Origin of the sequence: Bacillus sp. NTK034 (assembly GCF_017303275.1) — a bacterium.
Lineage (GTDB): Bacteria > Bacillota > Bacilli > Bacillales > Cytobacillaceae > Cytobacillus.
In genome coordinates, this window is record NZ_JAFKOJ010000015.1 from 1 (window position 1) to 55,734 (window position 55,734).

Below are 55,734 nucleotides of genomic sequence, written 5' to 3' on the forward strand. Positions count from 1 at the left end.
CTCCATATAAGAGTTGATTAAGCTCATAAGTTGTCTTTTCAAAAAAGACTAAAGAATTAACGTTGACGTTTTTGTTCGTTCAGTTTTCAAAGATCAATCCGCCGCTCAGAAGCGACTTTATTAATATATCACGTGTCAGCTTCGACGTCAACAACTTTTTTTAAGTTGTTTTTATTCGTGCTATCGGTCATCAGCGACGTTTATTAATATACCAAGATACAAATAACAAGTCAACAGCTTTTTTGTATTTTTTTCTTCAGTACAAATATACATTACCCCTTCTTTTCATGATGGTGCCGGGAACGCATGTATTTAAGGCAATCTGCTGGTGTCGCCATACGCTGAAATAATGAAAATAAAATTTTATATCGTTCTTCCATGGCTCTTTTGACAATGTGGTCGATCCTGTCATCTTTTAAATCGAATAATATTTCGTCCATTTCCCTTTTAATGAGATACTCCATTTCTTTTAGCTCTTTCTGATTTAATAACATTCCAATCATTTTGATGGCCTCCAGTGAATTTTTCAATTTGTTTTCTGTAGTATTTTTCCATTTAAGATTTTTTATGAGCGAATTTTTTATACATGGAAGAGACAAGTTCAGCATAGGTATGGATTAGGAAGGTATCGGACGAGGTGAATTGTTATGAACTTTTTTTATGTATTGAATGGTAAGTCACTAAAACAAATTTCGCTTGTTGTCATTGCATCATTTTTCACGGCTTGGTTCCTCTATATGCAGAGCATAGTCCATTTGCCTGCTTTTTCAGCCAAAGACGGGCCTAAAGCGATATACAAAGGGGAAAAGGATTTAGCCCTCACCTTTAATATTGGATGGGGGGATGTAAAAGCAGAGACCATACTGGATACTCTCAAAAAAGAGAATGTTAAATCTGCGACTTTTTTTCTGGCTGGCTCCTGGGCCGAACGCCATCCGGATTTAGTTTCAAGAATTGTGAAAGAAGGGTACGAGATTGGAATTCTGGGCTATGGCTATGAAGATTATACAGAGCTTGAAGAAGATAAGATCAGGAGAGACCTTGCAAAGGCGCAGGAAGCATTTAGAAAGCTGAATATTAAAGACATTAAGCTTGTACGTGCCCCGACAGGACATTTTGACAAAAAAACGTTAAAGGTTGCTGATAGGATGGGCTATACCGTTGTCCATTGGAGTGTTGATTCAAAGGATTGGACCAATCCGGGTGCAGAGAGGATTGCAGAAAATGTAGCAAAGGCTAAAAAAGGAGATATCGTACTTCTTCATGCATCCGATTCTGCAAAACAAACAGCCAAAGCTCTTCCGCTCATTTTAGACGATATAGAATCCAAAGGGCTCAAATTCGTTTCCGTTTCGGAAATGATTGCAAATGCTGAGACGAAGACAAGTGAAATAAAATAAACAAAACAAAGCCATCCGTTACTTGGATGGCTTTTGAGCTATATTGCTTCTTTGTTTTTGAGAATCTTTATTTAGTTTATGAAGGATAAGCAGCTGATAGGTGTTGCAGACTAGTAATGGGAACAGCATTAGATATAGCCAGCTTTCCTCATTTACCCTTAAAACCGGCACCCACTCAATGGCAGTTACAACCACCATAAAGAATACTGCAGGAATAAATGCATGCTGATTAGTCTGTCTGGCTTTAATTGCTGCAACCACAAGCGCGACTATAAGAAGAAATGCCGCTAAGCCAATATACGGAAGCATGCTGTCCCCTTCGCCCGCAAAAGCCTTATAGCGGAAATAAACCAAGTCAAACAAAGTAAATAAAATAAGAACAATCTGAATAGGATTCCACAATCCTTTAAAAATACCCAGCCCAAAGCGGTGTACTGTCAAATAAGCAAAGAAGCCCATTTGACTAATGATACTGAATATTAATCCTACACCTATAAGCCAGAAGAATACCGACAGAATCTCAAGGAAATCGAAGTCAGTAAAAATAGGCGCAAATTCATCCCAGCGCACAATAAATCCGACAACCCCAGTTGTTAATCCGCCAACTAAAAGAGTCGATATAAAAAGCTTTACCCAATTACGGCTTGTCAATTTATTTTTCCCCCATAATAAATAAATTCATTCTTTATGATTGTACCAACCAAAGTTTGAAAAATCTAGGCATTGTATTTCCAGCGCATAATATTTGCTGAATTTCTTCATTCTAAAGGTAAGGACACCTCTGAAAGGAGCTTCACCATGATAAAAAAATTCCGTTTGCTCCTTCCATTAGCGCTAGTGTTTTTCATATCAGGCTGCGGCCAAGGTGAAACGGGCAGCGGCCAAATGGATTATGAGCAAACTAAAAAAATGGTTGTAGATATATTAAAGACCGATGAAGGAAAAAAGGCGCTCGAAGAATTGATGGCTGATGAAAAAATGCAGCAAAAGATGGTCATGGACCAAAAGGTAGTAGCCGATACCATTGAAAAAACCTTAACCTCTGATAAAGGTACAGAGTTTTGGAAGAAGTCCTTTGATGATCCAAAGTTTGCCGAAAGCATGGCAAAAAGTATGCAGAAAGAAAATGAACAGCTATTAAAAGATCTAATGAAAGACCCTGAATATCGGGGAATGATGATAGAAGTACTTAAAGATCCCGAACTCGAAAAAGAAGTTACGGATGTCCTTAAAAGCAAGGAATATCGGGAGCATATACAGAAAGTAATGACCGAGACATTTGAAAGCCCGCTTTTTAAAGCGAAAATTCAGGACATCCTTCTGAAAGCAGCAGAGGAAACGAAAAGCGGTCAGCAAGGCGGTGAAGAAAGCGGCGGTGAAGGCGGCGGCCAGGGTGCAGACCAAGGCGGTGGCGGTGGCGGCCAGGGAGGCGGAGCATAACTCCTTTAAAAATAAAACCTCTTCCAATTCGGAAGAGGTTTCTTTCATTACTTACTTTCAATTGATTGGATAACTTTGCGGGCGATATCTGTATAAATCTGTCCGAGCTTATGGTCTTCATCATAAATGGACGGAGCGAAGTCTTCTTCATTCCAATCAGGCTGCTGAAGAGGCAGCTGGCCAAGTACTTCTGTCCGCAGTTCCTCAGCAAGCTTTTCACCGCCGCCTTGACCAAATACGTGCTCTCTTTCACCAGTCAATTGGCTCTCGAAGTAGGCCATGTTCTCAATAACACCCAGGATCTCATGCTCAGTTCGAAGTGCCATAGCACCAGCTCTCGCAGCAACAAATGCGGCTGTAGGATGCGGAGTTGTCACAACGATCTCCTTGCAGGATGGGAGCATTGTGTGCACATCCAGGGCCACATCCCCTGTACCCGGAGGCAAATCAAGAAGAAGATAATCCAAATCGCCCCATTCTACTTCATTGAAGAAGCTGTTCAGCATTTTGCCAAGCATCGGGCCCCTCCAGATAATTGGTGCATTATCTTCTACAAAGAAGCCCATTGAGATCACTTTTACTCCAAAGCGTTCAACCGGCAGAATTCGTTCTCCTCTGACCACGGGGCGCTTTGTAATGCCCATCATATCAGGAACACTGAATCCATAAATATCGGCATCGATCAGGCCGACCTTTTTCCCTAACCTTGCCAGGGATACAGCCAGGTTTACAGATACAGTGGATTTACCGACCCCTCCTTTTCCGCTGGCAATGGCAATAAACTCAGTTTTATTTCCAGGAGAAAGCAGGCCTTTGTCTTCTTCAGACGCTGCCTCTCTATATTGTGAAAGCACTTCATCAGGAAGCTCGCTGAAGCGTATGCCAACGGTTGCGGCTCCTGCTTCTTTTAAAAGATTGACGACTTGAGTCTGAAGCTGAAGCTGTTCAGCTGTACCTGTCTTGGCGATTTGAATCTTGACGCTGACATGACTCTTTTCTTCCTTTATTTTGATTTCTTCAATGGCGTTAAGTTCACCCAATGTTCTATGTATAAATGGTTCCTGCAAGCCGCTTAAAGCTTCTTTGACTTTCTGTTCAGTTAACATACATTGCACCCGCCTTCTGTATTCGTTTCCATTTTAGTATAACATATTGAATATTCTATACTGTTAATTCTATCACACCAGAAATACATTCACTATTTCCCTGCATCAATAAAAAGAAAAGGCACTTTCTCAGCACCTTTTCATTCCCATGTTTCAGTCAGTTCTTTTTCATTGGTATAGTAGCGCATGATTCCATTGTAGATGGAGGCGGCTATTTTATCCTGATATTCATCAGTTTTCAAATTAGCCCGTTCCCCCGGATTTGATAAGAATCCCACTTCTACTAAGACACCTGGCTTTTTGGCGTATTTTAAAATGAATACATTGTTTAAAGGCTTCGAGTTCCGCTTTGTATTCTCCAGGTTGCGTCGGAGTTCGTCCTGTATGAACTTTGCAGCTTTGGCATTTTCCTTAATCCCCGGTGCATAGAAAGTCTGCGCTCCGCTCCACCTGGGGGAAGGAATTGAATTTAAATGAATGCTGACATAAAAATCAGAATTAGAAGTATTGATCATTTCAAGCCGTTTCTTCAGGTCTTCTACTTTTCTCCGGCTGTAACCCCTGGTTCCCTCTGGTGCGAGGTCTCTGTCTTCCTCCCTCGTCATCAGCACAAGAGCTCCCTGCTCCTGGAGGTAATCCCTTACTTTTAATGATACATCCAATGCGATATCTTTCTCGAGTGCTCCTTCATCGCCTGCCCCGCCATCCGGACCGCCATGGCCGGGATCAAGCAAGATAATCTTTCCTGTTAAAGGCAGATTCCACGAATCCCAGGAATCATCATCCGTAAAGTCATATTGCAAAATAAGAAAAAGGACGATAAGCCCGATCGCAAACCCGCCTATTTTTAATTTTTTCTTCATATGTCCCAATCAGTCCCCTCCTGCTTATCCTCATTTCAATATATGGGACAAGATGGAGATCTAGAACTTTGATCAGGACACCCCTTTTAACATTGCACTTTTCAGTGGAGACGCAATTTATGCCTTCTCTCCCCTTTATTGAATCCTTCCGACCACCAGCTGCTTACATATTGCTCACACATATAATAAAGGGATTCGCTCATTACCGCTTCCGAACCATGACCCCAATAAAGGAAAAAGTTATATAATGTATCCACTAAATGCTTATACTCTTTTTCACATCTATGGCGGACCTGATCCAGCGATTCGCCATAGCTCCCAAAACGGCTGTAGTTAGCCCCGAGCAAATAAGCTTCAATCGCTACATCATAGCAGGCCTCCTCAATTCCGGCATTCATCATCAGACCGGAGACAAATCTGGAAGAGCCAAAAAATTTCTGTACTTTCTCTTTTAACGCTTTTATCGAAATTTCCCGAAGGACGGATTTTTCATATTTGATCTGCTTTTCTCTTTTTTTCTCTTTGAACGTCGTTATGACTGTCACTGCTTTCTCACCCCTTTAAGATAGTCTTTATCTGCAGTCGGTGAGAAATTCAAAAATGAGCAGTGATTGGACTGCCAATTTTTTATTTTGGCAGGATGCGAATGAATTGTCTTGATGGGCACCTCACGAGCTTGAGCATCTCAAAGATCTTTAAACGATTAACCCAATCAGCCACTCAACTCGGTTTATCTAAAACATCTATTACTTAAAAAGCGGCAGGGATCCATAATAACTCGAACATTAAATAAACAGTTCCTTGTAATTCCAGAAGGCTGAGTTATTGTACATGTCACTGTAGTTGAACCTAGAGGAAAGAATGATCCAGGTGCCGGATTGCAAACAATAAAATCCCCTGGATTTGCAATAGGCTGTGTGTAATTCACAAATGCCCCACGCTGGCCAGGATCATTGAAAACTGAAATGTCTGGCGGGCAGGAAAATTGTATGGCTAAACTATGTGCACGACCTCCGGAAATTTCTAAGACATTTTCAATCCCGCTCACCTGGACAGGCACATTGCTGGTACCGCCAGTTGTCCCGTCCCCCAATTGGCCAAAACTGTTATCACCCCAAGTTCTGGAGGTTCCATCTGAAAGTATGGAAAGACTGTGATTATCACCGGCTGCAATGGCAACTGCATCGCTGATCCCTATAACGAATATCGGGGTATTCCTGTTTATATTTGAACCATTTCCAAGCTGACCTTCCACGTTTCTTCCCCAGGCCATAATCCTTCCATCTGACCTAAGAGCCACGCTGTGGTCCCTGCCAGCTGCAATGGCTACCGCATCATCCAGATCATCAATCTCTGCTGGTACCACTTGATCTACATTATCCCCTGTCCCTAGCTGGCCATCTTCGTTCCCGCCCCAAGCAAGGCCTGTTCCATTTGCACGAAGAGCCAGACTATGAACCCTTCCGGCTGCAATGGCGATAAGGTCAGACGGTACCGGTACAATAATCTCAACAGGAGTATTACTGTTAATTGTACTCTCGTCCCCTAATTGGCCCCTATCATTGCTGCCCCATGCCTCTAACCCCCCGTCTCTGCGAAGGGCAAGGCTATGATCATTTCCTGCGGCTATCATCCTGGCATTAGTAATTCCGTTTACCCTGACAGGGATATTGCTGTTAATATTTGTTCCGTTCCCAAGCTGGCCTTCCAGGTTTCGTCCCCATGCCCTAATGGTCCCATCTGCGAGAAGAGCGAGACTATGCTGTTCGCCAGCTGAAATGGCAACTGCATCTGATATCCCTCTTACACGCACTGGTACATTTCGACTGGTGTTTGAACCGTCCCCCAGTGGCCCAAAATCATTGCTTCCCCATGCCCTAATGGTTCCATCTGCAAGGAGGGCAAGACTATGATTCCCTCTTCCAGATACAGCAATTGCACTGTCAAGATTCCTCACTGGAACTGGAATCGCTCTGCTGCCCCCGAATCTGCCGATCCCAAGCTGGCCAAAATTATTATCTCCCCAAGCCAAAGTTCTGCTCATTTATTATTCCGGTCTCCTTTCATGCACAAAAAAAATTTGATAAAAGCATAAGGGATTTCCTTATTTTGTATAATATGTATACCGAACAAGCTATGTCGGCCCAATTTTTTTACTAATCAACTGCAATTTCCATATGAAAAGCCTCAGCTAATAGCTGAGGCTTTTCATAAATATGCGATTACCTAATTTGCCCGTTTCCAGTCATCAAATATTTTCGGGTTGTTAATGCCGGCAGCCCCATCGGCCCTCTCGCATGGAGCTTCTGTGTGGAAATGCCGATTTCAGCTCCAAAGCCAAGAGCTCCTCCATCTGTGAATCTCGTCGAAGCATTATGGTACAGCGCCGCAGCATCTGTAAGCTGCATGAACTTTTTGGCTGTTTCCCCATTTTCGGTAATAATCGCCTCTGAATGCCTTGTGCCATATTGATCAATATGATCGATGGCCTGTTCAAGACTATTCACGGTTTTTACAGCTAAGTCCAGGCTTAAATATTCATTGGCCCAATCGCTGCCATCTGCGGGTACCACATCAGGCAATGCAGCTGCTGCAGAGTCATCACCATGTACAGTTATCCCGTGTTTCTTCAGAGCTTCTGCAAGCAATTCTTTATGCTGATCCATCCATGCTTCATGTACAATCAGCGTTTCTGCCGCATTGCAGACTGCGGGACGGTCGGTTTTGGCATTAATCAGGATACTGATCGCTTTTTCCGGATCTGCTTGCTTATCTACATAGATATGGCAGTTCCCAACTCCTGTTTCGAGTACAGGCACCGTCGCATTCTCAACCACTGCTTTAATGAGGGATGCGCCGCCTCTCGGAATTAAGACATCAATATGCTCTTTCATGGTGAACAGCTGCTTTGTTGCTTCTCTGTCTGCTGTGGCAATGAATTGGACAGCTTGTTTAGGTATCTTCGTATTTTCAAGAGCATCATGAATAATCTTTACTATAGCCTGATTCGAATTCAGTGCTGATGATCCGCCTTTTAAGACAATGGCATTTCCTGATTTCAAAGCAAGACCTGCCGCATCGGCAGTTACATTAGGTCTTGCTTCATAGATCATGCCGATGACACCAAGCGGAACACGGACCTCCTCCACCTTAAGCCCATTATCCAACGTCCAGCTAGACATGACATCTCCAATTGGATCGGGAAGTTCAGCTACCTGGCGAAGGCCATCTGCAAATTCATAAACCCGCTCCTTCGATAATGACAGCCGATCCATATATGCCTCTTCGAATCCTTTTTCCCTGCCATTTTCAAGATCGGCCATATTAGCTGCAAGAATCGATTCACATCCAGTCTCCAGCGCATCTGCAACTGTATAGAGTGCTTCGTTCTTTTCTTCAGTTGTTAAAACACTTAATGTTTTGGCAGCCTTCCTGGCCTTTTTTGCCTGTTCTTCTACATTATTGATCTTTACTGCTGATGCAGTAGCCATTGAATCCCTCCTAAAAAGTTTAAACAAGTGCCGGCAGCTTAAAGTCGCGGGAACATACAAACGTTTCCTGAGCAATGGCCGGTTCCAGCTCTTCACCTGCTGTATGGTTACCTAACTGTTCGTTTGAATAATTAATGCGGCCGAGGCCGATTTCTTTACCCTCTTCATCCATAATGCGGACGACCGCACCATCCTTAAATCGCCCTTTGACCTCCTGAATATCAGAGCAGTACAGGTTTTCTTGATGATCCACAATCGCTTCTATCCCATGGGAGCTGATGGTCACCTTGCCTTCAGGGCCTGAGTGGAATGCAATCCACTGTTTCTGATTATCCAGATTGAATGCATCCGGTTCCGGGTTGAAGTAGGTTCCTTTCGCCCTGCCTTCCACAGCTTCCATTAAGATATGTTCTGTACCTGCTTTTCCTAAAAAGGAATCAATTCCCGCAGCCATTGCAATTTTCACTGCCTGGATTTTTGACTTCATGCCGCCTGTTCCTACAGCACTTCCAGATCCTCCAGCAGCAGCTTCAATTTCAGGTGTAATGCTGTGAACCCTCTCCAGAAGACTTGCACCAGGATTGTCATTGGGGTTGCTATCATAGAGACCGTCAATGTCTGATAAAATAATCAATAAATCAGCATCGATCAGACCGGCCACTTTTGCCGCCAGGGTATCATTGTCCCCGAAGCGTAAACGGTCGACCGTAACCGTGTCATTTTCATTTATAATCGGGATGATTCCACGCTCAAGCAGCACATTCATGGTGTTATGCATGTTGCCATAACGCTTTTCATCGGAGAAATCGCTTCTGGTAATTAAGATTTGTGAAGCGACATACCCATGAGATAAAAAGAGTTCTGAGTAAGATTCCATTAATAGACCCTGGCCAATTGAAGCAGCAGCCTGTTTTTCCGGAAGGGAAGAAGGACGGTCAAGGCAGCCGAGCTTCCGATAGCCTGCAGCTACAGCACCTGATGACACGACAGCTGTTTCATAGCCAGCATCCTTCAGCTCGACAATTTGCTCTGCAAATTTTTCAAGCTTTCTGCGGCTGATCTCCCCATGCATGCTTGTTAGTGAGCTGCTTCCGATCTTAATAACAACTCTTTTTATCTGCTTTTCTTTACTCAACATCCAATACCTCCTGTGAACTTATAAATCCCATCTCCCTTAGGAAGTGACAAGGGCGCCTTCCAATTCTTCGCTGATCTCCTTTGAACGTTTGGCGGCATGCTCCACTGCCTGTGTGATGGCTTCGCCTCCATTGTATCTCCTTAAAGCTTCGAGCCCTGAAGCAGTTGTGCCATTTGGCGAGGTCACTTTCTCTCTAAGAGAAGTTGGAGCTTCTTCCTTTTCAAGCACCATCTTAGCTGCTCCAAAAATCGTCTGGGCGACAATTTTTCGTACAGTCTCTTCATCCATGCCTTTTTGCACCCCTACCCGCTCCATATTTTCCATCAGATAATAAAAGTAAGCAGGACCGCTTCCGGCTAATCCCGTAAAAACATCCATCTGGTCTTCATCGATGATATACACTTCCCCCATGCATTCGAGCAATTCCTTAACCAATTCCACATTAGCCAAGCTGGTATTCTTGCCTGCCACGACAGCCGTTGCAGATTCCTGAATCATGCTTGAAGTATTCGGCATCACACGTACAACCTGCTGTCCCGGATTTAAATGGTCTTCCATGAACTCAGTTGTAATACCTGCCAAAACTGAAAGAACCACCTGGCCGGGATTTAATTTATCTTTAATCGATCGCAGGGCTTCCTCTGCACCTTTTGGTTTCATGGCTAAAATGAATAAATCGATCTGCTCAAATGGAAGCTCGCTTTGCGGCATCGCACTCACATTATAATTATCATGAATCTCTTCCAGTCTGTCTGCATTGCTCCTATTCGTTACAAATACTCGATCAGGTGACATTTTCTCAGCTGTCATGACTCCCGAAATCATTGATTCCGCCATTGACCCTGCTCCTAAAAAAGCAATATTTTTATTAGCTAACATGGACATCCTCCTTAAAATAAACAAACTGTTCGTATAACCGTTCGTATTTCATCAACGTTATCTATCGTAACATGCTCAAATACATATTCAAGGGTATTGGGGAAAGACAGGAGGATATGGGCGAGATAGTGAATGAAAACGCTAACATCATTGGCCTAAGATTCACTGAGGCTCTCTCAGCGTGAATAATCCTCTCTCAGGCCGATATTTGCAATAAAATAATTTCCAATTTGTCATAAGTGTACAAAAAAGGCCCGGTCAACCGGCTGAGCAGTACGGAATAAAAAAGCCTCAGATAAATAAAATAAGAAATAAAAAAACTCCCAACCAAAACGGTTGAGAGCCTTTGAAGTGTTGATGATTAACGCTTTGAGAACTGAGGAGCACGACGAGCACCTTTAAGACCGTATTTCTTACGCTCTTTCATACGTGCGTCACGAGTTAATAGTCCTGCGCGCTTTAATGTTGGACGGAATTCTGGATCTGCTTGAAGCAATGCACGAGCGATGCCGTGGCGGATTGCGCCAGCTTGACCAGTGTATCCACCGCCGTTTACATTTACAAGAATGTCGTAGCTGTTAACAGTTTCAGTAGCTACAAGCGGCTGTTTTACAACTTCACGTAAAGCTGCAAAAGGAATGTAATCTGTGATTTCACGACCATTGATGATGATTTTACCGTCGCCTGGAACTAAACGAACACGTGCAACGGAGCTCTTACGACGACCAGTACCAATATATTGAACCTGTGCCAAGTTAATAACCTCCCTAAAAATTATCCACGAAGTTCGTAAACTTCAGGTTGTTGTGCTTGGTGCTTATGTTCGCTACCAGCATATACGTGTAATTTCTTGAACATTTGACGACCAAGAGAGTTCTTTGGAAGCATGCCTTTGATTGCAAGCTCAAGCATTCTCTCAGGGTAGTTTGTACGCATTTCAAGAGCAGTTCTTGTTTTTAGACCGCCTGGGTGCATGCTGTGACGGTAGTAGATCTTGTCAGTAAGCTTTTTCCCAGTAAGTTCGATTTTTGAAGCATTGATAAGAATTACATGATCACCAGTATCAACATGTGGTGTATAAGTTGGTTTATGTTTACCACGTAGAATTGATGCAACTTCACTAGCAAGACGACCAAGAGTTTTGCCTTCAGCATCAATCACGTACCATTTACGTTCGATATTGTTTGAATTCGCCATAAACGTTGTACGCATCAGTTTTCCCTCCTAATAATTCCATTCATAATCATTTTTTGGTTTATCTATTCGACACAATAAGTTCCGGGGCTTATCGTGGTTTTAATAATAATACCATATGCTATAATATAACTTTGACAGTCCAATGTCAAGCGAATGTTACACCTGGTTTAGTTGTTTTAAAATCTTTTTTTATATGAGTTTGGCTTTACAACGCGCCCTCGCGGTTCCTCAATTGTTTTTTCCAAAATTTTAATAAAAAACTTTCCACAAATATAAACCTTGGGGAGGCGCTGTTTTTCCGGCAGCTGATCTGTTTTTTTCTTTAAGAACAGATGGCATGGAATCGGGGTCTCTTTCCCCTGAGCCAACTTCAAGCAGTGTGCCGGCCAGGATGCGGACCATATTATATAAGAATCCGGTGCCTCTAAAGCGGAAGATGAGCATATCCTCTTTTTCGTGCACCTCTATCTCCTGTAGTTCCCTGACCTTATCCTCCACTTCCGTCTTAGCGGAGCAGAAGCTTGTAAAATCATGTGTCCCTATTAAATCCGCTGCCGCTTGTTTGATAGCATCCGTATTTAAGGGATAGGGGTACTGATAGGCATAATGCCGTTTAAAAGGGTCTCTCCTGGATGAGCGATGCACGAAGTAACGATATTCCTTCCCTTTCGCATCAAAACGGACATGAAAGTCATCAGGCACTGTCTCAGCCCCTACTATGGCCACCTCATCCGGCAGCAGGGAATTAAGGGCGATTTCCCATTTTTCAATAGGAATATTCAAAGGGGAATCGAAATGGATCACCTGGCCCTTTGCATGGACACCCGCATCAGTTCTGCCTGAGGCTGTGACCTTGATGTCTTCTCCTTTATGAAGCTTCTTTAAGGCCCTCTCCAGCTCTCCTTGAACAGTCCGCTTGCCAGGCTGCACCTGATAGCCTGCGAAATGGGTGCCGTCATACGTTATAATACATTTAAATCTTTGCATAAGGTCACCTCATTACGCCCTCAGCAGGATTAACACCAGAGTCAGGACTGCAAGCATTGCCAGCATTGCCGTATCCTTCAGACCCCAGTTAAGCTGCCTGTATTTCGTTCTGCCTTCTCCGCCTCTATAGCCGCGTGACTCCATCGCTACAGCAAGCTCCTCAGCCCGTTTAAACGAACTGACAAACAAAGGGATTAAGAGAGGAATAATGGCTTTAATACGTTCTTTAATCGGGCCGCTTGAAAAATCGACTCCCCTGGCTGTCTGAGCTTTCATGATTTTATCCGTTTCCTGCATAAGTGTCGGGATAAAGCGTAGAGAAATAGACATCATTAACGCCAGTTCATGCACCGGAAACTTGATTTTATTCAATGGAGCCAGCAGGCTTTCCAGACCATCCGTTATTTCAATCGGAGTCGTTGTCAAAGTCAGAATGGAAGTCATCAGAATGAGCAGGAAGAAGCGCAATGATATGAAAATCCCCTGTCTCAAACCTTCCTCATAGATTGTAATCCATCCAAAACGGAAGAGGACTTCACCCTCTTTTGTCAAAAACAAGTGAAGGAATAATGTAAAAATAACAAGCAGAAGGACCGGCTTTAGCCCTGTATAAATAAACCGGATTGGCACCTTCGATAAAGCAATCATCAAAAAGGTGTAAACCGTCAGTAAGCCGTATGTCAGCATATTATTTGCCAGGAAGACAATGCACACGAATAAGAAAATAAGGACTAGCTTAGAACGGGGATCCATCCTGTGCAGGACAGACTCTGCCGGAACATAGCGCCCAAAAATCATTTTATCCATCATTTTGGCGTCCCCCTTTTCATCGCAGCAGCAATCTCATCCGTCAGCTCATCCATGGTCAGACATGTCTTAGAGAAACGGATGTTAAGTGATTTTTCCATTTTAAGCTGAAAACGGACAACCTCCGGAACATCGAGGCCAAGCTTCAGCAAGCCTTCCGGAGAAGAAAAGATTTCTTTAGGCGTTCCTTTTCTGTACACTTCACCGTTGTGCATGATGACAATCTGATCAGCATAGCGGGAGGCGTCCTCCATGCTATGTGTCACGAGCACTGTCGATAGCCCTCTTGTACCATGCAGGCTGTAGAACATATCCATGATTTCTTTTCTGCCCCGAGGGTCAAGCCCTGCAGTAGGCTCATCCAGGACAATGACATCAGGCTCCATTGCCAGCACTCCGGCTATCGCCACCCGTCTCATTTGGCCGCCTGACAGGTCAAATGGGGACTTGTGTAAAATTTCCTCCGGCAGGCCAACCTGGCTTATGGCCGCTCTTGCTCTTTTTTTGGCTTCCTCTTCTGACACTCCGAAGTTCATCGGACCAAAGCATATATCTTTCTCGACTGTTTCCTCAAACAGCTGATGCTCAGGAAATTGAAACACGATGCCGACCCTTTGGCGGATTTCCTTCAGGGTTTTTTGTTTCTTTTGCGAGGTGATCAGACGCTCTCCAATCACTACCTGGCCTTCTGTCGGTTTAAGCAGGGCATTTAAATGCTGGAGGACAGTCGATTTGCCTGATCCGGTATGCCCGATGATTGCCAGAAACGTGCCTGATGGAATATCAATGGAAACATCCTTTATGGCGAGTCGTTCAAATGGCGTATTGACCTGATACCGGTATTCTACATTTTGGAGTGAGATGTCCATAATTCTTCCACCAACTCTTCTTCAGATAAATAATGCCTTGTTAGCTGCAATCCTTTTTCTCTTAATATCTTGCTTAGCTTCACAGGAAAAGGAATATCCAGGCCCAGCTTTACAAGCTCTTCATCCATTTGAAAGATTTCCTCAGGTGAACCTTCCCGATATAACTGTCCTCTGTTCATAACCACGATGCGATCAGCCTTTGCAGCTTCCTCCAAATCATGTGTGATGGAGATGACTGTCATATGATAGTCCTGCTTCAGCTCTCTGACGGTTTCAAGCACCTCTTCACGCCCTCTTGGATCAAGCATGGAGGTTGACTCGTCCAGAATTATAATGTCCGGCCTTAGGGCGATGACGCCGGCAATGGCCACCCTTTGTTTCTGGCCGCCAGATAGATGGTGCGGCTCTTGATTAAGAAATTGTTCCATTTTGACTTTCTCCAGTGATTGCGCAACACGCTGAACCATGTCATTTCTTTCAATTCCATGGTTTTCTAAACCAAAAGCCACATCATCCTGTACAGTCGTTCCGACAAACTGGTTATCCGGATTCTGAAAAACCATGCCGATCTTCTTTCTGGTTTCCCAGACGGTCTCTTCGGTCAATGGAATTCCGCCTACTGCAATACTGCCTTTCAGAGGAAAGTGCAGGCCATTCAGCAGTTTGGCCAGTGTTGATTTCCCCGAACCATTATGGCCAACAATAGCAAGCCATTCCCCTTTCAATATATTGAAAGAGACATTGTGCAGCGCATATCCAGCCTCTGCATCGTACTTAAACGAAACATCTTTCAATTCTACCAGCGGCTCGTTCATGTGAAGTCCTCCTCTCAGCTCTGCTTCTCTATTTCAGCTCTGCTCTAATATTTTTATCCTAATGAAAAAACCCGCCATTCTTGGCGAGCTTTAAATAGTTCGATAATAGGTTATGTTACCGGATAGCAAGCGCTGAATGATACCATTCTCCCACACTTGTAATACACAACAACATCTGGATTTCTGCTATCTAAGCTTATCGGATGCCTATTATGCCTCCCTATTAAAAGCTCATACTGACGCAGTATGGTGGTTGGTTCTTGCTATTGTATGACTGTTCAGAGACCTCGATTTCCTTATGGTTTATGAACTAACAGAATTTAAAAAAGCCTGCACCTCTTTCCGTCAGGCAGTAAAACTGCCGGGCGCAAATCTTCTTTCCGGAAGAGGTGCATGAGCTAGACAAGACAGTGTACCAAGTGAGGGGGAATCTATTACTCAACCATCCCTGTTTAATAGCTGTACATGCTCATCGTAACGCTCGTTCTTGGCCTGATATGGGCGTTTCTAACATATTAAGGAAACAGCCGGTCTTATAGAAAAAGGGCAAAGAACAAGTTCAATGAAACCGTCCCGCGCCCTTTCCTTAAAAAATTATACTAACTCGATGATTACCATTGGCGCACCGTCTCCACGACGAGGTCCAAGCTTCATAATACGAGTGTATCCGCCTTGGCGCTCTTCATAACGAGTTGCGATGTCGCTGAATAATTTTTGAACTGCATCCTGGTCAGTTTCAGCGTTGGCTACCTCATTGCGAACAAAAGCAGCTGCTTGACGGCGTGCATGCAAGTCGCCGCGCTTTCCAAGAGTGATCATTTTCTCAACAACTGAACGAAGTTCTTTTGCACGAGCTTCAGTTGTTTCGATGCGCTCATTGATGATTAGATCTGTTGCTAAGTCACGCAGCATAGCTTTACGTTGTGAGCTAGTGCGTCCTAACTTTCTGTATCCCATGAAAGTTTCCCTCCTTTGTTGAAGTCATTCAATCTGCTGAAAGCAAACATATAAAGATGATGGATCAATTCACATCAATCAATCGTCTTTACGTAAGCCCAGTCCAAGATCTTCTAATTTATGCTTTACTTCCTCAAGTGACTTTCTGCCCAAGTTACGGACCTTCATCATATCCTCTTCAGTCTTATTGGCTAATTCCTGAACAGTATTGATGCCAGCGCGCTTTAAGCAGTTGTAAGAACGTACAGATAAGTCAAGTTCTTCAATTGTCATCTCAAGTACTTTTTCTTTTTGGTCTTCTTCTTTTTCAACCATGATTTCGGCATTTTGAGCTTCATCAGTTAAACCGACAAAGATATTCAAATGCTCAGTTAAGATCTTCGCTCCAAGTGCAACCGCATCTTGAGGACCTGTACTTCCGTCAGTCCAAACATCGAATGTTAACTTATCATAGTTAGTCATTTGACCCACACGTGTATTCTCTACCTGATAAGAAATGCGAGATACTGGAGTGTAGATGGAATCGATAGGAATCACACCGATTGGCTGATCTTCTCTCTTGTTTTGGTCAGCTGGTGTATAGCCTCGTCCGCGTCTTGCAGTTAAACGCATGCGCAGGTGGGCATTCGAACCTAGGGTAGCAATATGAAGATCCGGATTAAGGATTTCAACATCGCTGTCATGAGTTACGTCAGCTGCCTTCACTACACCTTCACCCTGAACATCGATTTCCAATGTTTTTTCTTCATCAGAGTAGATTTTAAGTGCTAGTTTTTTAATGTTTAAAATGATAGATGTTACATCTTCTACGACGCCTTCAATTGTTGAGAACTCATGAAGTACCCCATCAATTTGTATCGATGTGACAGCGGCACCTGGGAGTGAGGATAAAAGGATACGACGTAAGGAGTTACCCAAAGTTGTACCATATCCACGCTCAAGTGGCTCGACGACGAACTTGCCGTATTTGGCATCATCGCTGATCTCAACCGTTTCGATTTTTGGTTTTTCTATTTCGATCATCAAAATATACCCTCCTTCAAAACGTCGAAACCCCGGCTAGCAATCTCTAACCGAAATTCCCCCATGTATACGTTCCCGTTTTGTGCACAACAACTGGAATAATTGTTCTGTATAACTAAAAATTTAGTATCATATCCCATTATAGACAAGGATACAAATTCTATACAGAAAAATTATACACGGCGGCGTTTTGGTGGACGACATCCGTTATGAGGAACTGGAGTTACGTCTCTGATAGCAGTAACTTCTAGACCAGCAGCTTGAAGAGCACGGATAGCAGCTTCACGTCCTGCACCAGGTCCTTTAACAGTTACTTCAAGGGATTTCATACCGTGTTCCTGAGAAGTTTTAGCTGCAGTTTCAGCTGCCATTTGCGCTGCGAATGGAGTAGATTTACGAGAACCTTTGAATCCAAGAGCTCCAGCACTTGACCAGGAAACAGCATTTCCATGAACATCAGTGATAGTTACGATTGTGTTATTGAAAGTAGAACGGATATGTGCAATACCTTGTTCAATATTCTTTTTCACACGACGCTTACGTGTATTAGTTTTACGAGCCATTTAAAGTTACCTCCTTTACCGATTATTTCTTCTTGTTCGCTACAGTCTTACGAGGACCTTTGCGAGTACGAGCGTTGTTTTTAGTGTTTTGTCCGCGAACCGGTAAACCACGGCGATGACGTAGACCGCGATAGCTTCCGATCTCCATTAGACGTTTGATGTTAAGTGATACCTCACGGCGAAGGTCACCTTCAACTTTCAATTTGTCGATGATGTCACGGATTTTGTTAAGTTCATCTTCTGTAAGATCACGAACACGAGTGTCTTCAGAAACACCAGCTTCAGCCAAAACTTTTTGAGCTGTAGATTTACCAATACCAAAGATATAAGTTAATGAGATTACTACACGTTTTTCACGTGGAACATCTACACCAGCAATACGTGCCATTGTATAAGCGCACCTCCTTCAAATTAACCTTGTTTTTGTTTATGTTTAGGGTTTTCACAGATAACCATTACTTTTCCACGTCTGCGGATAACTTTACACTTTTCGCAGATTGGTTTAACTGATGGTCTTACTTTCATTATCCTAACCTCCTTAATAGTACGGAGTGCAATGATTATTTAAAACGATATGTGATTCTACCGCGTGTTAAATCATATGGAGATAGCTCAACTGTTACTTTATCTCCAGGTAAAATGCGGATGAAGTGCATACGGATCTTACCGGATACATGAGCTAGCACTGTATGACCATTTTCTAATTCTACCTTAAACATTGCATTTGGCAAAGTATCAACAACTGTGCCTTCTATTTCAATTACATCGTCTTTCGCCATTGAACGATTCTCCCTTCTTCATGTCATATACGAATTCATTTGCATACTTTGCAAGCGCAAAGCGCAACTTTCCGTTTGTTACACGGCCGGTCTCCTTGAGACTGGTCTGAACTTCTGGAGAGATATAATTAAGCAATTGCAGATGCTGAATGTTCTTTTTCTTCGGGCAATCGAATTTCTTCCTGCCGCCGTCAGCAAGCATAACAAACCTTTCATCCATCAACCTTATAATTATAGCATATTGACCAGCGTCACGCCCGCTTTTGATCAAAACAATTTGACCAGGCTGCGGATTCGTATCAGAACCAACCAATGGAATCACCTGCACCTTAGGCTTTTGTTAATATTTCATAACCGGATTCAGTGATCGCTATTGTATGCTCAAAATGGGCACACCTTTTACCGTCAACAGTCACAACTGTCCAGTTATCGGTTAAGGTTTTAACATAACGACTTCCTGCATTCACCATAGGTTCAATAGCAAGTACCATACCCGGCTTTAAGCGCGGCCCTCTGTTAGGCGGTCCATAATGAGGAATTTGAGGATCCTCATGTAAGTCTTGCCCTACTCCATGGCCGACATACTCGCGTACAATGGAAAAGCCATTAGATTCCGCATACGTTTGGATAGCATGGGAGATGTTCGACAAGCGCTCACCCGGTTTTGCTTCTTCAAGACCTTTATATAATGATTCCTCTGTCACATCCATCAGACGCTCGGAGTCCTCATCAATTTGGCCAATAGCATAAGTCCAGGCTGAGTCACCATGATAACCGTTATATTTAGCACCGATATCAATGCTGATTATATCACCGTTATTTAAAACTCGAGCACCAGGAATCCCATGAACAAGTTCATCATTAACTGAAGCACAAATGCTGCCGCGGAAACCATTATACCCTTTAAAAGACGGGATTGCATCGTGTTTACGGATAAACTGATCAGCAATATCATCCAGTTCGCGGGTTGTGATGCCGGGTACAATATGTTTCTTCAGCTCCTGGTGTGTAAGTGCTACGATCCTGCCGGCCTCACGCATTATATCAAGTTCACGCGGGGTTTTGCAAATGATCATTGTAAGCCCCCGAGCAAAGCATCAAGATCAGAAAATACTTTATTAATATCTTGCTGACCATCAATATTGCGCAGATATCCTTTCGTTTCGTAGAAATCGAGCAACGGCTTTGTCTGTTTAATATTGACGTCAAGTCTATTCTGAACAGTAGCTTCATTATCATCAGCACGCTGATACAGCTCACCGCCGCAGCGATCGCACACTCCGTCCTTCGCTGGCGGATTGAATACTAAATGATAAGTAGCTCCGCAGTCTTTACAGATACGGCGTCCGGTAAGACGTTCCATTAGAATGCTCTGATCAACATCAATATTAATGACATAATCAATTTTCTTATTCAAATCAGAAAGGATGTTTTCAAGGGCATCTGCTTGGGCAACTGTTCTTGGGAACCCATCCAGCAAAAAGCCTTTTTCGCAATCATCCTTGCTTAAACGTTCACGGACAATGCCGATTGTTACTTCATCAGGAACAAGCTCGCCTTTATCCATGAATGATTTTGCTTTAAGGCCTAGGTCCGTTTCGTCTTTAATAGCCGCACGGAACATATCTCCAGTAGAGATATGAGGGATGCCGTATTTTTGGACGATCTTCTCGGCTTGTGTACCTTTTCCGGCACCAGGGAGCCCCATTAAAACTAAATTCACGTCAATTTCCCCCTAGTCTCTAAATGGTATAAGGGAACATGCTGTCCCCTACAACCAAGTTATTTAATGAAACCTTTATAATGACGCTTAACGAGCTGTGCTTCAAGCTGCTTCATCGTTTCAAGTGCAACACCGACAACGATCAGCAGGCTTGTGCCTCCAATTTGCGCAGATTCAGGCAATCCGGCGATATTAATGAAGAATACCGGCAGGATTGAAATGACTGTCAGGAAGAGCGCACCGACCAATGTTAAACGGTATAAGACGCGAGTTAAATATTCCTGCGTGTTATTTCCTGGACGGATGCCCGGGATATAACCGCCCTGCTTCTTCAGGTTTTCCGCAACTTGTTCCGGATTTACCTGAATGAAAGCATAGAAATAAGTAAAAGCAATGATTAATGCACTATAAATGACCATTCCGATTGGAGACGTGTAGTCAAATATTCTTTGAATCCATAGCGTTACATCATTCTGCTCGAAGAAACCAGCAATGGTTCTTGGCGTGATAATGAATGAAATCGCAAAGATTACTGGAATTACACCAGCTGCATTAACTTTTAACGGAAGATGAGTTGATTGTCCGCCAGCAGAATTTTTTCCTGCTGTTACACGCTTAGCGTATTGAATAGGAATCTTTCTTAATGCCTGTTGGATGAAGATCGTTCCCACAACAATAGCAATGACTGCAACCAGAATAAGCACGACTGTCACAATGCGAAGGAATAGCTGCTCTCCTGCATTTTCAAATTGCTGAGCATAGATCTGGTTAACCGTTGAAGGAATACCAGCTGCGATACCAGCAAAGATAATGATGGAAATGCCATTGCCTACACCTTTTGATGTAATCTGCTCACCAAGCCACATTAAAAATGCAGTTCCGGCAGTCAAAACTACAGCAATCAATAGATAAGAGGTAATTCCCGGATTCTCAATCAGCATTCCGCCTGCTAGGTTATTAAACCCATAAGACATACCGAGAGCCTGGATAAAACCAAGCACGATAGTAAAGTAACGGGTAAACTGAGCTAACTTACGGCGTCCAACCTCACCCTGCTTTGACCATTCCGTAAACTTGGGAACAACATCCATCTGCAGAAGCTGAACAATAATGGATGCCGTAATGTACGGCATGATGCCCATCGCAAGAATCGAGAAGTTTAGGAGCGCCCCGCCGCCGAATGTATTCAGAACACCGAATACATTAAGTTCATCCTGGGCTTTTAATAGATCTGCATTTACGCCCGGTACAGGGATAAATGTACCGATGCGAAATACAATCAGCATTAAAAGGGTGAAAATAATCTTTCGTCTTATATCACCCACACGCATAAAATTGGAGATTGTCTGAAACATTAAATCACCTCAGTTTGACCGCCGGCAGCTTCGATAGCTTCCTTCGCAGCAGAGGAGAATTTATGAGCTTTAACTGTAAGCTTTTTCTCAACTTTGCCTTTTGCAAGAATCTTGATTCCTGCTTTTTCGTTGCTTACTACACCAGTTTCGATAAGAAGCTCAGGAGTTACTTCTGCTCCATCTTCGAAACGGTTTAAAGCATCAAGGTTCACAACCGCGTATTCTTTACGGTTGATGTTAGTGAAACCGCGCTTAGGCAAGCGTTGGAATAAAGGTGTTTGACCACCCTCGAATCCAGGACGGACACCGCCGCCAGAACGAGCGTTTTGACCTTTATGACCCTTACCAGCAGTTTTACCATTACCGGAACCGATACCACGGCCTTTGCGTTTGCGTTCCCCACGAGAACCTTCTGCAGGCTTTAATTCATGAAGTTTCATGTTGGCACCTCCTTATTTGTAGAAGAATAGAATTATTTTTCTTTTACCACAACAAGGTGAGCAACTTTGTTGATCATTCCGCGGATAGCAGGATTATCTTGATGCTCAACTGTTTGGTGCATTTTGCGTAAGCCAAGAGCCTTAACTGTTTCGCGCTGGTCTTGCGGGCGACCAATCACGCTGCGAGTGAGGGTTACTTCTAGTTTATTCGCCATTTGATATCCCTCCTTATCCTAACAGTTCTTCTACTGATTTACCACGTAATTTCGCTACGTCCTCAGCACGTTTTAATTGAGTTAAACCGTTCAAAGTGGCGCGAACCATGTTGATTGGTGTGTTAGTACCTAAAGATTTAGATAAGATATCACCAACACCAGCTAATTCCAGAACCGCACGAACAGGACCTCCGGCGATTACTCCAGTACCTTCAGAAGCAGGCTTAAGAAGGATTTCTCCAGCACCGAAGTGACCGATTACCTGGTGAGGAATTGTAGTTCCAACCATAGGTACTTCGACTAAGTTTTTCTTAGCATCTTCAATAGCTTTGCGGATTGCTTCAGGAACTTCCTGTGCTTTACCTGTACCAAAGCCAACGTGACCGTTTTTGTCACCTACTACTACAAGAGCAGAGAAACGAAAACGACGTCCACCTTTAACAACCTTTGCTACACGATTAACCGTAACTACGCGCTCTTCAAGTTCAAGTTTGTTTGGATCAATACGACGCATCTTTTTGTGTCCCTCCTTTGTCTATTAAAATTCTAAACCATTTTCACGTGCTGCATCAGCTAATGCTTGAACACGTCCATGATATAGATAGCCACCACGATCGAAAACGACAGCTTTAACGCCTTTTTCGACTGCGCGCTTTGCAACTAATTCTCCGACCTTAACTGCTGCATCAACGTTGCCAGTTGCATCAAGGTTTACTTCTTTATCTTGTGTAGAAGCACTTGCTACAGTAACTCCGTTTACATCATCAATAAGTTGAGCATAAATGTGCTTGTTTGAACGATACACATTTAAACGAGGACGAGCCGCAGTTCCAGAAAGTTTCGCACGCACACGAGCATGTCTTTTCTTACGAACTGCATTTTTATCAGCCTTCGTAATCATTTCGGTCACTCCTTTCGTTTACCTAAGCGGCATTACTTACCAGTTTTACCTTCTTTACGACGAACATATTCGCCTTCATAGCGGATACCTTTACCTTTGTAAGGCTCTGGAGGACGAACATCACGGATGTTGGCAGCCAATGCGCCAACACGCTCTTTGCTAGTACCTTTAACAATGATCTTTGTGTTAGATGGTACTTCAACTTCAATACCTTCTTCAGGCTCGATTTCAACAGGATGAGAGTAACCAACGTTTAAAACAAGCTTTTTGCCTTGTTTTTGAGCACGGTAACCGACACCGATAAGCTCTAGTCCTCTTTCGAATCCTTTTGACACACCTTCAACCATGTTAGCTAGAAGTGCGCGAGTAGTTCCGTGCAATGCGCGGTGTTCTTTCGCATCAGATGGACGGGAAACGTTGATTACGTTCTCCTCCACCTTGATTTCGATATCCTGGTTGAATGAACGGGAAAGTTCACCTTTAGGACCCTTCACAGTAACAGTGTTATTGTCATTAGTAACAGTAACACCAGATGGAATTTCGATTGGTTTTTTACCTATACGAGACATTTAATTGCACCTCCATTCATGAAAAACTCTATTACCAAACGTATGCTAATACTTCTCCGCCGACTTGTTTAGCGCGGGCTTCTTTATCAGTGATAACTCCTTGAGAAGTAGAAACTAGTGCGATTCCAAGACCGTTAAGTACGCGAGGTACTTCATCAGCCTTTGCGTATACACGAAGACCAGGCTTACTGATACGCTTAAGACCAGTGATAACGCGTTCGTTGTTTGAACCGTATTTTAAGAAAATGCGGATGATGCCTTGCTTGTTATCCTCGATAAGCTCAACATCACGTACAAAACCTTCACGCTTTAAGATCTCTGCAATTTCTTTCTTGATGTTAGAAGCAGGAACTTCTAATTTTTCGTGACGAACCATGTTCGCATTACGGATGCGAGTTAGCAAGTCTGCAATTGGATCTGTCATGACCATTGTTTTTACCTCCTTCCCATGCTTGGGGTTTACCAGCTAGCTTTTTTCACGCCAGGAATTTGTCCTTTATATGCTAATTCACGGAAACAAATACGACAAAGCTTAAATTTACGGTATACAGAATGTGGACGTCCGCAGCGTTCGCAGCGAGTGTACTCCTGTACCTTGTGTTTAGGCGTGCGTTTTTGCTTCGCAATCATTGACTTTTTAGCCACGTTTTCGCCTCCCTCTATTTAGCGATTACTTTTGGAATGGCATTCCAAATTGAGTTAAAAGTTCACGAGCTTCTTCATCAGTGTTAGCTGTAGTTACGATAACGATATCCATACCACGAACTTTGCTTACTTTATCGTAATCAATCTCAGGGAAGATCAACTGTTCTTTGACACCTAGAGTATAGTTACCACGGCCGTCAAATGACTTCTTAGAGATACCGCGGAAGTCACGTACACGTGGAAGAGATACAGATACTAACTTATCAAAGAACTCATACATGCGCTCTCCACGAAGAGTAACTTTCGCGCCGATTGGCATACCTTCACGAAGACGGAAGCCAGCGATAGATTTCTTAGCGCGAGTGATAACCGGCTTTTGACCAGTGATCAATGTTAATTCCTCAACAGCTTTATCTAGTGCTTTAGCGTTTTGAACAGCGTCACCAACACCCATGTTGATAACGATTTTTTCAAGCTTAGGTGCTTGCATAACTGATTTATAGTTAAACTTGCTCATTAGAGCAGGAGTAATTTCTTTTGAATGCTTTTCTTTTAGGCGGTTCATCCATTGTACCTCCCTTCTTCTTTGAACTATTTATCTAGAACTTCACCGGATTTTTTTGCAACACGTACTTTTTTGCCATCAACCGTTTTATAGCCTACACGAGTTGGTTCACCAGATTTAGGATCGACAGGCATAACGTTTGATACATGAACAGGTGCCTCTTGGCTGATGATTCCGCCTTGCGGGTTCATCTGAGAAGGCTTAGAGTGTTTCTTTACAATGTTAACTCCTTCAACAAGCACTCGGCTTTGTTTAGGGAACGCTGCAAGAATAACGCCCGTTTTGCCTTTATCCTTACCAGAGATGACCATAACTTTGTCACCTTTTTTCACATGCATCTGTGCGCACCTCCTTAAAGGCAATTTAATTTGTTATTTATAATACTTCTGGAGCTAAAGATACAATTTTCATGAAGTTGTTTTCACGTAGTTCACGGGCAACTGGTCCGAAGATACGAGTTCCGCGTGGTCCTTTGTCATCACGAATAATTACACATGCGTTTTCATCGAAACGAATGTAAGTACCGTCATTACGGCGTACACCGCTCTTAGTACGAACAACTACCGCTTTAACAACATCACCTTTTTTAACAACGCCACCTGGTGTTGCTTGTTTCACTGTACAAACGATAACATCACCGATGTTAGCAGTCTTGCGGCCAGAGCCACCAAGAACTTTAATTGTAAGTACTTCACGAGCACCAGAGTTGTCAGCAACTTTTAAACGTGATTCTTGTTGAATCATGTGTGTAACCTCCCTTCGGGATAAACCTTATTCCGAACAATTAGATAATAACTGCTTTTTCAACTACTTCTACAAGACGGAAGCGTTTAGTCGCAGATAGTGGACGAGTTTCCATAATACGAACGATATCGCCAGTTTTTGCTTGGTTTTGCTCATCATGAGCTTTGAACTTTTTAGAGTACTTAACGCGTTTACCGTAAAGTGGATGCTTTTTGTAAGTTTCGACAAGAACCGTTACTGTCTTATCCATTTTGTCAGAAACGACGCGTCCAGTGTAAACTTTGCGTTGGTTGCGTTCACTCATTGTGCGAACCTCCTCTCAATATCACTTGCTAAAGCCGATTTCTCTTTCACGAATAACAGTTTTCATGCGGGCAATCGCTTTGCGTACTTCACGAATGCGAGCTGTGTTTTCAAGTTGTCCAGTCGCCAATTGAAAGCGAAGGTTGAAAAGCTCTTCTTTTAATGATTTTACTTTTTGTTCAATTTCGGCAGTGGTAAGGTCACGAATTTCATTAGCTTTCATTTGATTCACCACCAATTTCTTCTCGTTTTACAAACTTGCACTTAACTGGAAGTTTGTGTGATGCAAGACGTAATGCTTCACGAGCGATCTCTTCAGATACACCAGCGATTTCGAACATTACTTTACCAGGCTTAACAACTGCAACCCATCCTTCTGGAGCCCCTTTACCGGAACCCATGCGGACTTCTAGAGGCTTTGCAGTGTAAGGCTTATGCGGGAAAATTTGAATCCAAACCTTACCGCCACGTTTCATGTAACGAGTCATTGCAATACGTGCAGATTCAATTTGACGGTTAGTGATCCAAGAAGCTTCAAGAGCTTGAAGGCCATATTCACCGAAGTTTACTTCAGTTCCGCCTTTTGATTGACCACGCATTTTTCCGCGGTGTACACGACGATATTTAACGCGCTTTGGCAATAACATATTATTTGCCTCCTTCCCCAGTTTTCTTCTTAGTAGGAAGGACCTCTCCACGATAGATCCATACTTTTACGCCCAATTTACCGTAAGTTGTATCAGCTTCAGCTGTAGCATAATCGATATCAGCACGAAGAGTATGAAGTGGAACTGTTCCTTCGCTGTATGATTCTGAACGAGCGATATCAGCACCGCCTAAACGACCAGATACCATTGTTTTGATACCCTTAGCGCCAGCGCGCATTGCACGTTGAATAGTTTGTTTTTGAGCACGACGGAAAGATACGCGGTTTTCTAATTGACGAGCAATGTTTTCCGCAACCAATTTCGCATCAATATCTGCTCTTTTAATTTCAAGAATGTTGATATGAACACGCTTGCCAGTTAATGAGTTAAGTGACTTGCGAAGTGCTTCAACCTCAGTACCACCTTTACCGATAACCATTCCTGGTTTCGCAGTGTGGATAGTGATGTTCAGGCGATTAGCAGCACGTTCGATTTCTACTTTAGAAACAGAAGCATCGCTTAAGCGCTTTGTGATGTACTCACGAACCTTAAGGTCTTCGTGTAAAAGATCAGCATAGTCTTTGCCTGCGTACCATTTTGACTCCCAATCACGGATGACACCGACACGCAAACCGACTGGATTTACTTTTTGACCCACTGATTATCCCTCCTTCTTTTCTGATAAAACGATAGTAATATGGCTAGTGCGCTTGTTGATTTGGCTTGCACGGCCCATAGCGCGAGGACGGAAACGTTTTAAAGTTGGTCCTTCGTCTACGAATGCTTGAGCAACTACCAGATTGTTAACGTCCATTTCGTAGTTGTGCTCAGCGTTAGCTAGTGCAGATTTTAAAACTTTCTCTACGATTGGAGAAGCAGCTTTAGGTGTAAGGTTTAAAATCGCTACTGCTTCGCCTACTTGCTTTCCTCGAATTAAATCTACGACTAAACGAGCTTTACGAGGAGCAATACGAACTGTTCTTGCAACAGCTTTAGCTTGCATTAGAATGCCCTCCTCTCATTAACGTCTTGTTTTCTTATCATCATTGCCATGGCCTTTGTACGCACGAGTTGGAGCAAATTCTCCAAGCTTGTGGCCTACCATGTCTTCAGTGATGTATACAGGCACATGTTTACGACCATCATAAACTGCGATTGTGTGTCCGATGAATTGTGGGAAGATCGTAGAACGGCGAGACCAAGTTTTTGTAACTTGCTTGCTTTCTGTTTCGTTAAGCTTTTCGATCTTTGTCATTAAATGTTCATCAACAAAAGGTCCTTTTTTTAAGCTGCGACCCATGATTGAACCTCCCTTCGTGATTGCTCTACGGTTCTAATTTGGAACCGTAGTACAATCCCGTTATTTTTTACGACGACGTACGATAAATTTGTCTGATTTGTTGTTTTTCTTGCGTGTCTTGTAACCAAGTGTTGGTTTGCCCCAAGGAGTCATTGGAGACTTACGTCCGATTGGCGCACGTCCTTCACCACCACCGTGTGGGTGATCGTTAGGGTTCATTACAGATCCACGTACAGTTGGGCGCTTGCCTAACCAGCGTGAACGACCTGCTTTACCAATGTTAATAAGTTCGTGCTGCTCGTTGCCAACCTGACCTACAGTTGCACGGCACTCAGCAAGAATCATGCGAACTTCACCAGAGTTTAAACGAACTAATACATACTTGCCTTCTTTACCAAGAACTTGTGCAGAAGTACCAGCAGAACGTACTAATTGTCCGCCTTTGCCAGGTTTTAATTCGATGTTGTGGATTACAGTACCCACTGGAATGTTAGCTAGTGGAAGTGCATTACCCACTTTGATATCTGCTTCAGGACCAGACATTACTTCCATGCCCACCTGTAAGTTCTTAGGTGCAAGGATGTAACGCTTTTCTCCATCTACATAGTTAATTAGTGCAATATTTGCAGAGCGGTTTGGATCATATTCGATTGTGGCAACGCGTCCTGGAATGCCATCTTTGTTACGTTTAAAATCGATGATACGATATTGACGTTTATGACCGCCGCCTTGATGACGAACTGTCAACTTACCTTGGTTGTTACGGCCGCCTTTTCTCTTTAAAGGAGCAAGTAAAGACTTTTCTGGTTGGTTAGTCGTGATTTCTGCGAAATCAGAAACCGTCATGCCGCGACGACCATTAGAGGTAGGTTTATACTTTTTAATCGCCATTTCGTTTCCCTCCTCTTCTAGTTATAGTAATTAAGCTTCAAATAGCTCGATTTCTTGGCTTTCAGCTGTTAATTTAACGATTGCTTTACGGCGTTTGTTAGTGTAACCGCCGAATTTGCCCATACGCTTGAACTTGCCTTTGTAGTTCATGATGTTAACTTTCTCAACTTTTACGCCAAAGATTTGCTCAACAGCGTCTTTAACTTGAGTCTTGTTAGCTCGTACGTCAACTTCGAACGTATATTTTTTATCAGCCATAATATCAGTAGAACGTTCAGTGATTACGGGGCGCTTAATGATTTCGCGTGCATCCATTATGCAAGCACCTCCTCTACTTTTTCAACCGCTGCTTTCGTCATGATAAGCTTATCATGGTTTAAAACATCTAAAACAGTGATTCCAGAAGCAGACACAACTGTTACACCAGGAATGTTACGAGCAGATAGTGCTACGTTCTCATCTAGGTCAGCAGTTACGATAAGTGCTTTAGAATCAACAGAAAGACCAGTTAATACACCTTTAAAGTCTTTAGTTTTAGGAGCTTCGAAAGCAAGGCCTTCTAATACTAGGATGTTTTCTTCTAACACTTTAGAAGATAACGCAGATTTGATTGCCAGACGGCGAACCTTTTTAGGTAGTTTGTAGCTGTAGCTGCGTGGTACAGGACCAAATACAGTACCGCCTCCGCGCCATTGTGGTGAACGGATAGAACCTTGACGTGCACGGCCTGTGCCTTTTTGGCGCCATGGCTTACGTCCTCCGCCCGCTACTTCAGAACGAATTTTAGTTTTATGAGTCCCTTGACGTAATGAAGCTCTTTGCATAACAACAGCTTCGAATAATACGTGCTGGTTGGGCTCGATACCAAAGATCGCATCATTAAGTTCGATATCACCAACTTTAGATCCGCTTTGGTTAAACAATGCTACTTTCGGCATTCTGTTTTCCTCCTTTCCGGTTTAATTATTATGCTTTTACCGCACTTTTGATTTTTACTAATGCTTTTCTTGCACCAGGTACATTACCTTTGATCAAAAGAAGGTTGCGTTCAACATCAACTTTTACGATTTCAAGGTTTTGTACAGTCACTTGCTCTCCACCCATACGTCCAGGCAATAATTTACCTTTGAATACACGGTTTGGAGCTACAGGACCCATTGAACCAGGGCGACGGTGGTAACGAGAACCGTGAGCCATAGGCCCGCGAGATTGTCCGTGGCGCTTAATGGCACCCTGGAAACCTTTACCTTTTGAAATTCCTGTTACATCAACAGTATCGCCTTCTGCGAAAATATCAACTTTGACTTCTTGACCAACTTCATATTGCCCTAAATCAGCTCCGCGGAATTCACGTACGAAGCGCTTAGGAGCAGTGTTTGCTTTAGCAACATGCCCTTTTTCAGGTTTGTTGGACAACTTGTCGCGCTTGTCTTCAAATCCAATCTGGATTGCTTCGTATCCATCAGTTTCAACTGATTTCTTCTGAAGAACAACGTTAGCTGCTGCCTCAACAACTGTTACCGGGATAAGATCACCGTTTTCAGCAAATACTTGAGTCATACCAATCTTTCTTCCTAAGATTCCTTTGGTCATTTCAGTCACACCTCCTAAGTTTCTTATAATTATTTATTGATTAAAGTTTGATTTCGATATCTACACCAGACGGTAAGTCTAAACGCATTAGAGAATCAACCGTTTGTGGTGTTGGGTTAACGATGTCGATTAGACGTTTATGCGTACGCATTTCGAACTGTTCACGAGAGTCTTTGTACTTGTGAACCGCACGTAGGATTGTGTAAATAGACTTTTCAGTTGGTAATGGAATCGGACCAGAAACAGCCGCACCAGAACGTTTTGCAGTCTCAACAATCTTTTCTGCTGATTGATCAAGAATTCTGTGATCATACGCTTTTAAACGAATACGAATTTTTTGTTTTGCCATTATTTTCCCTCCTTTTCGCCTATTTTAATATAGACATTCTCCGTGAAAATTTCCCACACACTCGCCATGGCAAAGCGGCCGGGTGTGTCAGCAACCTTTCACATCATCGCAGTCAAAGACCAACATTGTCTATTATACAGAAACAATAAATGAAATGCAACATGTATATGTTATTTCTTTATGTTTCGCACACTTTTACTATTATAACTGCTGAATATAAAGTTTTCAATAGTATAGGAAGAAGTCTAAATATTTGCTTTAGGTACTTGGAATCTGCAGAGGGAGGATTGTTAGAAAAGGTAATTATATATAGAAGAAAGTAGATTGAAATAAAGAAATTTGTTTCATTTAAATTGGTTCAACCGCCTCAGCTAGATGTGTTCAGATGAAAGGGATTTGGCAAGTTCGTTCTTTTTCTTCGGTCAGAGTGCCAAGTTGCACTATGATCAAAAAAGTGTCGTGCTATTAGGTTACCAGCGCACATACATATTTGTTATTCCGGCTTTTCCAGAAATACAACTCTGCGCTCAGCGCTAAAAGACAAAAAAACAGATGGGTCGTCACCCATCTGTTTTTAATAATTGAGATTACTCTTGGATTGTAGCAACTACGCCAGCGCCTACAGTACGTCCACCCTCACGGATAGAGAACTTAGTACCTTCTTCGATAGCGATTGGAGCGATTAGTTCTACAGTCATTTCGATGTTATCTCCAGGCATAACCATTTCTACGCCTTCAGGAAGATTACAGATACCAGTTACATCAGTTGTACGGAAGTAGAACTGAGGACGGTAGTTTGTGAAGAATGGAGTGTGACGTCCACCTTCTTCTTTTGAAAGAACGTATACTTCAGCTTTGAACTTAGTGTGTGGAGTGATTGAACCTGGCTTAGCAAGTACTTGTCCACGTTGGATATCTTCACGTGCTACACCACGAAGTAGGGCACCAATATTGTCTCCAGCTTCTGCATAGTCAAGAAGCTTACGGAACATTTCTACACCAGTTACAGTTGTTGATTTTGGCTCTTCAGCAAGACCGATGATTTCAATAACGTCACCGACTTTAACTTGTCCACGCTCAACACGTCCTGTAGCAACAGTACCACGGCCAGTGATTGAGAATACGTCCTCAACAGGCATCATGAATGGCTTGTCAGTGTCACGAGTTGGAGTTGGGATGTACTCATCAACAGCAGCCATAAGCTCTTCGATTTTAGCTTCCCACTCAGGCTCTCCTTCAAGTGCTTTAAGAGCAGAACCTTTAACAACTGGGATATCATCGCCAGGGAATTCATACTCAGAAAGAAGATCGCGAACTTCCATTTCAACTAGCTCTAGAAGCTCTTCGTCATCAACCATGTCACACTTGTTCATGAATACAACAAGGAATGGAACACCAACCTGACGAGAAAGTAGGATGTGCTCACGAGTTTGTGGCATTGGGCCGTCAGCAGCAGAAACAACTAGGATTCCGCCGTCCATTTGAGCAGCACCAGTGATCATGTTCTTAACATAGTCAGCGTGACCTGGGCAGTCAACGTGTGCATAGTGACGGCTTTCAGTCTCATACTCAACGTGTGCAGTTGAGATTGTGATTCCACGCTCGCGCTCTTCAGGAGCCGCGTCGATTTGATCGTATCCGCGTGCTTCACCGCCGCCCTTCTTAGAAAGAACTGTTGTGATAGCTGCAGTTAAAGTAGTTTTACCATGGTCAACGTGTCCGATAGTACCGATGTTAACATGGGGTTTTGAACGGTCAAATTTAGCTTTTGCCATTTGAAAAATCCTCCTTTAGATTATAAAAGTTAAGTATTTTATGCTGCGGAGAGGTTTCCCTTCCCACAGCGCGTTTTGCCTACAATAGTAGTTATACTTTATTAAAAAGGTAAAATCAATTATTCACCTTTATTTTTTTTAATGATTTCTTCAGAAATTGATTTTGGTACTTCTTCATAGTGGTCGAAGTGCATTGAGAATGTACCGCGGCCTTGCGTATTAGAACGCAATGCAGTTGCGTAGCCAAACATTTCTGAAAGTGGAACCATTGCACGAACTACTTGAGCGTTACCGCGTGCTTCCATACCTTCAACGCGTCCACGGCGTGATGTAACATCACCCATGATATCACCCATGTATTCTTCAGGGATTACTACTTCAACTTTCATAACCGGCTCAAGAATTACAGGATTACATTTTGACGCAGCATTTTTAAGTGCCATAGAGGCAGCAATTTTAAATGCCATTTCAGAAGAGTCGACATCATGGTAAGAACCATCAAATAGTCTAGCTTTGATATCTACTAATGGGAATCCAGCAAGTACTCCTCTGTCGAGAGCATCTTCAAGACCAGCTTGAACTGCAGGGATGTATTCACGCGGAACAACACCACCGACAATGCCGTTTTCGAATTCGAAGCCTTTACCTTCTTCATTTGGAGCAAATTCGATCCATACATGACCGAATTGTCCGCGTCCACCGGATTGACGGGCAAATTTACCTTCAACCTGGGCTGAAGAACGGAAAGTTTCGCGGTATGCAACCTGAGGTGCACCTACGTTTGCTTCCACTTTAAATTCACGTCTCATACGGTCAACTAGAATATCAAGGTGAAGCTCACCCATACCGGCGATAATAACCTGTCCAGTTTCCTGGTCAGTATGTGCGCGGAATGTAGGATCTTCTTCTTGAAGTTTTTGCAGAGCAGTAGTCATTTTATCTTGGTCAGCCTTAGATTTCGGCTCGATAGATAATGAGATAACTGGTTCTGGGAACTCCATAGACTCAAGAATAACAAGATTCTTTTCATCACATAGTGTATCTCCAGTACTAGTATCTTTAAGACCAACAGCTGCTGCAATATCTCCAGCGTGAACTACTGAAATCTCTTCACGAGAGTTAGCGTGCATTTGCAGGATACGACCTACACGCTCACGCTTCCCTTTAGTAGAGTTCTGTACATAAGAACCTGAGTTCAATGTACCAGAGTAAACACGGAAGAATGTAAGTTTACCGACGTAAGGGTCAGTCATAACTTTAAACGCAAGAGCTGAGAAAGGTGCATCATCGCTAGAAGGACGTGTAACCTCTTCTTCCGAATCAGGAAGTGTACCTTTAATAGCTGGTACATCCAATGGAGAAGGAAGATAATCGATTACTGCATCCAGCATCTTTTGAACACCTTTATTTTTGAAAGCAGACCCACAGATTACAGGATAGAACTCAACGTTTACTGTACCTTGACGAATAGCTGCTTTTAGCTCTTCGTTAGTGATTTCTTCACCGCCAAGGTATTTCTCCATTAATTCTTCATCAAGTTCAGCAACCGCTTCAATTAACTTTTCACGGTATTCTTCAGCTTGATCCATGTATTCTTCTGGGATATCACGCTCTTCGATATCAGTACCAAGGTCGTTACCGTAGAACGTAGCTTTCATTGTGATAAGATCGATGATGCCTTCGAACTGATCTTCAGCACCGATTGGTAATTGGATTGCTGCTGCATTAGCTTGAAGACGATCATGAAGAGTCTTCAATGAGTACAAGAAGTCAGCACCGATTTTATCCATTTTGTTTACGAATACCACACGTGGTACTCCGTAAGTAGTAGCCTGGCGCCAAACTGTTTCAGTTTGAGGCTCAACGCCTGATTGTGCATCCAGTACAGCAACCGCACCATCAAGAACACGAAGTGAACGCTCAACTTCAACTGTGAAGTCTACGTGTCCAGGAGTGTCAATGATGTTTACGCGGTGGCCTTTCCACTGTGCAGTTGTCGCAGCAGAAGTGATTGTGATTCCACGCTCTTGCTCCTGCTCCATCCAGTCCATCTGTGAAGCACCTTCGTGTGTTTCACCGATTTTGTGGATACGGCCAGTGTAGTAAAGTACACGCTCAGTTGTTGTTGTTTTACCGGCATCAATGTGAGCCATGATACCGATATTGCGAGTATTTTCTAAGGAGAACTCTCTAGCCATTGGGTCTTTCTCCTTCCTAGTATGAGTGTTATTTTAGTTATGCTGTATATCTTACCAGCGGTAGTGAGCAAACGCTTTGTTCGCTTCTGCCATTTTGTGTGTATCTTCACGCTTCTTAACAGATGCACCAGTGTTGTTAGCTGCATCAAGGATTTCGTTAGCTAAACGCTCTTCCATTGTCTTTTCTCCGCGAAGACGCGCATAGTTTACTAACCAGCGAAGACCAAGAGTAGTACGGCGGTCAGGACGCACCTCAACTGGTACTTGGTAGTTAGCTCCACCTACACGGCGTGCTCTTACTTCAAGTACAGGCATGATGTTTTTAAGCGCCTGATCGAAAACTTCCATTGGCTCTTTGCCAGTGCGCTCGCTGATGATATCGAACGCAGAGTAAAGAATAGCTTGAGATTTACCTCTCTTACCATCGATCATCATTTTGTTGATCAGACGGCTAACTAGCTTTGAGTTGTAAATCGGATCCGGCAATACGTCTCTTTTTGCTACAGGACCTTTACGTGGCATGGATTGTTCCTCCTTTCAAAGATGGTTGTCTATTAATTAGAATTATTTTTTAGCTGCTTTTGGACGCTTAGCACCGTATTTAGAACGGCCTTGCATACGGTTGTTAACACCAGCAGTATCTAAAGCGCCGCGCACGATGTGGTAACGCACACCCGGTAAGTCTTTTACACGTCCTCCACGGATAAGAACAACACTGTGCTCTTGAAGGTTGTGTCCGATACCAGGAATGTAAGCATTAACCTCGATACCGTTTGTTAAACGAACACGAGCATATTTACGTAATGCAGAGTTCGGTTTCTTAGGAGTCATTGTACCAACACGAGTACAAACACCACGCTTTTGAGGTGAAGCTACGTTTGTTTGAGCTTTCTTGAAGCTATTGTAGCCTTTGTTAAGAGCTGGTGAATTTGACTTCTCTGACTTAGTTTGACGAGGCTTGCGCACTAATTGGTTAATAGTAGGCATTTGATTTTTCCTCCCTTCGAATTTGTTTAAGCCCACACATCCAGGTGGTTCATTTTGATGCAAAAACAAAGTTCTTGCAGATACCAATCTACAAAAACAGTTTTTAAAAAGATATGGCAACAGCTGCTGCCCCAACTTCGATTCCGCATGCTTTACCGAGCTTTTTCATCGATTCCACATACACAATCGGAACGTTCATCTCATTCGCTGTACTAACCACTTTAGCTGTAACCCTAGGATCAGCATCACTGGCGACTACGACTTCATCGATGGTTCCCAGTTTAAGAGCTTTGACTGTTTGCTTTGTTCCTACAATAAAACTTTTTGCCTGCAATACTTTATCATAAGACATTTACGACATCCTCCAAAGTATCCGGTGAATAGGAGCACCTTTGCTATAGTACCATCTTCATTTTTCGATGTCAACAAGCAAAATGATTTTTATTTCTTTTATTCACTTTAAAATGCGGTACTTGCTGGTAAATAAGCAAGCACCGCAATGAATACATTATTCTACAGTAACAGTATCTTCGGCAGTTTCCTCGTTTGTATAAGGCTCTGCCCTTCTGTATCGCTGCATACCTGTTCCGGCTGGGACAAGTTTACCAATAATTACATTTTCTTTCAGGCCAAGAAGCTCATCACGCTTGCCTTTAATCGCTGCATCGGTAAGAACTCTTGTCGTCTCCTGGAAGGATGCTGCTGATAAGAATGAATCTGTTTCAAGAGATGCTTTTGTGATACCAAGCAGAACCGGACGTCCTGTTGCAGGCATTTTTCCAGCAAGAAGGGCTTTCTCATTGGCATCTGTAAATTGATGGATATCAAGCAGAGTACCTGGAAGTACATCTGTTTCTGCTGCATCAATTACACGCACTTTGCGAAGCATCTGGCGGACCATTACCTCGATGTGCTTATCGCCAATTTCAACACCCTGCATGCGGTATACCTTCTGAACTTCACGCAGCAAGTATTCTTGAACAGCTGTTACATCTTTCACCTTAATTAACTCTTTAGGGTCAATTGAACCTTCAGTTAGTTCCTGTCCACGCACTACTTCGTCGTTTACAGCTACTTTTAAGCGGGCTGTATATGGTGCTGTATAAGTCTTGGACTCCACTTCACCCTGAACAACAATTTCATGCTGACGGTCGCGGCCTTCATTGATGCCAACTACCACACCATCAATTTCTGAAATGACTGCCTGACCTTTAGGGTTACGCGCTTCAAAAATTTCCTGGATACGAGGTAAACCTTGAGTGATATCGTCTCCTGCTACCCCACCGGTATGGAAAGTACGCATAGTTAACTGTGTACCTGGTTCACCGATAGACTGGGCAGCAATGATACCTACTGCTTCACCAACTTCCACTTCTTGACCAGTAGCTAAGTTACGGCCGTAGCATTTCTTACATACACCATGACGAGTGTTACAAGTGAATGCAGAACGGATCCACACTTCTTCAATGCCGGATGAGACAATCTCAGTGGCGATATCTTCAGTGATCAGGCCGTTTTCAGGTACAATCACTTCTTTTGTTTCAGGGTGCTTGATATTTCTTCTTGCATATCGGCCAATCAGACGCTCTTCCAGCGCTTCAATGACTTCAGTGCCATCCTTAAGGGATGCTATCAGCAATCCGCGGTCAGTTCCGCAATCATCATCACGAACAATGACATCCTGCGCAACGTCAACAAGGCGGCGAGTCAGGTAACCTGAGTCAGCCGTTTTAAGAGCTGTATCAGCAAGACCTTTACGGGCACCGTGTGTAGAAATAAAGTACTCGAGTACAGTTAAGCCTTCACGGAAACTTGATTTAATCGGTAATTCAATGATCCGTCCAGCCGGGTTGGCCATGAGTCCGCGCATACCAGCTAACTGAGTGAAGTTGGACGCGTTACCACGGGCACCGGAGTCACTCATCATGAAGATTGGGTTGGATTTATCCAATGACTTCATCAATTTTGCCTGGATATTATCTTTCGCTGCACTCCAGATTGAAATAACACGATCATAACGCTCGTCTTCGGTAATAAGACCGCGTCGGAACTGTTTCATGACATTATCAACCTTGCCCTGTGCTTCCTGGATAATTTCCTGCTTCTCCCTTAATACCACGATATCAGCAACGCCGACTGTGATACCGGCTTTTGTGGAGTGCCTGAATCCAAGATTTTTCATGCGGTCAAGCATTTTGGACGTTTCAGTGATTTTGAAGCGTTTAAAGACTTCCGCAATAATGTTTCCAAGGATTTTTTTCTTAAACGGATCTACAAGAGGCATTTCCTTGATAACAGCAGCTACATCAGTAGCAGGCTCTACAAAATATTTCGCAGGAGTTTCAATCTCAAGGTTTTCTTTTGTAGGCTCGTTAATGAACGGGAATGTCTCAGGCAGAATTTCGTTGAAAATAAGCTTACCAACCGTAGTTAATAAAAGCTTTTTATTTTGTTCTTCAGTAAATGTCTGATTATTTAAGGATCCAGCATGGACAGCTACTCTTGTATGCAAGTGCACATAGCCGTTCTGATAGGCAAGCAGTGCTTCGCTTGTATCTTTAAAAATCATGCCTTCGCCAACAGCGTTCGCTCTTTCAAGGGTCAGGTAGTAGTTACCTAATACCATATCCTGTGAAGGAGTAACAACTGGCTTACCGTCTTTCGGATTCAGAATGTTCTGTGCTGCAAGCATCAGCAAGCGGGCTTCTGCCTGTGCTTCTGCTGAAAGCGGCACGTGAACAGCCATTTGGTCACCGTCAAAGTCTGCGTTGTAAGCAGTACATACAAGCGGGTGAAGACGAATAGCGCGTCCTTCAACTAAAGTCGGTTCGAATGCCTGAATTCCGAGTCTGTGAAGAGTTGGGGCACGGTTAAGCAATACAGGGTGCTCTTTAATAACACTCTCAAGAACATCCCAAACTTCCGGCTGCACTCTTTCGATCTTGCGTTTTGCAGACTTGATGTTGTGAGCTAAGCCCTTTTCCACCAATTCCTTCATAACGAATGGCTTGAATAATTCCAATGCCATTTCTTTTGGAAGTCCGCACTGGTACATTTTTAAGTTTGGTCCTACGACGATAACCGAACGGCCGGAATAGTCAACACGCTTACCAAGCAAGTTTTGGCGGAAACGGCCCTGTTTCCCTTTAAGCATATGTGACAGGGATTTTAATGGACGGTTTCCTGGTCCTGTTACCGGTCTCCCGCGGCGGCCGTTATCGATTAGCGCATCTACAGCTTCCTGAAGCATACGCTTTTCGTTTTGAACAATAATGCTTGGAGCACCAAGGTCCAATAAACGCTTTAAGCGGTTGTTGCGGTTGATTACACGGCGGTACAGATCATTCAAGTCGGAAGTCGCAAAACGTCCGCCGTCCAGCTGTACCATCGGGCGAAGCTCTGGAGGAATAACCGGAAGAACATCCAGAATCATCCAAGATGGTTCATTTCCGGAGCCCCGGAAAGCTTCAAGGACTTCCAGGCGCTTGATGGCACGAGTGCGTCGCTGGCCCTGGGCAGTTTTCAGTTCCTCTTTAAGGGTATCTACTTCTTTATTGAGGTCTATGTCAGAAAGAAGTTTCTTAATGGATTCAGCACCCATGGATGCCTGGAACTTGTTTCCGTACTTTTCGCGGTATGCACGGTATTCTTTTTCAGAAAGCAGCTGCTTCTTTTCAAGAGCCGTATCGCCTGGATCCGTTACAACATAAGAAGCGAAGTAAATAACTTCCTCAAGTGCACGCGGAGACATGTCCAGCACAAGACCCATACGGCTTGGGATGCCTTTGAAGTACCAAATGTGGGATACAGGGGCTGCAAGTTCAATGTGGCCCATTCTTTCACGGCGCACTTTTGCACGTGTTACTTCAACGCCGCATCGATCACAGACAACGCCTTTGTATCGAACACGCTTATACTTTCCGCAGTGACATTCCCAGTCTTTCGTCGGTCCGAAAATGCGTTCGCAGAATAGACCGTCCTTTTCAGGTTTTAATGTACGATAGTTGATCGTTTCAGGCTTCTTAACCTCACCATGTGACCAAGAGCGTATCTTATCCGGTGAAGCAAGACCTATTTTCATATACTCGAAATTGTTTACATCTAGCAAGGGGCCTACCTCCCTTTTGATCTCCGGGTTTTACCCTTATTGCTCAAACAGCAAAAGTGCCAATAATATCCCCAGCAGCCTCCGCCATTTGGCGGAGCGCCCAGGGATTAAGGAATTTATATTAAATTATTCTTTCGTAACTGCTTGCTCTTCGTTTTGCGTTTCCGGAGCGATTGTCAATGATTCAGCCTGCTGAACATCATCTTCGTCTTCCAGATCGCGCATTTCAATTTCTTCTTCATCGCCAGAAAGGATCTTAACATCCATACCTAAACTTTGAAGTTCTTTGATTAGTACCTTGAATGACTCCGGCACGCCTGGTTCAGGAACATTCTCGCCTTTGACGATTGATTCATAAGTCTTAACACGTCCAACGACGTCATCGGACTTAACCGTTAAGATTTCCTGAAGTGTATAGGCAGCACCATATGCTTCAAGTGCCCAAACCTCCATCTCACCGAAACGCTGTCCGCCGAACTGAGCTTTACCGCCCAATGGCTGCTGCGTAACAAGAGAATAAGGTCCTGTTGAACGGGCATGGAGCTTATCGTCAACCATGTGCGCCAGTTTGATCATATACATGACACCAACTGAGACACGGTTGTCAAACGGCTCGCCTGAACGTCCATCATAAAGAACAGTTTTTGCATCGCGCGCCATGCCTGCTTCTTCGATCGTTGCCCACACATCTTCCTCACGGGCACCATCGAATACAGGAGATGCTACGTGAATGCCCAGTGCTCTGGCAGCCATACCAAGGTGAAGCTCAAGCACCTGTCCGATGTTCATACGAGATGGAACCCCAAGAGGGTTTAACATGATGTCTACTGGAGTGCCATCCGGCAGGTAAGGCATATCTTCTTCCGGTAAAATACGGGAGATAACACCTTTGTTGCCGTGGCGTCCGGCCATCTTGTCCCCTTCAGAGATTTTACGCTTCTGAACGATATATACACGTACAAGCTGGTTTACACCTGGAGGAAGTTCATCTCCGTCTTCCCTGTTAAACACTTTAACATCCAGTACGATACCGCCTCCGCCGTGTGGAACACGAAGGGAAGTATCGCGGACTTCACGTGCTTTTTCACCAAAGATTGCGTGCAATAGCCTTTCTTCAGCCGTCAGTTCCGTTACCCCTTTAGGAGTCACTTTACCAACAAGAAGGTCGCCATCTTTTACTTCCGCACCTGTGCGGATAATTCCGCGTTCGTCCAGATTGCGCAGTGCATCTTCCCCAACGTTAGGGATATCTCTTGTGATCTCTTCAGGTCCAAGCTTTGTATCGCGTGATTCTGATTCATATTCTTCAATATGGATAGATGTATAAACATCATCTTTTACAAGGCGCTCACTCATAATGATCGCATCCTCGTAGTTATATCCATCCCATGTCATGAACGCCACAAGAACATTGCGTCCAAGCGCCAGTTCACCAAGTTCCATAGAAGGTCCGTCAGCAAGGATTTCTCCTTTTGTTACACGGTTGCCTACAGCAACGATTGGGCGCTGGTTGTAGCAAGTTCCCTGGTTGGAACGGATGAACTTAAGCATTCTGTATTTATCAAGATCGCCTTTAACTTCCTGGCCATCCACGTTTTGAATGCGGCGAACCCAAACTTCGCGCGCTTCTACATGCTCAACAATTCCCTCATGCTTACAGATGACTGCAGCACCTGAGTCTTTACCTGATACATATTCCATACCAGTACCAACTCTTGGCGCTTCCGGCTGCATCAAAGGCACAGCCTGACGCTGCATGTTCGCTCCCATTAGGGCACGGTTGGAGTCATCGTTTTCCAGGAATGGAATACATGCCGTCGCAGCAGAAACTACCTGTTTAGGCGATACATCCATGTAGTCAACACGGTCGCGTTTCACAACTGTGTTTTCCCCTTTGAAACGGGCTACTACTTCTTCGTCAAGGAATGAACCATCGTCACCAAGAAGTGCATTCGCCTGGGCCACTACATAGTTATCCTCTTCATCAGCTGTCAGATAGTCGATGCGCGATGTAACTTTCCCTGTTTCAGGGTCAATTCGGCGATATGGTGTTTCGATAAATCCGAAACGGTTTACCTTCGCAAATGAAGATAGGGAGTTAATCAAACCGATGTTTGGTCCCTCCGGCGTTTCAATCGGACACATACGCCCATAGTGAGAGTAGTGAACGTCACGTACTTCGAAGCCTGCACGTTCACGTGTCAGACCACCTGGTCCTAACGCAGAAAGACGGCGTTTATGTGTCAGCTCAGCAAGCGGATTTGTCTGGTCCATGAACTGGGACAACTGTGAGCTTCCAAAGAACTCTTTAATTGACGCAATAACAGGGCGGATATTAATCAGCTGCTGAGGTGTAATGGTATTTGTATCCTGGATGGACATTCTCTCGCGGACCACTCGCTCCATACGGGAAAGACCGATACGGAACTGGTTCTGCAATAGTTCTCCGACTGAACGAAGACGTCTGTTTCCAAGATGGTCGATATCATCTGTATCTCCTACAGAATGCAGAAGGTTAAAGAAATAACTGATTGATGCAATGATGTCAGAAGGTGAAATGTTTTTCACTGCTTCTTCAACGTAGGCATTGCCGATTACATTGATGACTTTTTCGCCATCTTCATTAGGCGCGTAAATCTTAATAGACTGAAGCAAGACTTCATCATCTACTACTCCGCCCAAAAGGCTTACGGTTTTAAAGCCGATATCCTTCTCAAGGTTAGGAATGATCCGGTCTAATGTGCGGCGGTCAAGCGTAACGCCTTTTTCCGCAATGATTTCGCCAGTTTCTGGATCCACAAGCGTTTCAGCCAGTTTTTGACCGAACAGGCGATTTTTGATATGAAGCTTCTTATTGATCTTATAGCGTCCAACATTCGCCAGGTCATAGCGCTTTGGATCAAAAAATCTTGAGACAAGCAAGCTTTTCGCATTTTCGACCGTTGGCGGTTCGCCCGGACGAAGGCGCTCATAAATTTCAAGTAGCGCTTTCTCTGTACTTTCAGTATTATCTTTTTCAAGAGTGTTGCGAATGTACTCGTTGTCTCCAATCAAATCGATGATCTCTTGATCAGAGCCGAACCCAAGTGCACGCAAAAGAACCGTAACGGGCAGTTTCCGAGTACGATCTATTCTGACGTATACGACGTCTTTGGCATCTGTTTCATACTCAAGCCATGCGCCGCGGTTCGGGATTACGGTTGCTGTAAAGCCTTTTTTCCCGTTTTTATCAAGCTTTCCACTGAAATATACGCTCGGTGAACGTACTAACTGGGATACAATGACACGCTCCGCTCCGTTAATAACGAACGTACCTGTCTCTGTCATAAGCGGGAAGTCACCCATAAAGACATCCTGGTCTTTAACTTCGCCTGTTTCTTTGTTTACAAGACGCACTTTCACACGTAAAGGTGCAGAATATGTAACATCTCGTTCTTTCGATTCCTCAACGGAATATTTTGGTTCGCCAAGGCTGTAATCAATAAATTCAAGCGACAAATTACCAGTAAAGTCTTCAATCGGAGAAATATCATGGAACATTTCTCGTAAACCCTCATCAAGAAACCATTGATAAGAAGAGGTTTGGATTTCGATTAGATTTGGTAATTCTAAAACTTCACTGATCCGTGCGTAACTTCTACGTTGGCGGTGTCGTCCATACTGAACTAGTTGACCTGTCAACTGATTCACCCCTCAAATCAAGCGTTATTGTTGCTAATAGCAATTTATATCATCTTATAAGAAAAGCTAGAGAGCGCCTGCCTATCGGCGACAAGCTTTAGACCCGAAACCGATGGCGCAAAGAGCAGCCGGCGAACCGGCTTAGAAGCTGGACTTTTCCCGAAAAAGTGCAGGGACATTAGCCAAACCTCCATTCTTATAAGACAAAAAGAAAAAGGGTTTTTACTTCAAAAACCACATTTTCACAATACGACTATTATTTTGTTAGCATTCCCATTAAAACCAAATTTATACAACTATTAGATAAATTTAGTTATAAATAGAAATATAATATGTTGGCATTTTACAATACTATCATAGCAAAAAAGTCAAGTCAATCTTTTTTTGCTCTTAAAATAAAATAGCCTTTTTTCTTTTCTGCCGTCTCCACTTCGCCGAATAACTCTGTCAGCTTATCGATGGCAGAAGGCGCACCCTGCTTTTTCTGGATGACAACCCATAGCTCTCCTCCAGAAATCAGCGAATTAAAACTTTGTTCAAAAATATCATGAACAACCTTTTTCCCGGCACGGATTGGCGGGTTTGTCAGAATGGCAGCAAACTTATTGCCTTTTGTATTCTCAAGCCGGTCACTTTCATAGATTTGCACATTTTTAATGCCGTTCAGTTCAGCATTTTCCTTCGCAAGACCAAGCGCCCTCTCATTCACATCAATCATATGAACAGTCCGTTCAGGCATCATCTTTGCTGCAGTCAGCCCAATGGGCCCGTATCCGCAGCCGACATCAAGAATGTTTCCTTCAGCTTCCGGCTGTTTAAAAGTCTCAATTAATAATCTTGAACCGAAATCCACTTCACCTTTTGAAAAAACACCATTATCTGTTTTAAAGCGGAATGGATACTCCTTTAGAGTATAACTCCAAGTTTTAGGGCTGCTTTCAACTTTTTGCGTTTGGGAATAGTAGTGTTCAGACATGAAATCACCTCCAGGGAGAAATATATAAGAAGAAAATAGGAGAATCACATTTAAGTGGTTTCGAAGGAATTATATAGGATTGCCCGCTAAAAAGCAAAAAAGTTAAAGTTCTGATGTATATTTGATTTCAAAATAAAAAGCCCGCTTAAGCAGCGGGCTTTTCATAAATGATATTACTTAACTTCAACGCCAGCTCCAACTTCTTCAAGCTTAGCTTTAACTTCTTCAGCTTCTTCTTTAGAAACGCCTTCTTTAAGAGCTTTTGGAGTGTTGTCAACAAGTTCTTTTGCTTCTTTAAGTCCAAGACCTGTGATTTCACGTACCACTTTGATAACTTTGATTTTTTGGTCGCCTGCAGATGCAAGAACAACGTCAAATTCAGTTTTCTCAGCAGCAGCGTCTCCACCAGCAGCTCCGCCCATTACAGCTACAGGAGCAGCAGCAGTTACACCAAATTCTTCTTCAATTGCTTTTACTAAGTCGTTTAGTTCTAAAACAGTCATAGATTTAACTGCTTCAATGATTTGTTCTTTAGTCATGATAATGTTTCCTCCTTATTTGTGGTTTGAATCTATTAGTTTAACGCCAGAATTAACTTACGCGCCTTGTTCTTCTTTTTGATCTGCAACAGCTTTTGCAGCAAGAGCAAGATTGCGGATAGGTGCTTGAAGTACGCTGAGTAGCATAGACAGCAAGCCTTCACGTGATGGTAGTTCAGCAAGAGCTTTGACATCTTCTACTGAAGCGACATTTCCTTCGATTACACCCGCTTTAATTTCAAGTGCTTCATGCTTTTTCGCGAAATCGTTTAGGATTTTCGCTGGAGCAACTACATCTTCTGTGCTGAACGCGATTGCGTTAGGTCCAGTTAAAGCTTCGTTTAAACCGGAAAGTTCAGCAGCTTCAGCAGCACGGCGAGTCATTGAATTCTTGTATACTTTGAATTCTACGCCAGCTTCACGAAGCTGTTTACGAAGTTCAGTAACTTCAGCAACAGTAAGACCACGGTAGTCAACAACAACTGTTGATAAACTTGATTTAAGCTTATCAGCAATTTCTTCTACGATTTGTTTCTTTTGTTCGATAATGCTGCTCATCCTTACACCTCCTGTAGAATTTCTACATTCATACCGTCCAATAAAAAACCTCCACGACTTTGCAGACATGGAGGAAGTATACAATAGCAAGAAAAAGCAATTCTATCGTAATACCTCGGCAGGAAATTAAGCTGGTAAGCACCTGCTGTCTACGGCACAAATGTTATTATATTTTAACAACAAAATACATATTACAGCATGTATTTTAGAATGTCAATTGTTATTATTTTACTGCAACAGATGAAGGATCTACTTTTACGCCAGGTCCCATAGTAGAAGTAACAGAAACGTTCTTCATGTAAGTTCCTTTAGCAGCAGCAGGCTTCACTTTCATCATTGTATCGAAAATAGTGTTGAAGTTTTCAACAAGCTTTTCGTCTTCGAAAGATACTTTACCGATTGGCACGTGGATGTTTCCAGCTTTGTCAACACGGTATTCAACTTTACCTGCTTTGATTTCGTTAACTGCTTTTTGAACGTCAAAAGTAACTGTGCCAGTCTTAGGGTTTGGCATTAAGCCTTTAGGTCCTAATACACGGCCAAGTTTACCAACTTCACCCATCATGTCAGGTGTAGCAACGATTACATCAAAATCGAACCAGCCTTGGCTGATTTTGTTGATGTATTCAGAATCACCTACGAAATCTGCTCCAGCAGCTTCTGCTTCTTTCGCCTTTTCACCCTTAGCGAAAACAAGAACGCGCTGAGTTTTACCAGTTCCGTTTGGAAGAACAACTGCTCCGCGGATTTGCTGGTCAGCTTTCTTAGGGTCAACTCCTAGACGGAATGCTACCTCAACAGTTGCATCAAATTTTGCAAAATTAGTTTTCTTCGCAAGTTCAATTGCTTCAGCAATTGGGTAAGCTTTTGAAGAATCAACAAGCTTCGCAGCCTCTGCGTACTTCTTACCTTTTTTAGCCATTTTTATTTCCTCCTTGATTGTGGTTTTAGCGGAATAACCTCCCACGATTAAAAGCGGAGGCGCCTCGGTCGAAGGCGCCTGCGCTAGACAGAACAAAGGTTGCGAGTGAAACAAAATTCAGCGTCGCAACCTCATCCCTAAATCTGCTTCATGCATGTATCAGTCTTCGATAACGATACCCATGCTGCGTGCAGTACCTTCAACCATACGCATTGCAGCTTCTACACTTGCAGCGTTTAGATCAGGCATCTTTGTTTCAGCAATCTCGCGTACCTTGTCACGCTTGACTGTTGCTACTTTATTACGGTTTGGTTCACCAGAACCAGACTCGATTCCAGCCGCTTTCTTAAGAAGAACTGCAGCAGGAGGAGTTTTCGTAATAAATGTAAATGAACGGTCTTCAAAAACCGTGATTTCAACAGGAATGATTAAGCCAGCTTGTTCAGCTGTGCGAGCGTTAAATTCCTTACAGAATCCCATGATGTTAACACCTGCTTGACCTAGTGCCGGTCCTACTGGTGGTGCAGGGTTTGCTTTACCTGCAGGGATTTGCAGCTTTACAAGTTTGATTACTTTTTTAGCCACGAGACACACCTCCTTAAAGTCCGTGATGTGGTAATAGGGAAATTTCCCTCCCACTCAACTTATAGTCTTTATATTAAGATAAAGAACTTTTAACTATTGTCCAGTCTCTTTGACCGAGACATACTGACCTTTGAAATATTATCACTTTTCAAAGGCAATTTCAAGTTTTTTTACAAAGATATATAAAAGTACTTTCACAGCAGGCTGCTTCTTACAGTTTTTCAATCTGTGAAAAATCAAGTTCAACCGGAGTATCACGGCCAAACATGTTAACAAGCACTTTAATCTTCGCCTTATCTTTATCAATATCTTCAATGGTGCCTGTGAAGTTCGCAAACGGACCTTCTTTCACCTGAACTGTTTCGCCGATCTCAAAGTTGATATCAAAACGGGCTTCTTCAACACCCATGTGCTTAAGAATGTTCGTCACTTCTTCCGGCAAAAGCGGAGTCGGCTTTGAGCCTGAACCTGCTGAACCTACGAACCCAGTTACACCCGGAGTATTTCTTACTACATACCAGGAATCATCCGTCATCACGATTTCTACTAGTACATAACCAGGGAAGACTTTGCGCTTCACAACTTTTTTCTTGCCATTTTTCAATTCTGTTTCCTCTTCTTCCGGAACTACCACCCGGAAGATCTTATCTTGCATTCCCATCGATTCAACACGCTTCTCCAGATTGGCTTTGACTTTATTTTCATAGCCGGAGTACGTATGAACAACATACCAATTCTTTTCCATTTATGAGGACTTGTTCGTCCTTCCCTCCCTGTATTCAACAATTTATTATTTTTGACCAAATTAAAAAACCCGTTTCCGGGCTTTGCAAATGTTTCCTGTGTTATTCTCCATTATACCATGGAAACTCAGAGGTTATTCAAGAATTAAACGAATCAATTCAGAAATTCCCAGGTCAATCACTGCAAAAAACAGAGCGAAGAACGTAACTGTAGCAAGAACAGTAACAGTATAGTTTGTCAGCTCTTTGCGTTTAGGCCAGCTGACCTTTTTCATTTCCCGGCCAACTTCACGGAAAAAATTCACGATGCGCTGCATTTCGTAACCCCCAACTTTCAAGAGATATATCCTTTAACAAAAAGCGAAAGCGGCTTCAAAACCAGACCAATCTTCCTGTCTGCATAAAACGCTCTGGCTTCAGACTATTAAAAGAGCAAACTTCTTATCTATATAATCACTTTGTTTCTTTATGGATCGTATGAGCGCTGCATGCACTGCAGAACTTCTTCAGTTCCAGCCTTGCAGAATCATTTTTGCCTGCAGTGGAATAATTTCTGGAACCACATACAGAGCAAGCCAAAATTACCTTTTTAGTCATATTTCCACCTACTAAGTCACATTACGCCCTTAAAACTTTAACACGCACCCCAAAACATGTCAATAACTGCAAAAAAAGCAAGGTGTTGGGAAATTCTGTCTACAGGGAAAATTCACGCACTTCCAAATATCTTTCCAGCTTTCTCTTCACCCGCTGCAGGGCATTGTCAATCGATTTTACATGGCGGTTCAGTTCTTCGGAAATTTCCTGATAAGACTGCCCATCCAAATAAAGGGCAAGCACCTTTCGTTCAAGGTCACTCAGAAGCTCGGACATCTTCACTTCAATGTGATCAAATTCTTCCTGGTTGATAATCAGCTCTTCAGGATCCATTACCTTTGCCCCAGAGATTACATCCATAAGCGTCCTGTCCGATTCCTCATCATAAATAGGCTTGTCCAAAGATACATAAGAGTTCAGCGGAATATGCTTTTGGCGGGTCGCTGTCTTGATGGCGGTTATAATTTGCCTGGTGATGCACAGCTCGGCAAACGCTTTAAATGAGGACAGCTTGTCCTCTTTAAAATCGCGGATCGCCTTGTATAAGCCGATCATTCCCTCTTGTACAATATCTTCTTTATCTGCGCCAATCAAAAAATAGGATCTTGCTTTTGCCCGGACAAAATTGCGGTACTTATGAATCAGATAATCCAGCGCCTCACTCTCGCCCTTATGCACGAGCTCAACTATTTCTTCGTCCTCAAGCTGGATAAAGTCTATAAGATTTTCGTCGATTGTCTTGAAGTCAGCACTCACTAGGATCCCCCCGACCGTACAAGCATGGTTAGAAACATTATACAGCACGGTTTTTTCAAGCGTCAACCGCTCATTGGCCTCCTCTGCGCCATTTTTCAAAAATTTCTGCCACTTCATCACTGAGAGGTATCTTGGATACAGGCTTTTTCTGCTGAATTTTTTTTACTTTTTTTTCGATGCTGCTTTCAATCAAATTCATTTCATTGAGCAGCTCCCTTGCTGATTTTCTTAGGGCTCCCTGGCCAAATATAACCCATTGCTCTGTGAAATCGGAGGTTGCAACATGAACTTGGGTTTTAATATTGCTGAGATCGATAGCTAATTTTTCAATGCGTTCATCGGCCGTTTCATTATTTCTTGTAAAAATAACTTCAACCTTTGAATCCTTAAACTTTTTTTCCGTGCCCTTTACATAATGGGCATCAAACACGACAATCACTCTGTACCCGGAATATCCCTGGTACTCGGCCATTTTTTCAATCAGGCGGTCTCTGGCTGACGATAAATCCTTGTTTTTGAGCTCCCTGAGTTCTGGCCAAGCACCAATTATGTTGTATCCGTCAACAAGAAGGATGTCCATTTCTATCCCTCAAGCGGGTGCCGTTTCCGATAAACCTCATACATGAGCAGCGCAGCAGCAACTGATGCGTTAAGGGAAGTAACGTGTCCAGCCATCGGCAGGTTAATGAGGAAATCACATTTATCGCGAATCAGGCGGCCCATCCCTTTACCTTCGCTTCCAATTACAAGGCCTAAAGGCATCGTTCCATCCATCTGACGGAAATCTTGTTTCCCTTTTGCATCTGTACCGGCGATCCAGACGCCTCTTTCTTTTAATTCATCAATCGTTCTGGCCATATTGGTAACACGGACAACCGGGATATACTCGATCGCTCCTGTTGATGCTTTGGCTACTGTTGCCGTCAGCCCGACGGCTCTTCTCTTCGGAATAATGATCCCGTGTGCCCCGACTGCATCGGCCGTTCTCATGATGGACCCAAGATTATGCGGATCTTCTATTTCATCCAGCAGCAAGAAGAAAGCTGCTTCGTTTTTCTTTTCTGCGGCAGCAAACAAATCATCGATTTCTGCATATTGATAAGCAGCAACCTGTGCGATGACGCCCTGATGATTCCCCTCTGCCATCCCATCTATTTTTTTCTTGGGAACGAACTGGACCAGTACCCCGGCTGACTTCGCCAAACCGATTACCTGCTGCATCTGCCCGCTCTGCGAACCTTCTGCAATAAAAATCTTATTAATATCCCTCTCTGACTTTAATGCTTCAATAACGGGATTTTTACCGATGATAAAATCCTGGCTCATTTTGCCGCTCCTCCTTTCCTTTTCTCAACTAAATGTATGGATTCCAGAATCAGTTCTTCCATCCGCTCCTGTCTTTTTGACAAAAACAGATAGCCGATGAGAGATTCAAAAGCTGTGCTGTATCTGTATGTTTGGACATCTGTATTTTTCGGCACCGAACCGGACTTTGCGTTTCGTCCCCTGCGGACTACGGCCAGTTCTTCCTCCGTCAGCCGTTCAGAGTCAATTAATTCATGAATGATTAAGGACTGGGCTTTTGCAGAAACATACCGGGTTGCCTCCTTATGGAGAAAATGAGGCCGTACCCGTCCATTTTGAAGAAGATGGTGGCGTATGTAGGTTTCAAATACCGCATCCCCCATATACGCCAAGGCAAGACTATTCAATTGTTTTTCATCTACTGTGTTTTCATAGTGAAGCATTGCCTAGCCTCTTTTCCATCTGATTCCCTGCGGTGTATCTTCAAGGATAATATTCATTTCTTTCAGCTGATCGCGGATTTTGTCTGCCAGTTCGAAATTGCGCTCTTTTCTGGCCAGCTGCCTCTGCTCAATCAGCTGTTCGATTTCTTCATCCAGAAGGTCAGCATTTGTTTCTTCAAGAGAAAGGCCCAATACATCAAACAGCGTTTCGAATTCTTTCGTGAAAGCATCAATCACTTCAACTGCTGTGTTTTTCTCCATCAGATAATAATTCGCAAGCTTAGACAGTTCGAACAGTATAGATACGGCATTGGCTGTATTGAAATCATCATCCATATCATGTATGAACTGTTTATGAAGACCTGAAATTTTATCCAGCCACTCCTGATTATTATCAGTCAGGTTCACACTTGCTTCTTTGCGGTGCTGCAAATTGTGATAAGACGTTTTAATGCGCTCCAGCCCTGTACGGGTATTTTCCAGAAGCTCATCACTGTAGTTGATTGGATGTCTGTAATGTACGGACAGCATGAAAAATCTTAGTACCTGCGGGTCATGCTTTTGGATAATGTCATGAACCAGAACGAAGTTCCCCAGTGATTTAGACATTTTTTCGTTATCGATATTAATATAGCCATTGTGCATCCAATAGCGGGCAAAGGTTTCTCCTGTCAATGCTTCCGACTGGGCGATCTCATTTTCATGATGCGGGAAAGCCAGATCCTGTCCGCCGGCATGGATATCAATCGTGTCCCCCAGATATTTCTTTGCCATAGCCGAGCATTCAATATGCCATCCCGGCCTTCCTTGCCCCCAAGGGCTCTCCCACGCGATCTCCCCTTCCTTCGCTGCTTTCCAAAGAACAAAGTCAAGAGAATCCTGTTTCTTTTCGCCGACGGCAATACGGGCACCGACCCGAAGCTCATCAATGGACTGATGGGACAGTTTTCCATACTCATCGAACTTACGGGTATGGTAATAGACATCCCCTTCTGATTCATACGCGAAGCCTTTATCAATCAATGTCTGGATAAACTCAATAATAATATCGATGCTTTCTGTCACCCTCGGGTGGACATCAGCCCTTCTGCAGCCCAGTGCAGATACGTCTTCGAAGTAGGCATTAATGAATCGTTCCGCGATACTTGGAACGTCCGTTCCCAGTTCATTGGCCACGCGGATCAGCTTATCATCCACATCAGTAAAGTTTGAGACATACTGAACATCGAAGCCGCGGAATTCAAGATATCTGCGTACTGTATCAAATACAATCGGCGGGCGCGCATTCCCTATATGGATATAGTTATAAACGGTGGGACCGCACACATACATTTTCACTTTTCCCTCTTCTATGGGAATAAAATCTTCTTTTTGACGGGTAAGTGTATTATAGATTTGAATGGCCATGAACCTGGCTCCTTTCTTTCCTCAACGTTTCGACTTCGCCTTTTAATTCCTGCAGCTCCTTCTCCAGTTCCTTAAACCGGTCTGCAATTGGATCGGGAAGATCACAATGATTTAAATCCTTGCTAATTTTCACACCATCCCGGACTTTCACTCTTCCTGGAATGCCGACTACTGTTGAATTGGGCGGAACCTCATGAAGGACAACTGAGCCGGCACCTATCTTAGAATTCTCCCCAATTGTAATGGATCCCAAAACCTTCGCACCGGTCGCAATCAGCGCATTGTCCTTAATAGTAGGATGCCGCTTGCCTTTTTCCTTCCCGGTTCCCCCAAGTGTCACACCCTGGAAGACAGTTACGTTATCGCCAATTTCACAAGTTTCCCCGATGACAACCCCCATGCCATGGTCGATGAAGAAGCGCCTGCCGATCTTTGCTCCCGGGTGAATTTCAATTCCTGTGAAAAAGCGGCTGACCTGGGAAACAACTCTTGCAAGAAAATAAAACTTCCGCTTAAAAAGCGCGTGGGCCACGCGGTGCGACCAGACAGCATGCAATCCTGAGTACGTTAAAACTACTTCCAAATAACTTCTTGCTGCCGGATCCTGTTCAAATACCACTTCGATATCTTCCTTCATTCTTGCAAACATAGTTCATTTCCCCTCCCGACATAGGTATCAATCTCTATTTTTATTTTTCTAAACCTTTTCCCCTATAACATTTCTCTGCCCATAAAAGCAGGTTTTAAATATAAAAAAGCGCCTCTGCCCAATCGGACAGAGACGCTTTATGCGCGGTTCCACTCTGTTTAGGCTTCAGAAGCCTCAACTTTACTTGTTAACGGATAAGTTCCGCTCAAATCTACTAGGAAGCAGGGGGCATCCGTTCAAATTGAGGCTCTGAGGCGCACTTCAGAAAAAGGAGAGGCTTAAACCACTTTCAGCCGGTGATGGTTCTCTCTAAAAAAGCATCTTTTTTCTTACTTTTCCTCTTCAACACTTTTCGATATAGAATAATTTACTTAATACTATATTACATTTTCTCCAAGATGTTAACCAATAATGCTCATTAATCGAGTTTTTACTTTTTCTTTTCCTAAAAGCTCGATTGCCTGCGGCAGATCCGGCCCATGGGTTTGGCCAGTAGTAGCTGAACGGATTGGCATGAACAGTTTCTTGCCCTTGTGGCCTGTTGACTTTTGCACAGCCTTCATGGCCGCTTTAATTCCATCCGCTTTGAACTCTGCCATATTGTCAATTTCCTGCAGGAACGCAGACAGCACTTCAGGAACTTGCTCTTCAGCCAGAACTTCATTCGCTTCTTCATCAACTGTCATTTCTTCTGTAAAGAACAGCTCTGAAAGCTCAGCAATTTGAGCGCCAAAGCTCATTTTTTCCTGGTAAAGAGTAATCAGGCTTCTAACCCAATCTTCATTTTCCTGCTGCCAGTTTTCACTGATCTTCCCTGCCTTTACCAGATGAGGGGCTGAAATGGCCACCAGACGGTCCTGATCAAGCTTTTTCATGTACTGATTATTCATCCATTCAAGCTTCTGCTTATCGAAAAGGGCAGGGGATTTTGATAATCTGCTTTCATCAAAGATATCAATGAATTCTTCTTTGGAGAAGATTTCTTCCTCGCCTGCAGGAGACCAGCCAAGCAAAGCAATAAAGTTAAAGAGCGCTTCCGGCAGGTAGCCGAGCTCTTCATACTGTTCAATGAACTGGATAATTGTTTCGTCCCGCTTGCTCAGTTTTTTGCGGCTTTCATTGACAATCAGCGTCATATGGCCAAACGTCGGAATGTCCCAGCCTAATGCTTCGTATATCATCTGCTGTTTGGGCGTATTGGAGATATGGTCATCCCCGCGCAGGACATGAGATATTTTCATAAGGTGGTCATCTACTGCTACAGCAAAGTTATAAGTAGGAGTGCCATCCTTTTTGACAATGACAAAATCACCAAAGCCATCAGATTCAAATGACACTTCGCCTTTTACCATGTCATTGAATGTCAATTCCCTGCCTTTTGGCACTAGAAAGCGGATGCTGGGCTTTCTGCCTTCTGCTTCCAGTGCAGCTCTTTCATCCTCTGTCAGATGACGGCATTTCCCTGAGTAAGCAGGAGTGTCGCCTTTTGAAGATTGAGCTTCACGCTCAGCTTCCAGCTCCTCTTCCGTACAATAGCATTTATAGGCATGCCCTTTGTCGAGCAATTCCTTGTAGTATGTTTCATAGATATGATTTCTTTCAGATTGGCGGTATGGGCCATATTCGCCTTCCTGGTCGATGCTTTCGTCCCAATCCATGCCAAGCCATTTTAAATAGTGAAGCTGGCTTTCTTCACCGCCTTCAATATTCCGCTTCTTATCTGTATCCTCAATGCGGATGATGAATTTTCCGCCTTTGCTTCTTGCAAACAAATAGTTGAAAAGCGCCGTTCTTGCATTTCCGATATGCAAATGTCCAGTCGGACTCGGAGCATAACGGACGCGGATTTCATTTGACATACTAACTGCCTCCTTAAAAATCTAAATCTGTTGAGTTTTTCGTCTTACCAGTAGACTGCATAAGCTATATTTTATCACTCAGATTTTTCTTCTGAAAGGTAATTTTACTGGTTCTCTTTCTTTTTCAGCAAAACAGCGGCCTGGGAAGCGATTCCCTCTCCCCGTCCTGTAAATCCAAGTTTTTCTGTAGTTGTTGCTTTCACATTGATATTTTCTTTTTCGGTTTCAAGAAGCTCTGCAATCCGCTCCTGCATTTTTCCGATATGAGGAGACATTTTCGGCTTCTGGGCAATGATGGTGCAGTCTGCATTGACCAGCTCATATCCTTTTTCTTTTACGATTCCCCACACATGCGCAAGCAGCTTCGCAGAATCGGCATCCTTGAATTCAGGATCGGTATCAGGAAAATGCCGCCCAATGTCTCCTTCCCCAATTGCCCCAAGGCAGGCATCGGCCACTGTATGCAGCAGGACATCTGCATCCGAATGCCCCAGCAGCCCTTTCTCATATGGTATTTCAATACCCCCGATAATCAGCGGGCGTCCTTCTGCAAACTGATGAACATCAAAACCTTGTCCAATCCGAAACATGATACAATCTCCTTTACATATGGCTTCTTTTCTTTATAATTGCTTCCGCAAAATAAATATCTTCTGGCGTAGTCAGCTTAATATTATCGTAACTTCCCTCTACAATCACCACTTCATTGCCTAACCGCTCCACGAGGCTGGCATCATCTGTTCCTAAAAAACCGTCTTCCTCGGCCTTGCGGTGTGCATCAAGCAGAGAAGAGAGACGAAAGGCCTGCGGTGTTTGAACAGCCCACAGACAGGAGCGTTCAAGTGTTTCTGTAATCAAATTTCCGTCGGCTTTTTTTACGGTATCCTTCAGCGGCACTGCCAGAACAGCCGCTCCTTTTTCCCGGGCTGCTTTCACTAGCGGCACCAGTAACTCCCGGGTAATAAAAGGGCGGGCAGCGTCATGAACCAGCACCACATCCTCACCTGAAGCTGCTTTGGCCGCATTATAGACGCTATGCTGCCTTTCCTTCCCGCCTTCTACCATAGCAGTCACTTTCGTAATATGATACTT

At 43.4% G+C, this 55,734-nt stretch carries 72 protein-coding genes and 2 other annotated features (1 of these 74 only partly in view); of the genes, 2 read left to right on the plus strand and 70 right to left on the minus strand.

Features of this window, described 5'->3' with window-relative positions; translation table 11 throughout:
- Window positions 1-272: 272 nt before the first annotated feature.
- Entirely contained in the window at window positions 273-503 is a 231-nt protein-coding gene (locus JI665_RS26155; RefSeq protein WP_206845653.1) for a hypothetical protein, read from the minus strand.
- 144 nt (window positions 504-647) lie between these two features.
- On the opposite strand from JI665_RS26155, the gene pdaB reads away from it, so the two are divergent.
- Window positions 648-1,400: a polysaccharide deacetylase family sporulation protein PdaB gene (gene pdaB, locus JI665_RS26160; RefSeq protein ID WP_206845655.1), complete on the plus strand. Its 753-nt coding sequence runs from the start codon at window positions 648-650 to the stop codon at window positions 1,398-1,400.
- An 18-nt stretch (window positions 1,401-1,418) separates the two neighbouring features.
- Here the strand turns inward: pdaB and JI665_RS26165 are convergent, their stop codons facing one another.
- On the minus strand, window positions 1,419-2,051 hold the full coding sequence (locus tag JI665_RS26165) for a KinB-signaling pathway activation protein (protein ID WP_206845657.1): 633 nt from the start codon (window positions 2,049-2,051) through the stop codon (window positions 1,419-1,421).
- Between the two features lie 147 nt (window positions 2,052-2,198).
- Here JI665_RS26165 and gerD point away from each other — a divergent pair, with 147 nt between their 5' ends.
- The gene (gene gerD, locus JI665_RS26170) at window positions 2,199-2,840 is read left to right on the plus strand and encodes a spore germination lipoprotein GerD (RefSeq protein ID WP_206845658.1); all 642 of its coding nucleotides are present in this window, start codon (window positions 2,199-2,201) and stop codon (window positions 2,838-2,840) included.
- Between the two features lie 47 nt (window positions 2,841-2,887).
- Here gerD and JI665_RS26175 read toward each other — a convergent pair whose 3' ends face one another.
- From JI665_RS26175 to ispD, 68 genes are all read right to left on the minus strand, one after another.
- Window positions 2,888-3,946, minus strand: a complete 1,059-nt coding sequence (locus tag JI665_RS26175; protein ID WP_206845660.1) for an Mrp/NBP35 family ATP-binding protein — start codon at window positions 3,944-3,946, stop codon at window positions 2,888-2,890.
- 140 nt (window positions 3,947-4,086) lie between these two features.
- Window positions 4,087-4,809: an N-acetylmuramoyl-L-alanine amidase CwlD gene (gene cwlD, locus JI665_RS26180; protein WP_206845718.1), complete on the minus strand. Its 723-nt coding sequence runs from the start codon at window positions 4,807-4,809 to the stop codon at window positions 4,087-4,089.
- Window positions 4,810-4,910: 101 nt separating this feature from the next.
- Window positions 4,911-5,354, minus strand: a complete 444-nt coding sequence (locus JI665_RS26185; protein WP_206845662.1) for a YbaK family protein — start codon at window positions 5,352-5,354, stop codon at window positions 4,911-4,913.
- A 185-nt stretch (window positions 5,355-5,539) separates the two neighbouring features.
- On the minus strand, window positions 5,540-6,853 hold the full coding sequence (locus JI665_RS26190) for an HYR domain-containing protein (RefSeq protein WP_206845665.1): 1,314 nt from the start codon (window positions 6,851-6,853) through the stop codon (window positions 5,540-5,542).
- Between the two features lie 178 nt (window positions 6,854-7,031).
- Window positions 7,032-8,300, minus strand: a complete 1,269-nt coding sequence (locus JI665_RS26195; protein ID WP_206845667.1) for a glutamate-5-semialdehyde dehydrogenase — start codon at window positions 8,298-8,300, stop codon at window positions 7,032-7,034.
- A 19-nt stretch (window positions 8,301-8,319) separates the two neighbouring features.
- Window positions 8,320-9,438, minus strand: a complete 1,119-nt coding sequence (gene proB, locus JI665_RS26200) for a glutamate 5-kinase (protein ID WP_206845670.1) — start codon at window positions 9,436-9,438, stop codon at window positions 8,320-8,322.
- Window positions 9,439-9,474: 36 nt separating this feature from the next.
- Entirely contained in the window at window positions 9,475-10,317 is an 843-nt protein-coding gene (proC, locus tag JI665_RS26205) for a pyrroline-5-carboxylate reductase (protein ID WP_206845673.1), read from the minus strand.
- A gap of 361 nt (window positions 10,318-10,678) precedes the next feature.
- Window positions 10,679-11,071: a 30S ribosomal protein S9 gene (rpsI, locus tag JI665_RS26210; RefSeq protein ID WP_009336614.1), complete on the minus strand. Its 393-nt coding sequence runs from the start codon at window positions 11,069-11,071 to the stop codon at window positions 10,679-10,681.
- Window positions 11,072-11,091: 20 nt separating this feature from the next.
- Window positions 11,092-11,529, minus strand: coding sequence for a 50S ribosomal protein L13 (rplM, locus tag JI665_RS26215; protein ID WP_009336613.1), 438 nt, complete (start codon window positions 11,527-11,529; stop codon window positions 11,092-11,094).
- 234 nt (window positions 11,530-11,763) lie between these two features.
- Window positions 11,764-12,501, minus strand: coding sequence for a tRNA pseudouridine(38-40) synthase TruA (gene truA / locus JI665_RS26220; RefSeq protein WP_206845675.1), 738 nt, complete (start codon window positions 12,499-12,501; stop codon window positions 11,764-11,766).
- 12 nt (window positions 12,502-12,513) lie between these two features.
- Entirely contained in the window at window positions 12,514-13,311 is a 798-nt protein-coding gene (locus tag JI665_RS26225; RefSeq protein ID WP_206845677.1) for an energy-coupling factor transporter transmembrane component T family protein, read from the minus strand.
- Window positions 13,308-14,177 carry an energy-coupling factor ABC transporter ATP-binding protein gene (locus tag JI665_RS26230; RefSeq protein WP_206845679.1) on the minus strand — a complete coding sequence of 290 codons (870 nt, stop codon included), beginning with the start codon at window positions 14,175-14,177 and terminating at the stop codon, window positions 13,308-13,310. Before JI665_RS26230 ends, JI665_RS26225 begins: the two co-directional genes overlap by 4 nt.
- A complete protein-coding gene (locus JI665_RS26235) occupies window positions 14,153-14,992 on the minus strand; it encodes an energy-coupling factor ABC transporter ATP-binding protein (protein ID WP_206845682.1) in 840 nt (279 codons plus the stop codon). The genes JI665_RS26230 and JI665_RS26235 overlap by 25 nt, the downstream gene beginning before the upstream one ends.
- A 594-nt stretch (window positions 14,993-15,586) precedes the next feature.
- Window positions 15,587-15,949, minus strand: a complete 363-nt coding sequence (rplQ, locus tag JI665_RS26240) for a 50S ribosomal protein L17 (RefSeq protein WP_009336608.1) — start codon at window positions 15,947-15,949, stop codon at window positions 15,587-15,589.
- Between the two features lie 78 nt (window positions 15,950-16,027).
- Window positions 16,028-16,972 carry a DNA-directed RNA polymerase subunit alpha gene (locus tag JI665_RS26245; protein WP_009336607.1) on the minus strand — a complete coding sequence of 315 codons (945 nt, stop codon included), beginning with the start codon at window positions 16,970-16,972 and terminating at the stop codon, window positions 16,028-16,030.
- Window positions 16,973-17,145: 173 nt separating this feature from the next.
- On the minus strand, window positions 17,146-17,535 hold the full coding sequence (rpsK, locus tag JI665_RS26250) for a 30S ribosomal protein S11 (RefSeq protein ID WP_009336606.1): 390 nt from the start codon (window positions 17,533-17,535) through the stop codon (window positions 17,146-17,148).
- A 22-nt stretch (window positions 17,536-17,557) separates the two neighbouring features.
- Window positions 17,558-17,923, minus strand: a complete 366-nt coding sequence (gene rpsM / locus JI665_RS26255) for a 30S ribosomal protein S13 (protein WP_009336605.1) — start codon at window positions 17,921-17,923, stop codon at window positions 17,558-17,560.
- Window positions 17,924-17,946: 23 nt separating this feature from the next.
- Window positions 17,947-18,060 (minus strand): 50S ribosomal protein L36, encoded by a 114-nt coding sequence (gene rpmJ, locus JI665_RS26260; protein WP_000868344.1) that lies wholly within the window; start codon window positions 18,058-18,060, stop codon window positions 17,947-17,949.
- A gap of 35 nt (window positions 18,061-18,095) precedes the next feature.
- Window positions 18,096-18,314, minus strand: coding sequence for a translation initiation factor IF-1 (gene infA, locus JI665_RS26265; protein ID WP_009336604.1), 219 nt, complete (start codon window positions 18,312-18,314; stop codon window positions 18,096-18,098).
- Window positions 18,292-18,627, minus strand: coding sequence for a KOW domain-containing RNA-binding protein (locus JI665_RS26270; protein ID WP_206845683.1), 336 nt, complete (start codon window positions 18,625-18,627; stop codon window positions 18,292-18,294). Before JI665_RS26270 ends, infA begins: the two co-directional genes overlap by 23 nt.
- A 16-nt stretch (window positions 18,628-18,643) precedes the next feature.
- Window positions 18,644-19,390 (minus strand): type I methionyl aminopeptidase, encoded by a 747-nt coding sequence (gene map / locus JI665_RS26275; protein ID WP_206845686.1) that lies wholly within the window; start codon window positions 19,388-19,390, stop codon window positions 18,644-18,646.
- Window positions 19,387-20,037 carry an adenylate kinase gene (locus JI665_RS26280; RefSeq protein WP_009336601.1) on the minus strand — a complete coding sequence of 217 codons (651 nt, stop codon included), beginning with the start codon at window positions 20,035-20,037 and terminating at the stop codon, window positions 19,387-19,389. The genes map and JI665_RS26280 overlap by 4 nt, the downstream gene beginning before the upstream one ends.
- Window positions 20,038-20,096: 59 nt before the next feature.
- Window positions 20,097-21,392 carry a preprotein translocase subunit SecY gene (gene secY / locus JI665_RS26285; RefSeq protein ID WP_009336600.1) on the minus strand — a complete coding sequence of 432 codons (1,296 nt, stop codon included), beginning with the start codon at window positions 21,390-21,392 and terminating at the stop codon, window positions 20,097-20,099.
- Window positions 21,392-21,832 carry a 50S ribosomal protein L15 gene (gene rplO, locus JI665_RS26290; RefSeq protein WP_206845687.1) on the minus strand — a complete coding sequence of 147 codons (441 nt, stop codon included), beginning with the start codon at window positions 21,830-21,832 and terminating at the stop codon, window positions 21,392-21,394. Before rplO ends, secY begins: the two co-directional genes overlap by 1 nt.
- Before the next feature lie 32 nt (window positions 21,833-21,864).
- Entirely contained in the window at window positions 21,865-22,047 is a 183-nt protein-coding gene (gene rpmD, locus JI665_RS26295) for a 50S ribosomal protein L30 (RefSeq protein ID WP_009336598.1), read from the minus strand.
- Between the two features lie 13 nt (window positions 22,048-22,060).
- Window positions 22,061-22,561, minus strand: a complete 501-nt coding sequence (rpsE, locus tag JI665_RS26300; RefSeq protein ID WP_009336597.1) for a 30S ribosomal protein S5 — start codon at window positions 22,559-22,561, stop codon at window positions 22,061-22,063.
- Window positions 22,562-22,585: 24 nt separating this feature from the next.
- Window positions 22,586-22,948, minus strand: coding sequence for a 50S ribosomal protein L18 (gene rplR / locus JI665_RS26305; protein ID WP_035332285.1), 363 nt, complete (start codon window positions 22,946-22,948; stop codon window positions 22,586-22,588).
- Window positions 22,949-22,980: 32 nt separating this feature from the next.
- Window positions 22,981-23,517 carry a 50S ribosomal protein L6 gene (gene rplF / locus JI665_RS26310; protein WP_206845689.1) on the minus strand — a complete coding sequence of 179 codons (537 nt, stop codon included), beginning with the start codon at window positions 23,515-23,517 and terminating at the stop codon, window positions 22,981-22,983.
- A 31-nt stretch (window positions 23,518-23,548) separates the two neighbouring features.
- Window positions 23,549-23,947: a 30S ribosomal protein S8 gene (gene rpsH, locus JI665_RS26315; RefSeq protein WP_035332289.1), complete on the minus strand. Its 399-nt coding sequence runs from the start codon at window positions 23,945-23,947 to the stop codon at window positions 23,549-23,551.
- A 29-nt stretch (window positions 23,948-23,976) separates the two neighbouring features.
- Window positions 23,977-24,162: a 30S ribosomal protein S14 gene (gene rpsN, locus JI665_RS26320; protein WP_009336593.1), complete on the minus strand. Its 186-nt coding sequence runs from the start codon at window positions 24,160-24,162 to the stop codon at window positions 23,977-23,979.
- 25 nt (window positions 24,163-24,187) lie between these two features.
- Window positions 24,188-24,727 carry a 50S ribosomal protein L5 gene (gene rplE, locus JI665_RS26325; protein WP_009336592.1) on the minus strand — a complete coding sequence of 180 codons (540 nt, stop codon included), beginning with the start codon at window positions 24,725-24,727 and terminating at the stop codon, window positions 24,188-24,190.
- Between the two features lie 26 nt (window positions 24,728-24,753).
- A complete protein-coding gene (gene rplX / locus JI665_RS26330) occupies window positions 24,754-25,065 on the minus strand; it encodes a 50S ribosomal protein L24 (protein ID WP_009336591.1) in 312 nt (103 codons plus the stop codon).
- Window positions 25,066-25,102: 37 nt separating this feature from the next.
- Window positions 25,103-25,471 carry a 50S ribosomal protein L14 gene (gene rplN, locus JI665_RS26335; protein ID WP_009336590.1) on the minus strand — a complete coding sequence of 123 codons (369 nt, stop codon included), beginning with the start codon at window positions 25,469-25,471 and terminating at the stop codon, window positions 25,103-25,105.
- Between the two features lie 40 nt (window positions 25,472-25,511).
- Complete coding sequence (gene rpsQ / locus JI665_RS26340; RefSeq protein WP_009336589.1) at window positions 25,512-25,775, minus strand: 30S ribosomal protein S17; 264 nt, start codon at window positions 25,773-25,775, stop codon at window positions 25,512-25,514.
- A gap of 21 nt (window positions 25,776-25,796) precedes the next feature.
- The gene (gene rpmC, locus JI665_RS26345; RefSeq protein WP_009336588.1) at window positions 25,797-25,997 is read right to left on the minus strand and encodes a 50S ribosomal protein L29; all 201 of its coding nucleotides are present in this window, start codon (window positions 25,995-25,997) and stop codon (window positions 25,797-25,799) included.
- On the minus strand, window positions 25,987-26,421 hold the full coding sequence (rplP, locus tag JI665_RS26350; RefSeq protein WP_009336587.1) for a 50S ribosomal protein L16: 435 nt from the start codon (window positions 26,419-26,421) through the stop codon (window positions 25,987-25,989). The genes rpmC and rplP overlap by 11 nt, the downstream gene beginning before the upstream one ends.
- A gap of 1 nt (window position 26,422) precedes the next feature.
- Entirely contained in the window at window positions 26,423-27,079 is a 657-nt protein-coding gene (rpsC, locus tag JI665_RS26355) for a 30S ribosomal protein S3 (RefSeq protein ID WP_009336585.1), read from the minus strand.
- Window positions 27,080-27,082: 3 nt separating this feature from the next.
- Window positions 27,083-27,424 (minus strand): 50S ribosomal protein L22, encoded by a 342-nt coding sequence (gene rplV / locus JI665_RS26360; protein ID WP_009336582.1) that lies wholly within the window; start codon window positions 27,422-27,424, stop codon window positions 27,083-27,085.
- A gap of 18 nt (window positions 27,425-27,442) precedes the next feature.
- Entirely contained in the window at window positions 27,443-27,721 is a 279-nt protein-coding gene (rpsS, locus tag JI665_RS26365; RefSeq protein WP_009336580.1) for a 30S ribosomal protein S19, read from the minus strand.
- 60 nt (window positions 27,722-27,781) lie between these two features.
- Window positions 27,782-28,612, minus strand: coding sequence for a 50S ribosomal protein L2 (gene rplB / locus JI665_RS26370; protein WP_206845691.1), 831 nt, complete (start codon window positions 28,610-28,612; stop codon window positions 27,782-27,784).
- Window positions 28,613-28,642: 30 nt separating this feature from the next.
- A complete protein-coding gene (gene rplW / locus JI665_RS26375; RefSeq protein WP_009336576.1) occupies window positions 28,643-28,927 on the minus strand; it encodes a 50S ribosomal protein L23 in 285 nt (94 codons plus the stop codon).
- Complete coding sequence (gene rplD, locus JI665_RS26380) at window positions 28,927-29,550, minus strand: 50S ribosomal protein L4 (RefSeq protein ID WP_035332298.1); 624 nt, start codon at window positions 29,548-29,550, stop codon at window positions 28,927-28,929. The genes rplW and rplD overlap by 1 nt, the downstream gene beginning before the upstream one ends.
- 28 nt (window positions 29,551-29,578) lie before the next feature.
- Window positions 29,579-30,205 (minus strand): 50S ribosomal protein L3, encoded by a 627-nt coding sequence (rplC, locus tag JI665_RS26385; RefSeq protein WP_035332300.1) that lies wholly within the window; start codon window positions 30,203-30,205, stop codon window positions 29,579-29,581.
- 40 nt (window positions 30,206-30,245) lie between these two features.
- Window positions 30,246-30,554, minus strand: coding sequence for a 30S ribosomal protein S10 (gene rpsJ / locus JI665_RS26390; RefSeq protein ID WP_009336571.1), 309 nt, complete (start codon window positions 30,552-30,554; stop codon window positions 30,246-30,248).
- A gap of 587 nt (window positions 30,555-31,141) precedes the next feature.
- Window positions 31,142-32,329, minus strand: a complete 1,188-nt coding sequence (gene tuf / locus JI665_RS26395) for an elongation factor Tu (RefSeq protein ID WP_206845692.1) — start codon at window positions 32,327-32,329, stop codon at window positions 31,142-31,144.
- 119 nt (window positions 32,330-32,448) lie between these two features.
- The gene (gene fusA / locus JI665_RS26400; RefSeq protein WP_206845693.1) at window positions 32,449-34,527 is read right to left on the minus strand and encodes an elongation factor G; all 2,079 of its coding nucleotides are present in this window, start codon (window positions 34,525-34,527) and stop codon (window positions 32,449-32,451) included.
- Between the two features lie 51 nt (window positions 34,528-34,578).
- Entirely contained in the window at window positions 34,579-35,049 is a 471-nt protein-coding gene (gene rpsG, locus JI665_RS26405) for a 30S ribosomal protein S7 (protein WP_009336565.1), read from the minus strand.
- Window positions 35,050-35,091: 42 nt separating this feature from the next.
- Complete coding sequence (rpsL, locus tag JI665_RS26410) at window positions 35,092-35,514, minus strand: 30S ribosomal protein S12 (RefSeq protein WP_009336562.1); 423 nt, start codon at window positions 35,512-35,514, stop codon at window positions 35,092-35,094.
- A gap of 103 nt (window positions 35,515-35,617) precedes the next feature.
- On the minus strand, window positions 35,618-35,866 hold the full coding sequence (locus JI665_RS26415) for a 50S ribosomal protein L7ae-like protein (RefSeq protein WP_206845694.1): 249 nt from the start codon (window positions 35,864-35,866) through the stop codon (window positions 35,618-35,620).
- Between the two features lie 156 nt (window positions 35,867-36,022).
- The gene (rpoC, locus tag JI665_RS26420) at window positions 36,023-39,622 is read right to left on the minus strand and encodes a DNA-directed RNA polymerase subunit beta' (RefSeq protein ID WP_206845695.1); all 3,600 of its coding nucleotides are present in this window, start codon (window positions 39,620-39,622) and stop codon (window positions 36,023-36,025) included.
- 126 nt (window positions 39,623-39,748) lie between these two features.
- Window positions 39,749-43,303, minus strand: a complete 3,555-nt coding sequence (rpoB, locus tag JI665_RS26425) for a DNA-directed RNA polymerase subunit beta (RefSeq protein WP_206845696.1) — start codon at window positions 43,301-43,303, stop codon at window positions 39,749-39,751.
- Between the two features lie 373 nt (window positions 43,304-43,676).
- The gene (locus JI665_RS26430; protein WP_206845697.1) at window positions 43,677-44,279 is read right to left on the minus strand and encodes a class I SAM-dependent methyltransferase; all 603 of its coding nucleotides are present in this window, start codon (window positions 44,277-44,279) and stop codon (window positions 43,677-43,679) included.
- Between the two features lie 173 nt (window positions 44,280-44,452).
- On the minus strand, window positions 44,453-44,818 hold the full coding sequence (rplL, locus tag JI665_RS26435; RefSeq protein ID WP_206845698.1) for a 50S ribosomal protein L7/L12: 366 nt from the start codon (window positions 44,816-44,818) through the stop codon (window positions 44,453-44,455).
- Between the two features lie 57 nt (window positions 44,819-44,875).
- The gene (gene rplJ, locus JI665_RS26440) at window positions 44,876-45,376 is read right to left on the minus strand and encodes a 50S ribosomal protein L10 (RefSeq protein WP_206845699.1); all 501 of its coding nucleotides are present in this window, start codon (window positions 45,374-45,376) and stop codon (window positions 44,876-44,878) included.
- Between the two features lie 33 nt (window positions 45,377-45,409).
- Window positions 45,410-45,549, minus strand: a sequence feature (ribosomal protein L10 leader region).
- Window positions 45,550-45,599: 50 nt separating this feature from the next.
- Window positions 45,600-46,298 carry a 50S ribosomal protein L1 gene (gene rplA, locus JI665_RS26445; RefSeq protein WP_113885250.1) on the minus strand — a complete coding sequence of 233 codons (699 nt, stop codon included), beginning with the start codon at window positions 46,296-46,298 and terminating at the stop codon, window positions 45,600-45,602.
- A 159-nt stretch (window positions 46,299-46,457) separates the two neighbouring features.
- Window positions 46,458-46,883, minus strand: a complete 426-nt coding sequence (gene rplK, locus JI665_RS26450; protein WP_009336545.1) for a 50S ribosomal protein L11 — start codon at window positions 46,881-46,883, stop codon at window positions 46,458-46,460.
- A 211-nt stretch (window positions 46,884-47,094) separates the two neighbouring features.
- A complete protein-coding gene (gene nusG, locus JI665_RS26455) occupies window positions 47,095-47,628 on the minus strand; it encodes a transcription termination/antitermination protein NusG (RefSeq protein ID WP_009336543.1) in 534 nt (177 codons plus the stop codon).
- A gap of 132 nt (window positions 47,629-47,760) precedes the next feature.
- Window positions 47,761-47,943 carry a preprotein translocase subunit SecE gene (gene secE, locus JI665_RS26460; RefSeq protein ID WP_009336541.1) on the minus strand — a complete coding sequence of 61 codons (183 nt, stop codon included), beginning with the start codon at window positions 47,941-47,943 and terminating at the stop codon, window positions 47,761-47,763.
- A 136-nt stretch (window positions 47,944-48,079) separates the two neighbouring features.
- Window positions 48,080-48,223: a 50S ribosomal protein L33 gene (gene rpmG / locus JI665_RS26465; RefSeq protein WP_206845700.1), complete on the minus strand. Its 144-nt coding sequence runs from the start codon at window positions 48,221-48,223 to the stop codon at window positions 48,080-48,082.
- A 99-nt stretch (window positions 48,224-48,322) separates the two neighbouring features.
- Window positions 48,323-48,979 carry an RNA polymerase sporulation sigma factor SigH gene (gene sigH, locus JI665_RS26470; protein WP_009336536.1) on the minus strand — a complete coding sequence of 219 codons (657 nt, stop codon included), beginning with the start codon at window positions 48,977-48,979 and terminating at the stop codon, window positions 48,323-48,325.
- A gap of 70 nt (window positions 48,980-49,049) precedes the next feature.
- A complete protein-coding gene (locus JI665_RS26475) occupies window positions 49,050-49,559 on the minus strand; it encodes an NYN domain-containing protein (RefSeq protein ID WP_206845701.1) in 510 nt (169 codons plus the stop codon).
- A gap of 2 nt (window positions 49,560-49,561) precedes the next feature.
- A complete protein-coding gene (gene rlmB, locus JI665_RS26480) occupies window positions 49,562-50,305 on the minus strand; it encodes a 23S rRNA (guanosine(2251)-2'-O)-methyltransferase RlmB (protein WP_009336532.1) in 744 nt (247 codons plus the stop codon).
- Complete coding sequence (locus tag JI665_RS26485) at window positions 50,302-50,727, minus strand: Mini-ribonuclease 3 (RefSeq protein WP_206845702.1); 426 nt, start codon at window positions 50,725-50,727, stop codon at window positions 50,302-50,304. The genes rlmB and JI665_RS26485 overlap by 4 nt, the downstream gene beginning before the upstream one ends.
- Window positions 50,728-50,730: 3 nt before the next feature.
- Entirely contained in the window at window positions 50,731-52,134 is a 1,404-nt protein-coding gene (gene cysS, locus JI665_RS26490; RefSeq protein WP_206845703.1) for a cysteine--tRNA ligase, read from the minus strand.
- Window positions 52,115-52,783, minus strand: a complete 669-nt coding sequence (gene cysE, locus JI665_RS26495; protein WP_206845704.1) for a serine O-acetyltransferase — start codon at window positions 52,781-52,783, stop codon at window positions 52,115-52,117. The genes cysS and cysE overlap by 20 nt, the downstream gene beginning before the upstream one ends.
- 125 nt (window positions 52,784-52,908) lie before the next feature.
- Window positions 52,909-53,138 (minus strand) — a binding site (T-box leader).
- A gap of 46 nt (window positions 53,139-53,184) precedes the next feature.
- Window positions 53,185-54,642: a glutamate--tRNA ligase gene (gene gltX, locus JI665_RS26500; RefSeq protein WP_206845706.1), complete on the minus strand. Its 1,458-nt coding sequence runs from the start codon at window positions 54,640-54,642 to the stop codon at window positions 53,185-53,187.
- Window positions 54,643-54,746: 104 nt separating this feature from the next.
- A complete protein-coding gene (gene ispF / locus JI665_RS26505) occupies window positions 54,747-55,232 on the minus strand; it encodes a 2-C-methyl-D-erythritol 2,4-cyclodiphosphate synthase (RefSeq protein ID WP_206845707.1) in 486 nt (161 codons plus the stop codon).
- A gap of 13 nt (window positions 55,233-55,245) precedes the next feature.
- Window positions 55,246-55,734: the 3' portion of a 2-C-methyl-D-erythritol 4-phosphate cytidylyltransferase gene (gene ispD / locus JI665_RS26510; RefSeq protein ID WP_206845708.1), read on the minus strand. It continues 198 nt past the right edge of the window; the window shows 489 of its 687 coding nt (coding positions 199-687); its start codon lies beyond the right edge, outside the window; the stop codon is at window positions 55,246-55,248.

Coding starts and splice junctions, on each gene's coding strand:
- rplM (WP_009336613.1), bottom strand. CDS start 11,529: ATGCGTACAACGTTTATGGCGAATTCAAACAATATCGAACGTAAATGG.
- rpmJ (WP_000868344.1), bottom strand. CDS start 18,060: ATGAAAGTAAGACCATCAGTTAAACCAATCTGCGAAAAGTGTAAAGTT.
- secY (WP_009336600.1), bottom strand. CDS start 21,392: ATGTTTCAGACAATCTCCAATTTTATGCGTGTGGGTGATATAAGACGA.
- rpsH (WP_035332289.1), bottom strand. CDS start 23,947: ATGGTCATGACAGATCCAATTGCAGACTTGCTAACTCGCATCCGTAAT.
- JI665_RS26485 (WP_206845702.1), bottom strand. CDS start 50,727: ATGCTTCACTATGAAAACACAGTAGATGAAAAACAATTGAATAGTCTT.
- cysE (WP_206845704.1), bottom strand. CDS start 52,783: ATGTTTGCAAGAATGAAGGAAGATATCGAAGTGGTATTTGAACAGGAT.
- secE (WP_009336541.1), bottom strand. CDS start 47,943: ATGCAGCGCATCGTGAATTTTTTCCGTGAAGTTGGCCGGGAAATGAAA.
- rplB (WP_206845691.1), bottom strand. CDS start 28,612: ATGGCGATTAAAAAGTATAAACCTACCTCTAATGGTCGTCGCGGCATG.
- rplO (WP_206845687.1), bottom strand. CDS start 21,832: ATGAAACTTCATGAATTAAAGCCTGCAGAAGGTTCTCGTGGGGAACGC.
- JI665_RS26175 (WP_206845660.1), bottom strand. CDS start 3,946: ATGTTAACTGAACAGAAAGTCAAAGAAGCTTTAAGCGGCTTGCAGGAA.
- rplC (WP_035332300.1), bottom strand. CDS start 30,205: ATGACCAAAGGAATCTTAGGAAGAAAGATTGGTATGACTCAAGTATTT.
- rplR (WP_035332285.1), bottom strand. CDS start 22,948: ATGATTACGAAGGCTGATAAAAATGCAGTTCGTAAGAAAAGACATGCT.
- rpsG (WP_009336565.1), bottom strand. CDS start 35,049: ATGCCACGTAAAGGTCCTGTAGCAAAAAGAGACGTATTGCCGGATCCG.
- rplF (WP_206845689.1), bottom strand. CDS start 23,517: ATGTCTCGTATAGGTAAAAAACCAATCGAAATTCCATCTGGTGTTACT.
- ispF (WP_206845707.1), bottom strand. CDS start 55,232: ATGTTTCGGATTGGACAAGGTTTTGATGTTCATCAGTTTGCAGAAGGA.
- rplV (WP_009336582.1), bottom strand. CDS start 27,424: ATGCAAGCTAAAGCTGTTGCAAGAACAGTTCGTATTGCTCCTCGTAAA.
- rplD (WP_035332298.1), bottom strand. CDS start 29,550: ATGCCGAAAGTAGCATTGTTTAACCAAAGCGGATCTAAAGTTGGTGAT.
- rplW (WP_009336576.1), bottom strand. CDS start 28,927: ATGGATGCACGCGAAATCATTAAGCGCCCCGTAATCACTGAACGTTCT.
- rpsE (WP_009336597.1), bottom strand. CDS start 22,561: ATGCGTCGTATTGATCCAAACAAACTTGAACTTGAAGAGCGCGTAGTT.
- rplJ (WP_206845699.1), bottom strand. CDS start 45,376: ATGAGCAGCATTATCGAACAAAAGAAACAAATCGTAGAAGAAATTGCT.
- JI665_RS26475 (WP_206845701.1), bottom strand. CDS start 49,559: ATGGACATCCTTCTTGTTGACGGATACAACATAATTGGTGCTTGGCCA.
- rplP (WP_009336587.1), bottom strand. CDS start 26,421: ATGTTATTGCCAAAGCGCGTTAAATATCGTCGTGTACACCGCGGAAAA.
- rlmB (WP_009336532.1), bottom strand. CDS start 50,305: ATGAGCCAGGATTTTATCATCGGTAAAAATCCCGTTATTGAAGCATTA.
- rpmG (WP_206845700.1), bottom strand. CDS start 48,223: ATGACTAAAAAGGTAATTTTGGCTTGCTCTGTATGTGGTTCCAGAAAT.
- rplL (WP_206845698.1), bottom strand. CDS start 44,818: ATGACTAAAGAACAAATCATTGAAGCAGTTAAATCTATGACTGTTTTA.
- nusG (WP_009336543.1), bottom strand. CDS start 47,628: ATGGAAAAGAATTGGTATGTTGTTCATACGTACTCCGGCTATGAAAAT.
- rpsL (WP_009336562.1), bottom strand. CDS start 35,514: ATGCCTACTATTAACCAATTAGTGCGCAAGCCTCGTCAAACTAAGTCA.
- rplN (WP_009336590.1), bottom strand. CDS start 25,471: ATGATTCAACAAGAATCACGTTTAAAAGTTGCTGACAACTCTGGTGCT.
- JI665_RS26430 (WP_206845697.1), bottom strand. CDS start 44,279: ATGTCTGAACACTACTATTCCCAAACGCAAAAAGTTGAAAGCAGCCCT.
- cysS (WP_206845703.1), bottom strand. CDS start 52,134: ATGGCCATTCAAATCTATAATACACTTACCCGTCAAAAAGAAGATTTT.
- JI665_RS26190 (WP_206845665.1), bottom strand. CDS start 6,853: ATGAGCAGAACTTTGGCTTGGGGAGATAATAATTTTGGCCAGCTTGGG.
- gerD (WP_206845658.1), top strand. CDS start 2,199: ATGATAAAAAAATTCCGTTTGCTCCTTCCATTAGCGCTAGTGTTTTTC.
- rpsK (WP_009336606.1), bottom strand. CDS start 17,535: ATGGCTCGTAAAACTAATACACGTAAGCGTCGTGTGAAAAAGAATATT.
- rplE (WP_009336592.1), bottom strand. CDS start 24,727: ATGAACCGCCTAAAAGAAAAGCATTCAAAAGAAATTACTCCTGCTCTA.
- rplQ (WP_009336608.1), bottom strand. CDS start 15,949: ATGGGATACAGAAAGTTAGGACGCACTAGCTCACAACGTAAAGCTATG.
- rpsJ (WP_009336571.1), bottom strand. CDS start 30,554: ATGGCAAAACAAAAAATTCGTATTCGTTTAAAAGCGTATGATCACAGA.
- infA (WP_009336604.1), bottom strand. CDS start 18,314: ATGGCGAAAGACGATGTAATTGAAATAGAAGGCACAGTTGTTGATACT.
- gltX (WP_206845706.1), bottom strand. CDS start 54,642: ATGTCAAATGAAATCCGCGTCCGTTATGCTCCGAGTCCGACTGGACAT.
- rpsS (WP_009336580.1), bottom strand. CDS start 27,721: ATGGGTCGCAGCTTAAAAAAAGGACCTTTTGTTGATGAACATTTAATG.
- rplX (WP_009336591.1), bottom strand. CDS start 25,065: ATGCATGTGAAAAAAGGTGACAAAGTTATGGTCATCTCTGGTAAGGAT.
- pdaB (WP_206845655.1), top strand. CDS start 648: ATGAACTTTTTTTATGTATTGAATGGTAAGTCACTAAAACAAATTTCG.
- cwlD (WP_206845718.1), bottom strand. CDS start 4,809: ATGAAGAAAAAATTAAAAATAGGCGGGTTTGCGATCGGGCTTATCGTC.
- map (WP_206845686.1), bottom strand. CDS start 19,390: ATGATCATTTGCAAAACCCCGCGTGAACTTGATATAATGCGTGAGGCC.
- rpmD (WP_009336598.1), bottom strand. CDS start 22,047: ATGGCGAATAAACTAGAAGTAACCCTCACTCGCAGCGTGATTGGTCGC.
- JI665_RS26415 (WP_206845694.1), bottom strand. CDS start 35,866: ATGTCTTATGATAAAGTATTGCAGGCAAAAAGTTTTATTGTAGGAACA.
- rplA (WP_113885250.1), bottom strand. CDS start 46,298: ATGGCTAAAAAAGGTAAGAAGTACGCAGAGGCTGCGAAGCTTGTTGAT.
- JI665_RS26235 (WP_206845682.1), bottom strand. CDS start 14,992: ATGAACGAGCCGCTGGTAGAATTGAAAGATGTTTCGTTTAAGTACGAT.
- JI665_RS26155 (WP_206845653.1), bottom strand. CDS start 503: ATGATTGGAATGTTATTAAATCAGAAAGAGCTAAAAGAAATGGAGTAT.
- rpmC (WP_009336588.1), bottom strand. CDS start 25,997: ATGAAAGCTAATGAAATTCGTGACCTTACCACTGCCGAAATTGAACAA.
- JI665_RS26225 (WP_206845677.1), bottom strand. CDS start 13,311: ATGATGGATAAAATGATTTTTGGGCGCTATGTTCCGGCAGAGTCTGTC.
- proB (WP_206845670.1), bottom strand. CDS start 9,438: ATGTTGAGTAAAGAAAAGCAGATAAAAAGAGTTGTTATTAAGATCGGA.
- rpsM (WP_009336605.1), bottom strand. CDS start 17,923: ATGGCACGTATTGCTGGTGTAGATGTTCCACGTGAAAAACGTGTAGTA.
- JI665_RS26245 (WP_009336607.1), bottom strand. CDS start 16,972: ATGATCGAAATAGAAAAACCAAAAATCGAAACGGTTGAGATCAGCGAT.
- fusA (WP_206845693.1), bottom strand. CDS start 34,527: ATGGCTAGAGAGTTCTCCTTAGAAAATACTCGCAATATCGGTATCATG.
- proC (WP_206845673.1), bottom strand. CDS start 10,317: ATGTTAGCTAATAAAAATATTGCTTTTTTAGGAGCAGGGTCAATGGCG.
- JI665_RS26195 (WP_206845667.1), bottom strand. CDS start 8,300: ATGGCTACTGCATCAGCAGTAAAGATCAATAATGTAGAAGAACAGGCA.
- truA (WP_206845675.1), bottom strand. CDS start 12,501: ATGCAAAGATTTAAATGTATTATAACGTATGACGGCACCCATTTCGCA.
- tuf (WP_206845692.1), bottom strand. CDS start 32,329: ATGGCAAAAGCTAAATTTGACCGTTCAAAACCCCATGTTAACATCGGT.
- rpsQ (WP_009336589.1), bottom strand. CDS start 25,775: ATGAGTGAACGCAACCAACGCAAAGTTTACACTGGACGCGTCGTTTCT.
- JI665_RS26230 (WP_206845679.1), bottom strand. CDS start 14,177: ATGGACATCTCACTCCAAAATGTAGAATACCGGTATCAGGTCAATACG.